Genomic DNA, 52395 nt, shown 5'->3' on the forward strand with positions numbered 1-52395 from the left:
TCGTCTACGAATTGCTCGGCGAAGACGCCAACGGCAAGATCATCGGGCGGCACCGCTCGACGGGCATCGGCCGTCCGAAGTTCTGGGAACGCGCGCGATATTACAACGAAGAGAAGCGGCTTGCGGCGGCACTCGATGCCGCCGAAGTCGTCGACAAGACGTGAAGAGGCGATGACCATGCAAGCGCTCGCACTGGCGTTTCTCGCCGCCACCGCCATCGGCGGCCTGGCATGGGTATTCATCTATCCGACGCTGTCGGGCGAGAAGAAGGCCGAATCCCGCCGCGCCTCGATCGCCCGCTCCGATGCGCCGGCGCGGCAGGCCGAGAAAAGCCAGCGCTCGCGTCGCGAGCAGGTCGAGGGATCGCTCAAGGAACTCGACGCCCGCCGCAAGAAGGACAAGTCCGTTCCGCTCTCGACCCGCCTCGCCCAAGCCGGCCTTGGATCCTGGACGCCTCAGAAATTCTGGATCGTTTCCGGCATCCTCGCGGCGGTTGGCTTCGTGCTCGCATTCATCGTCGGCGGCTCGCTGTTGGGCGCAGCCGTGATGGCATTCGGCACCGGCCTCGGCCTGCCGCGCTGGCTCTTGAGCTACCTCAAGAAGCGCCGCGAGAAGGCGTTTCTGAAAGCGCTTCCCGACGCCGTCGACGTCATCGTACGCGGCATCAAGGCCGGTCTGCCGTTGTTCGAATCGATCAAGGTGGTCGCAGCCGACTCGCCGGAGCCGCTCAGGAGCGAGTTCAACGCCATCATCGAAACCCAGACCATCGGCATGCCGCTCGGCGACGCCTGCGCGCGGCTGTATGAGCGGATGCCGTTACCGGAGGCGAACTTCTTCGGCATCGTGGTCGCGATCCAGCAGAAGTCCGGCGGTAACCTGTCGGAAGCACTCGGCAACCTCTCCAAGGTTCTGCGCGATCGCAAGAAGATGGCGGAGAAGATTCAGGCGATGTCGATGGAAGCCAAGGCCTCCGCCGGCATCATCGGCTCGTTGCCGCCGGCCGTGATGCTCCTGGTGTGGATCACGACCCCCGACTACGTCTCGCTGCTTTGGACCACCCACCTCGGCCAGTTCATGCTGCTATGCTGCGTGAGCTGGATGGGGATGGGCGTCCTGGTGATGAAGAAAATGATCAACTTCGACTTCTGACGGTGCGCCTATGATTGAGTTTCTGATCGGCAAGATGCACGACGCGCGGTTCATGACCATGCTGCTTGCCGCCATCGCGGCGAGTGCGACCGCCTATACGTTGATCATGCCGCTGTTCGCCGGCGAAGGCCTTGCCAAACGCATGAAGGCGGTGGCCAGCGAGCGCGAACGGCTCCGCCAGCGCGAGCGCGAGCGCCTCAACAAATCGGAAAAGGTATCGCTGCGCCAGACTCCGAAGCAAATCGTTTCCAAGGTTGTGGAAGACCTGAACCTGACCAAATGGCTGGCGCAGGAAGCCGCGCGTGACAAGCTGGTCATGGCTGGCTACCGCGGCCACGCGCCCTACATCACCTTCCTGTTTGCCCGCGCGGTGACGCCGGTCGCGCTGTTTCTCGGCGCGGCCCTCTATGTGTTCGTGATCACCAACTTGGACAAGTCGTTGACGGTCAAGCTCGGCATCTGCATCGGCGCCGCCTATCTCGGGCTGCAGGCGCCGATGCTGTTCCTGAAAAACGCCATCAGCAAGCGACAGCTCTCCATCAAGCGCGCCTTTCCCGACGCGCTTGACCTCCTGCTGATCTGCATCGAGTCCGGCATGTCGGTCGAAGTCGCCTTCCGCAAGGTTTCCACCGAGATCACGTCGCAATCGATCGCGCTGTCGGAGGAGTTCGCGCTGACCACGGCGGAATTGTCCTACCTGCAGGACCGCAAGGTGGCCTACGAGAATCTCGCCAAGCGCACCGGCCTGGAGGGCGTGAAATCGGTCTGTCTCGCGCTGATGCAGTCGGAACGCTACGGCACCCCGCTCGGCCAGAGCCTGCGCGTGATGGCGCAGGAAAACCGCGACATGCGCATGACCGAGGCCGAGAAGAAGGCGGCGGCCCTGCCGCCGAAACTGACCGTGCCGATGATCCTGTTCTTCCTGCCATGCCTGTTCATCGTCATTCTCGGACCGACCTACATCAAGCTTCAGGCGATGCCGTGAGGCGAGCGGCACGGCGGGCCGGCGCTTCCCGGGCACATGTCCGCTGGTCGTAGGTTCCGGCTCTGCGTCGCGTCACTGCGTGCCGCGCCGCCTCCGGGACATCAGAGCTTTTGAGACCTGGAAGCAGTCTCCGTTCCCCGGATGCTGCAGGGCCGGAGCCTATGGCGATCAAAGGCTGCGGCGGGTGACCGCTGTGATGCTCAGTCCGGCCGGTTGAGGGCGGCGACCGGGACGGTCGCCCTGTTGCCGGGGGGACGCGAATGGTCCTTGTCCTTGCGGCTTAGCATTTCCCGCAGGTAAGCCACGTTGGCGGCGGCCTCGTCGGCGGGCAGATCGCCCTTGGCGATGGTCTCGGCTTCGACGAAACGGCCCTGCAAGCCGACGACGAGCGCGAGGTTCTGCCGCACCCTGGCGTCGGCGCGCGGATTGGAATAGGCGCGCCGCAGCGTTTCCTCGGCTTGCGGCAGCTCCCGCGTCAGCATGTAGGAGAGGCCGAGATTGGACAGCACCGAGGGCTCTTCCGGCGTGATCTTCAGCGCGCTCGCGTAGTAGCGGCGGGCCTCTTCGTGCTTGCCCATCTTGTCGAGCGTGGTCCCCTGCACCGAAAGAATGCGCCAGTCGGGATTGGCCGGTGTATGGGCGCGGCTGAGCACCTCGAAGGCAGCCTGCGAATTGCCGTTATCGGCGAGTGCGCGGCCGTAAGCAGCGAGCAGCGTCTTGTTGCCAGGATGGGCGATAGTGGCTTGTTCGAGCACGGCGGCGGCCTGCGCCCGCTGGCCCGTAGCGCGGAGCGCCTGACCATAGCCCAGCGCCGCCTCGGCATCCTTGGGATTGGCGCGATAGCGCTCGCCATATATCTCGGCCGCGCGGCGCGGATCATCGGGGGCAGCTTGGGCCTTGGGTGACGATGAGTTCAGCGATCCCGTGATGTCGGACATGGTCTGGCAGCCGCCAAGGCCCGCGGCCAAAACCGCGGTTACCGCGGCTGAGGTCAGGAACCGGGCAAAAGACCCGGCGTGGCTGGACGATCGACGCATGGCACTTCAACTCACGGGAATGGCGGAACAAATGTAGCGTGCTAGTCAGCAATAGACTGTTAACCCTAACGGCCGGTTAATCGGCTGTGCTATGCCAGCCGGACACGCCCATTCCCCGCGAGACATGCATGCAATCGCCGTTCGAGACCGCGCCTATCGCCCCCGCCATTCCGATTACCTTCGCCACCAAAGCCACCTGGAGCGCGATCGCCAAAGAACTTCCCGAATCGGCCCGTCAGTTTGCGCTCGCCAATGATTTTATCGCCAAGCCAGGCAAGTGCCTGACGCTGCCGGCGCCCGACGGAAAGATTGCGCAGGTCGTGTTCGGGCTTGATGAAGAAACCGCGAAGTCGCGCGACCTGTTCCGGCCCGGCGCGCTGCCCGGCCTGCTGCCGCCGGGCGTCTATCGCTTCGCCAACGCGCCGCACGACCCGCGCCTGGCGACGCTCGCCTTTGCGCTCGGGAGCTACCGCTTCGGCCGCTACCGCAAAGCCGAAAAGCCCGAGGTCCGGCTGGTGCCGCCCGACGACGTCGATATCACCGACATCGCGCGGATGGCGGAAGCGGCGGCGCTGGCGCGCGACCTGATCAATACGCCGTCGAACGACATGGGGCCGGAGCAACTGGCGGAAGCCGCGAAGGCATTGGCGGCGCATTTCGGCGCCAGCTTCGACTGCATCGTCGGCGACGACCTCGTGAAGCAGAACTTTCCGCTGATCCACGCGGTCGGCATGGCCTCGGCGCGTGCCCCGCGCCTGATCGACCTGAGCTGGGGCGATGCCGCCCACCCCAAAGTGACGCTGGTCGGCAAGGGTGTCTGCTTCGATACCGGCGGGCTCGACCTAAAGCCGTCCAGCGGCATGCTGATCATGAAAAAGGACATGGGCGGCGCCGCCAACGTGCTGGCGCTGGCGCAGATGGTGATGGACGCGAAGCTGAAGGTCCGCCTGCGCGTACTGATCCCCGCGGTCGAGAACGCGGTCGCCGGCAACGCCTTCCGTCCGCTCGACATCTTCAAGTCGCGCAAGGGACTTAACGTGGAGATCGGCAATACCGATGCCGAGGGTCGGTTGGTGTTGGCGGATGCGCTGGCCTTGGCGGACGAAGACAAACCGGATCTGTTGATTGATTTGGGCACACTGACTGGCGCGGCGCGGGTGGCGCTGGGACCGGATTTACCGCCCTTTTACACCCATGATGAGACGCTGGCCGAAAGCGTCGCAGCGCATGCGAAAAGGGAGAACGATCCGTTGTGGCGAATGCCGCTGTGGCCACCCTATGATTCGTGGCTCGATTCGAAGGTCGCCGACATCAACAACGCGCCGTCGGGCCCCTTCGCCGGCTCGATCACCTGCGCGCTGTTCCTGCAGCGCTTCGTCACCGATGCCAAAAGCTGGCTGCATGTCGATATCTACGGCTGGACGCCTTCCGCAAAACCCGCGCGTCCCGAAGGCGGCGAATGCCAGGCCGCACGCGCGATCTACAAACTGTTGAGCGAACGCTATGCATGATCCGCGCCTGACGCCAGCACGGCCCGAAATCGCCGCGAAATATCTCGAAGGCAAGGTGAGGGCCGCGCGCTACGTGTCCGGCGAGGAATTTTGCGTATGTGAGGCCATCGCGCCGCTGTGGGAGCGACCTGCTGCGGGCGCCATGATGCTGACGCAGGCGCTGAAGGGCGAACGCGTCACGATCTACGACCGCAATGGCGAAGGGTTTGCGTGGGGTCAGCTCGCGAGCGACGGCTATGTCGGCTGGATTCCGGATGCCGCGCTGGCAAAGCCTGCGGCCGCACCGACGCACAAGGTCACGGTGCTGCGGACGTTCGCGTTTCCGGGCCCCTCGATCAAGCTGCCGCCGGTCGAGACGCTGGCAACGGAAGCAAGGGTGACGGTCATACGCGAAGACGGCGCGTTCGCCATTACAAGCGACGGCTGGTATCTGCCGCGCCACCATGTCGGCAGCCTCGACGCGGTGGAAAAGGATTTCGTGGCGGTCGCCGAACGCTTCATCGGCACGCCCTATCTCTGGGGCGGCAAGAGCTCGCTCGGCATCGATTGCTCCGGCCTCGTCCAAGTGTCGCTGAACGCCGCCGGCACCGGCTGCCCGCGCGATAGCGACATGCAAGAGGCGGGTCTTGGCCGGGCATTGGATAAGAACGAGATGACGAAGCTGCAGCGCGGCGATCTGATCTTCTGGAAGGGTCACGTCGCGATCGTTCGCGACGCCGACAGCATCGTGCACGCCAATGCGCACCACATGGCGACGGTGGTGGAAAATACGCAGGAGGCTATTGCGCGGATCAAGGCCCTCGGCAGCGAGGTCACGGCGGTCAAGCGGCTATAGCCGCAAGCCCCGCTGTCATCACCGCGAAAGCGGGTGATCCAGTATTCCGAGACAGTTGTGAGTGAATGAGAGGCCGCGTCGTACTGGATGCCCCGCCTTCGCGGGGCATGACGACCGTTATCCTTGAAGGCCGCTACTGCGGCTCCGGCACCGCCTCGATCCTGAACGCGGCAGCGAACAGGGCGCGGGTGTAGTCGCTCTTCGGATTCTTGAACAGCCCCGCGGCGGGCCCCTCCTCAACCACCTTGCCGTGACGCATCACGATCAGATGGCTGGCCAGCGAGGCCACGACGCGCAAATCGTGCGAGATGAACATGTAGGTCAGATCGCGCTTGCGCTGCAGCTCGCGCAGCAGGTCGACCATCTGCGCCTGGAACAGCATGTCGAGCGCGCTGGTCGGCTCGTCCAGCACGACAAAATTCGGCTCCAGCACCACCGCGCGCGCGATCGAGATACGCTGGCGCTGGCCGCCGGAAAATTCATGCGGATAGCGGAATCGCGTCGCCGGGTCGAGGCCGACGTCTGTGAGCGCCTTGACGACGCGTGCTTCACGCTCCTCACGCGACAGCGACTTCTGATGCACGCTCAGGCCCTCGGCGACGATATCGCCGACCGACATGCGCGGGCTGAGCGCGCCGAACGGATCCTGAAACACGATCTGCATGTCGCGACGGTGCGGCAGCATGGCCTTGAAGCGCAGGCCTTGGATGTTGTTGCCGAGGAACACGATCGGGCCGTCGGAGGAAATCAGCCGGAGCAGCGCGAGACCCAGCGTGGTCTTGCCCGAGCCGGATTCGCCGACGACGCCGAGCGTCTCGCCCTTGCGCACCGCGACGCTGACGCCATCCACCGCCTTGATGTGGCCGACGGTCGAGCGCAACAGCCCGCGCTTGATCGGAAACCAGACCTTGAGATTGTCGGCCGACATCACCACCGGCTCGTTGGGCCGCGGCGGCGCCGGATCGGGCTTGGGCTCGGCCGCGAGCAGCGCGCGGGTATAGGCGTGTTTCGGCGCGGTGAAGACCTGTTCGACCGGGCCCTGCTCGACGATCTTGCCCGAGTTCATCACGCAGACCACGTCGGCAATGCGGCGGACGATGCCGAGGTCATGGGTGATGAACAGCATGCTCATGCCGAGCCGGGACCTGATCTCCGCGAGCAGCGCCAGGATCTGGGCCTGCACAGTGACGTCGAGCGCGGTGGTCGGCTCGTCCGCGATCAGAAGATCCGGTTCGTTGGCGAGCGCCATCGCGATCATGACACGCTGACGCTGGCCGCCGGATAGTTGGTGCGGATAGCTTTGTAGCCTCGTTTCCGGATCGGGAATGCCGACCTGCGTCAAGAGTTCGAGCGTCCGCGCCCGCGCCATCGATCCGCTGATGCCTCTATGCAGCGAGAGGATTTCGCCGATCTGCGCCTCGATGGTGTGGAGCGGATTGAGCGAGGTCATCGGCTCCTGAAAAATGATCGAGATGTCGTTGCCGCGGATCTCGCGCATCTCGCGTTCCGAGGCATTGAGCAGCTCTCGGCCCTTGAAATGGATGGTGCCGGAGGGATGCGACGCGGTCGGATAGGGCAGCAGTCTTAGCACCGACTGCGCGCTGACCGATTTGCCGGAACCGGACTCGCCGACCAGGGCCACGCACTCGCCGCGCTTGATGGAAAACGAGACACGGTCGACCGCAATCGTGGCGCCGCTCGGCTGGTGAAACGCCACCGAGAGATCGCGCACATCGAGCAAGGGCTGGTTGACGGCGTCCATCATGCTCTACCGGAACGTCTTGCGCGGATCGAAGGCGTCGCGCACGCCCTCGCCGATGAAGATCAAAAGCGACAGCATAATCGCAACCGAGAAGAAGCCGGTGAAGCCGAGCCAGGGCGCCTGCACGTTGGACTTGCCCTGCGACAGCAGTTCGCCAAGTGATGGCGAACCCGGTGGCAGGCCAAAGCCGAGGAAGTCGAGCGCGGTCAGCGTCATCACCGAGGACGACACGATGAACGGCAGAAAGGTCATGGTCGCCACCATCGCGTTCGGCAGCAGATGCCGGAACATGATCACGCCGTTGGAGACGCCGAGCGCGCGCGCCGCCTGAATGTATTCGAAATTGCGCCCGCGTAAGAACTCCGCGCGAACTAGGCCAACCAGCGAGGTCCAGGAGAACAGCAGGAGAATGCCGAGCAGCACGAAGAAGCCGGGCACCAGCACCGATGACAGGATCAGCAGCAGATAGAGCGAGGGAATCGCGCTCCAGATTTCGATGATGCGCTGGAAGATCAGATCGGTCCAGCCGCCGAAATAGCCTTGCACGCCGCCGGCGATGACGCCGATGATCGAGGACAGGATGGTCAGCGTCAGGCCGAACAGCACCGAGATGCGAAAACCGTAGATCAGTCGCGCCGCCACGTCGCGGCCCTGGTCGTCGGTACCGAGCCAGTTGTATTCGAGGTCGCTACAGCTCTTCAGGCCCTTCTTTTCCACCACGGGCTTGCACTGCTCTTCCGTCAGCATCCATGTCGGCTTCGACGGCGCCGGCGTCGGTAAATCGAGATTGTGGGTAGAGTAGGAATAGCGGATCAAGGGCCAGATGATGGTGCCGCCCTTTTCGGCGATCAGCTTTTGCAAATAGGGATCGCGGTAGTCGGCCGCGGTTTCGAAATCGCCGCCGAAAGTGGTCTCGGAATAGCTGACGAAAGCCGGCCAGTACAGCTTTCCGTCATATTTGATAAGGAACGGCCGATCGTTGGCGATCAGTTCGGCAAACAGCGAGATCACAAACAGCGCAAGGAATATCCAGAGCGACCAGTAGCCGCGGCGGTTCGCCTTGAAGTTCTGCCAGCGCCGGCGGTTCAGCGGCGATGGCGCGAACACGTGCTGCGTGGCCGGGACGACCTCGCCAAGCGGCGACCGCGCGGTGGTTTCGACCGGTTGTGGAGCGAGCAGCGCCATCAGACTTCCCTCGCCTCAAAATCGATCCGGGGATCGATCCACATGTAGGCGAGGTCGGAGATCAGACCCACCACAAGGCCCACGAGGGAGAAGATGAACAGCGTGCCGAACACGACCGGATAGTCGCGGTTGAGCACGCTTTCGAAGCCGAGCAGCCCGAGGCCGTCGAGCGAGAAGATGGTCTCAATCAGCAGCGAGCCGGAGAAGAATGCACCAATGAACGCACCGGGAAAGCCTGCGATTACGATCAGCATGGCGTTGCGGAAGATATGGCCGTAGAGCACCTGCCCCTCGCTGCAACCCTTTGCACGCGCGGTCATGACGTACTGCTTCCTGATCTCATCGAGAAACGAGTTCTTGGTCAGCAGCGTCATGGTGGCGAAGGCGCCGAGACCCATCGCGATCAAAGGCAGGGTGAGGTGCCAGAAGTAGTCGATGATCTTCCAGTACCAGGGGAATTGCGACCAGCCGTCCGAGGTCAATCCGCGCAGCGGAAACCAGTTGAAGAACGAGCCGCCGGCAAACAGGATGATCAGCAGGATCGCGAACAGGAAACCGGGGATCGCAAAGCCGACGATGATAGCGGCGGAAGTCCAGGTATCAAATCGCGTTCCGTCCGCCACCGCCTTGCGGATGCCTAGCGGGATCGAGATCAAATAGGTCAGCAGCGTCAACCAGAGGCCGAGCGATATCGAGACCGGCAGCTTCTCCTTGATCAGCTGCAACACGGTGGTGTCGCGAAAGTAGCTCTTGCCGAAATCGAAGCGGGCGAAATTCCATACCATCAGCGCAAAGCGCTCATGCGCCGGCTTGTCGAAGCCGAACTGCTTTTCCAGGTTCTTGATGAAATCCGGATCGAGCCCCTGCGCGCCGCGGTATTTCGAATTGACAGCATCGGCGGAGGCGCCCGCCTGGGGCGTACGGCCGGCAAAGTCACCGGCGGAAGAGCCAGAGATGCGCGAGGAGCCGCCGGTATCGGCGCCCGAAAGCTGTGCGATCACACGTTCGACAGGGCCGCCCGGCGCGAACTGCACGACCACGAAGGAAATGAAGAGGATGCCGAGCAAGGTCGGAAACATCAAAAGGATGCGGCGGGCGATATAGGCGGTCATTATGGCTTCGCCTGCTCAAGTTTGCCGGCCTTAGCAGCGTCATACCACCAGATAACTCGCTCGCCGGAGCCCGATGCATCGATCTGATAACGCGGCAGGTTCTTCGGGCGATCGAAGATGTCCCAATAAGCCAGCCGATGCGTCTTGTTGTACCACTGCGGCACCCAGTAGCGGCCGGCGCGGAAAACGCGGTCGAAGGCATGGCAGGCAACCGTTAGCTCGGCGCGGGTATCCGCCGCAATGATCTTTTCGATCAGCGCATCGATGGCGGGGTTCTCTATACCGGCCAGGTTGTAGGAGCCCTTGGTCTTGGCAGCGTGCGAGGAGAAGAAGGCACGCATTGCGTCGCCCGGGGTCGTCGACATCGAGAAGCGCGTGATAGTCATGTCGAAATCGAAATCTTCCACCCTCGCGCGGTACTGCACTGCATCGACCAGGCGCGGGCTCGCCTCGATGCCGAGCGTTCCCAGATTCTTGATATAGGGCGCGTGATGCGGATTCAGCGAAGGCTCATCGTACAGGAATTCGATGCGAAACACTTCGCCGCTCGGCGTCATCCGCTTGCCGTCCTTGATGACGAAGCCGGCTTCGTTGAGCAATTGCTGCGCCTTGCGCAGCATGGTGCGATCCTGCCCCGAGCCATCGGAAACCGGAGGCACGTAGGGCTGGGCGAACACTTCGTCGGGCACTTGGCCGCGGAATGGCTCGAGCAGCTTCAGCTCCTCCGGTGAGGGCGGCCCCTTCGCCATCATGTCTGAATTCTGGAATGGCGAATGCGTACGCGCATAGGCGTCGTACATAATGGTCTTGTTGGTCCACTCGAAGTCGAAGGCATTGATCAGCGCCTCGCGCACGCGGGGGTCCTTGAACTTGTCGCGGCGGGTATTGATGAACCAGCCCTGCGCGCCGGACGGCCTTTCGTCCGGTACCTGCTCGCGCTTGACGCGGCCGTCCTTGATGGCGGGGAAGTCGTAGCGCGTCGCCCAGATGCGCGCGGTGAACTCTTCGCGGAACAGATAGTTCTTGCCGGTAAAGCCTTCGAAGGCGACGTCGCGGTCGCGATAGAACTCGTAGCGGACCACATCGTAATTGTAATAACCGCGGCAGACTGGGAGGTTCGCCCCCCACCAGTCCTTGACGCGTTCGTACTCGATGAAACGGTTGACCTCGAACTTGCCGACCTTATAGGGCCCCGAGCCCAGCGGCGTGTCCAGCGTCGATTCATCGAAGGGCCGCATCTCATAATATTTCTTCGAGAAGATCGGCAGGCCCGCGACGAAGAGTGGCACGTCGCGCGCGCGCTTCTCGGCGAAGGTGACGATCACGGTCGCATCGTCGAGCGCCTCGGCCCCCTTGACGTCACGCATCTGCACCTGGATCAGCGGATGGCCCTTGGCCTTGAGCGTGTTGATGGACCAGGCGACGTCATGCGCCGTGATCCTCGAGCCGTCGTGAAACTTGGCCTCGGGGCGCAGCGTAAAGCGGTAGGTCAGCTTGTCCGGCGAAATTCGCACCGACTTTGCGACGAGCCCGTACATCGCATCCGGCTCGTCGCCGGCCCGCACCATCAGCGCTGAGAAGGTCAGGTCCATGCCCTGCGCGCCCTCGCCCTTGAGGATGTAGGCGTTGAGCGAATTGAAGGTGTGGTAGGACTGATTGTAGGAGCGCGTCGAGGGAATGGTCGAAAATACACCACCCTTAGGCGCTGCGACATTCACGTAGTCGAAATTCTTGAAGTCGGCGGGATATTTGAGATCACCAAACGCCGAGATACCGTGCACCTCGGCGCCATTCTCTTCGGCCGCACGCGCCGGCCTGAGCGTCAGAACGCCCAGTGCGCCGACACCCAGACCGAGCACATGCCGGCGAGAGAATTGCGCCATGCGCAGGATATCCTTCAAGACCGTCTTCCGATCTTTGCCGCCTTGTCGGCATCATACCACCAGATCGCGGGGAAGCCGGACAGACCGTATTTGGGCAGTTCGGTCGGACGGCCGAAACGGTCCCAACGCGCCGTACGGACCTTGGGATAATTCCACTGTGGCACGACATAGTGGTTCCACAACAGCACGCGGTCCAGCGCCTTGGTCGCTGCAACAAGGTCTTCCCGGCCCTTCGCATAGATCAGCCGCTCGATCAATTTGTCGACCGCGGGATTCTTGATGCCGATGATATTGCGCGAACCCGCCATGTCCGCCGCCTGCGAGCCCCAATACTCGCGCTGTTCATTTCCGGGCGACAACGATTCCGCCCACGACGAGACGACGACATCGAAATCCCAGCTACGAAGCCGGTTTTCATACTGTGTCGGATCGATCGTGCGCACGCTGACGGCGATACCTAGCCGCTCCAGAGACGGTTTGAAAAACAGCATGACCCGTTCGAAGGTCGGGTCTGCACCAAGCAATTCGAGCGTAAATGGCGCTCCCGTCTTGCTATCGACCAGCTTGCGCTCGCGCACCTCATAGCCGGCTTCCTTCAGCAGGCGCAGCCCCTCACGAAGATTTTCGCGAACGGCTTCGGGACTGCCGCCGACCGGATTGGTATAGGGCTTGGTGAATACCTCGGGCGGCACTTCCGCGCGGACGGCTTCGAGTATTTCCAGCTCTCTGCCTTGCGGCAGGCCGCTTGAAGCCAGTTCTGTGCCGTCGAAATAGCTGCTGATGCGCTTGTACTGACCGAAGAATATCTGCTTGTTCATTTCCTCGAAGTCGAACGCATAGTTCAGCGCGCGACGCACCCGCGGATCCTTGAACTGATCACGCCGGATATTCAGCGCGAACGCCTGCATGATTCCGGAACTGCGGTTCGGAAACTCCTCGAGCAGCACGCGCTTGTCATTGACGGCCGGAAAGTCGTAGGCCGTTGCCCAGTTCTTGGCGCTGTTTTCGGTACGCCAATCAACCTGGTCGCCCTTGAACGCCTCGAGCGCGACCGTCGAGTCCCGGAAATATTCCAGGCGCAGCTCGTCGAAATTGTTGCGGCCGACATACGTGCTGTGATCGCGCCCCCAATGGTCCTTCACCCGCTCCAGCGTCAGCGTCCTTCCCGGGACAAACTCCTTGATGCGGTAGGGGCCCGAGCCCAGCGGCTTCTCCAGCGTTGTCGCGGAGACGTCGCGCTTGCGGCCTTCGCTGTCGGTGCCCTCCCACCAATGCTTCGGCAAGATCGTGAGTTGTCCGACGATCAGCGGGAGTTCGCGATTGCCGGGCGCGTCGAAGCTGAATTTTATGTCGCTATCACCGACCCTTTCAGCTTTCACCACATGGCGATAGTAGGCCGAGTACTGCGGATGATGTTGCTTGAACGCATTGAGGGAGAAGATCACGTCGTCAGGCGTGACGGGCTTGCCGTCATGCCATTTCGCCTCGCTTCTGAGACGATAGATGACCCAAGAGAAATCCTCGGGGTGACTGACGGCTTCGGCTAGCTCGCCGTACTCGGTCGAAACCTCATCCAACGACTGCGTCATGAGCGATTCGTAAATCAACTGAACGCCGCCTGCGAGCGCCCCTTTGACGCCGGCAACTACAAGATTGAAATTATCGAACGTCCCGACCTGGATCTGACGTACGGTGCCGCCCTTCGGGGCCTCTGGATTAACGTAGTCGAAGTGCTTGAAGCCGGCTGGGTATTTGATTTCGCCGAACAGCGACAGGGCATGCCGGAAGACCGGCTCGCTCGCACTCGATTGTGCCTGGGCCGGCGAAATTGCCGGGATGCCTGGGGCCAGCCCCAGCGCCGGGGCCATTGCGGCTGCGGCGCTGCCTTGAAGAAGGTGTCGTCTGGTAATTGCCAAATGCAGAATCCCTGTTGCTGACGCGAGTGTCCGTGTCTTCCAAGTCGGTGATCTGCCCGCGGTCCCCGATCCGACTAAGCAAACAACGAGGCGGAGCTAGTGAGGACCTAATATAAGGCAAGGGTTCGACAAATTACGTTGCTTTTTCCTCATGATAACAACACCGGAGCAATTACGCTGCGGCGAAACGTCCCGATAACAACACCGCGATCCCGATATGCAAACGGCCAGGCAATGCCTGGCCGCGTAAGCTGCAAGTCCATGAGGGAACTGACGAAATATTACTTCGCCGCCGTCGGGAGCGGAGCCGGGCTGTCCGAGAGGCTGCGCAGATAGGCGATCACGTCGGCGCGCTCGCTGTCCTTCGGGATACCGGCAAAGCCCATCGCCGTGCCTGGAACGAAGGCTTTGGGATTGGCGAGGAACTTGTTGAGGTCCTCATAGGTCCAGGTGCCGCCCTTGGCCTTCAAGGCGGCCGAGAAGTTGAACCCGCCGCGCCCCTGGCCCTTCGGCTCGTTCAAGACGCCGTACAAATTAGGCCCGACGCGGTTGGGGCCGCCCTTTTCGAAGGTGTGGCAGGCGGCGCACTTCTTGGCGGCGGCAGTGCCCTTCTCGACGGAGGCGGTCTGCAAGAGCTTCTCGATCGGCTCGGACGGCGCGGCGGCTTCCTTGGCTGCGTCTTTAGAGGTGTCTTCCTTCACGGCGATCTCGAAGCCCGGCTTTTCCGGCTTCACGGGCGCAAAGATCGCCTCGGCAGCAAAGTTCGTCACCAGAAGAAGAATGCAGGTGCCAAGGATAGCACCAAGAATCTTGTTGAGTTCGAAGGAGTCCATAACGGGATCAGGCTCCAGGCCGGAAAGGTCGACTGAAGGCCGGCAAAACGGCCGCGGGTGGGCGTGAGGAATCAGCCTTTCGCGCCGCACCCTCAGCAGGGGTTGAGATATCGGTTTGCCCGGGCTCTGGCAACCCGTATAAACGCGCCGAATTTCGTCTCATCCCCATCAAAACCAGCTATCCCGCCGGGCCTTCAGACGATGACCGATTCCCGTATTTTGGTGCTGATTCCCGCCCGGATGGCGGCGACCCGGCTACCGGGCAAGCCGCTGCTGGATATCGCCGGCCTACCGATGATCGTGCATGTGCTGCGGCGGGCGCAAGAAGCCAAGATCGGCCGGGTTGCGGTTGCGACCGACACGCCGGAGATCGCCGACGCGGTGCGGGCTGCCGGCGGCGAGGCGGTGATGACCCGTGCCTCCCACGCTTCCGGCTCCGACCGCATCCACGAGGCCATGCTGGCGCTCGATCCGTCCGGCCGGGCCGAGATCGTGGTCAATTTGCAGGGCGATTTCCCCACGATCATGCCGGACACCATCCGCGCCGCGCTGCCGCCGCTCGACGACCCCGCGGTCGACATCGCGACGCTGGCCTCGCAGATCCACACCGAGGAAGAAGACCGGGCGCCGAGCGTGGTGAAGGCGGTCGGCTCGCCGATCGGTCCAAACCGCCTGCGGGCACTGTATTTCACCCGCGCCACCGCGCCTCACGGTGACGGACCGCGCTACCACCATATCGGCCTCTATGCTTACCGCCGCGCCGCGCTGGAGCGGTTCGTGACTTTGCCTCCCTCCCCGCTGGAGCAGCAGGAAAAGCTCGAACAGCTCCGCGCGCTGGAAGCCGGGATGCGGATCGACATCACCATCGTCGATAGCGTGCCGCGCGGCGTCGATACCCCGGCCGACCTCGAAACCGCCCGCCGCATACTGGCAAATAGCTGAGCGGCTGCTAAAAGGCCCGCCAGAGAAACGAGACATGACCAAAAAGCTCAAAATCGCGTTCCAGGGCGAGCCTGGCGCCAATTCCCATATCGCCATCGTCGAGGCCTATCCGGACGCCGAGCCGATGCCGTGTGCGACCTTCGAGGACGCGCTGTCGGCGATCGCTTCGGGCGAGGCCGATCTCGGCATGATCCCGATCGAGAATTCGGTGGCGGGGCGCGTCGCCGACATCCATCATTTGCTGCCGGCGTCCGGCCTGTTCATCGTCGGCGAATGGTTCTTGCCGATCCGCCATCAATTGATGGCGCCGAAGGGGACAAAGCTCACCGACATCAAGACGGTGGAGAGCCACGTCCATGCGCTCGGCCAGTGCCGGCGCATCATCCGCAAGCTCGGCATCAAGCCGATCGTCGCCGCCGACACCGCCGGCAGCGCGCGCGACGTTTCCGAACGCAAGGACAAAAGCGTGGCCGCGATCGCCTCCCGGCTGGCGGCGCAAATCTACGGCCTCGATATTCTTGCCGAGGACGTCGAGGACGAGGCGCACAACACCACACGCTTTGTGGTGCTGGCGCGCGAGGCCGACTGGGCGAAACAAGGCTCGGGCCCGCTGGTCACCACTTTTGTTTTCCGGGTACGCAATTTGCCCGCCGCGCTCTACAAGGCACTCGGCGGCTTTGCCACCAATGGCGTCAACATGACCAAGCTGGAAAGCTACATGATCGACGGCAATTTCTTTGCGACGCAATTTTATGCCGACGTCGACGGCCATCCCGACGACAAGGGCCTCGCCTTTGCGCTGGAGGAATTGAAGTTCTTCTCGCGCGAATTCCGCATCGTCGGCGTCTATCCGGCACATCCGTTCCGCGCGACCTTCAGCGAGAAGCTGGATTGAGGGACGCGCGCGTCTGCTCGCATCTCCCGGCGCACGATTGCTGACGTGGGCGCGGAGAGCGCAGATTCATGACGTGCAGCAGCCGGATGCTTACCAGCGAGCTGCGAGTTGCGCGGCATTAACGGTGCAGCGGATACGGATATTGAAAGCGGTGCTCGCCCGGCATGATCAGCCGGCGTACGGCCACTCTCCGATCACCACCGGCCGTTCCAGCCCCATCCTGGACGCGGGCCCCATCCTGGACGCGGGCCCCATCCTGGGCGCGGCCCCCATACCGGGCGCGGACGCCAAACGGGCGGGCCACCCCAAGCATAGGCGCCGCGCCATCCCGGACCCCAGCCGCCATAGACACCCCATCTTGGGCCCGGACGCCACCAGCAGCGCCCCCAGGCGTTGCAGACCCAGCGGACCTGCTCGACATCAGTGGCTTGGCGTGAAATCTGGTCGGCCTGCGGAATGCCGTTCGGCATCGCGGCGGAAGCCGATCCGGCGGCGAGCACAACGCTGCCGAGGGCGGCCAACCCAACAATAGCAGATTTCAGTTCCATGGTTTGTCTCCGTGGTTGGAGACTTCAATAACCTCCTTGACAACGCCTGGTTGCTTCTGAGGCCCGAACAAACGCAGGCATGCAGATCAGGAATGCTGAAAAGGCAGGAATGCTCAAAGAATGAGATGGTTCGTTTCTCCGTGTCCCGGACGCGGTGCAGCGCTTCGCGCTGCTCCGCTGAGCCGGGACCCATCTCACCGCACACACTGGGCCCCGGATCAGCAGCGCACCACGCCGCCAAGATGCGGCGCGCTGCGCAGCATCCGGGGAACGGAGAGCAGTTACGCCGCTTCCTTCTTCCCTAGCCCGAACGCCTCGGCCAGCAGGCTATACGACTTCTTCCGCGCGTCGTGATCGTAGACCGCCGTGATGATCATGAGTTCATCCGGCTGGCTGGCCGCGATCATCGGCTGCAGCTTTGTCAGGATGGTCGCCGGGCTGCCGACGAACAGCCGCGAGCGGTTGCGCGCGATCGAGGCGCGCTCGGCGTCCGAATATGGATAGGCCAGCGCTTCCTCCACGCTCGGCAGCGGCAGATATTGTCCGCGGTCGCGCCGCAGGCGATTGAGGTCCATCGAGGTCGCGAGTTGTTCGGCTTCCGCATCGCTTTCGGCGGCGATTGCGGCAACCGCCAGAATGCCGTGCGGGCCCTCCCGCCAGCCGGACGGCTTGAACTGGCTGCGGTAGTTCGTCATCGCCGCGATCGCGTCATAGGACGCGAAATGATGCGCGAACGCGAAGCCCATGCCGACTTGCGCCGCCAATTCCGAACTGTAGTCGGAGGAACCGAGCAGCCAGATCGGCGGCAGCGGCGTATCGTCCGGCATCGCCACCACATTGTTGTAGGGATGGCCGGCTGGAAAGCCGCGGGTCTCCCACAACACCAGTTCGCTCAGCCGTTCGAGAAAGTCGTCTCCCTCGCGGCGGTCGAGCCGGCTGCGCAGCGCATGCGCGGTCGCCCCATCGGTGCCGGGCGCCCGGCCGAGACCGAGATCGATGCGGCCGGGAAACAGCGCCTCCAGCATCTTGAAGCGCTCGGCCACCACCAGCGGCGCATGGTTGGGCAGCATCACGCCGCCGGAGCCGACGCGGATGTTTTTGGTCACCGCGGCGATCTGCCCGATCATCAAATCAGGCGCGGGGCTCGCCACCGACGCCAGATTGTGGTGCTCGGCGAGCCAGTAACGGACATAGCCGAGCCCATCGACATGACGCGCGAGATCAATGCTGTTCTGCAACGCGGCGGCGGGTCTTGTGCCTGTGGTGACGACGGAGAGGTCGAGGACGGAAAGCGGGATCATGGCGCTAAACTAGTGCGGCAACGGGAGGCGACAAAGACCTGGTCGGCGCAGAGCAGGCCCGCGCTTGTGGGGAAAGGAGCGCCACATTGCAGCACTATAGTGGGACGAACTGTGACAAATTCGATAATTTTTGCTGTTGCCCACTACCGATCTTGCGCTCAACAGAACAATCTTATTATTATCTCATTGTAATTGCAGTATAATTCACTATCAGATAAAGCCCACTCACACCTTCTACCAAGACCAAAACTTCGTATATTTTGCGCATATTGGGCTACTTCCCATCTCCAATGGGCTGTTTGGCCCGCCCTGTTTCGCTTACTTTAGCGCATCGTTCGCTGCGGCTGACGTTCGCCCATCGTTTCGGAGCTTTGTGAAGTGCCATGACCGAGGTTACGCCCCCCGCTTTCGACGGCCATCGCGCGCTGCATTCGCCAAAGATCTCCTTTGAGTTCTTTCCGCCCAAGACCGAAGAGATGGAGCGGAGCCTGTGGGAGACCATCAAACGGCTGGCGCCGCTTGCCCCCAATTTCGTCTCGGTGACCTATGGCGCAGGGGGATCGACCCGCGAGCGGACCCATTCGACCATTGCCCGCATCCTGAAAGAGACGCGGCTGACGCCCGCCGCGCACCTGACCTGCGTCGGCGCGCCCAAGGGCGAGATCGACGACGTGGTGGCGCGCTATCACGAAATCGGTGTCCGCCACATCGTCGCGCTGCGCGGCGATCCCACCACCGGCATCGGCACCGCCTATCGCGCGCATCCGGATGGCTATCAAAGTTCGCCCGACCTGATCGCGGGCATCAAGAAGCGCTTTCCCGATATCGAAATCTCGGTGTCCGCCTATCCGGAAAAGCATCCGGAGAGCCCGACGATCGACGCCGACATCGATACGCTCAAGGCCAAGGTCGACGCCGGCGCGGCGCGAGCCATTACGCAAGTGTTCTTCGATAACGATCTCTACTTCCGCTACCTCGACCGCGTCCGCGCCCGCGGCATCGATATTCCCATCGTTCCCGGCATCATGCCGATGCACAATTTCAAGCAGGCGCGCAGCTTCGTGACCCGCGCCGGCACCACGGTGCCAGACTGGCTCGCCGACAAGTTCGATGGCCTCGACGACGATGCGGAGACGCGCAAGCTCGTCGCCGCCACCGTCGCGGCGGGCCAGGTGCAAAAGCTCGCCAAGCACGGCGTCGACACCTTTCACTTCTACACCATGAATCGCGCGGACCTGGTGTTCGCGATCAGCCATCTGCTGGGCATCCGCCCCAATGGCGCACAGAAAGCCGCCTGATCCGATGAGTGTTTCGATTCCGAAGGTTTCGCCGAAGCGAACTGCGCTGCTCGCCGCCGCCCGCGAACGCATCCTGGTGCTCGACGGCGCCATGGGCACCATGATCCAGGGCCTGCAGTTCGACGAAACAGCGTTTCGCGGCGAGCGTTTCAAGGACTTCCATCGCGACGTCAGAGGCAACAACGACCTGTTGATTCTGACGCAGCCCAAGGCAATCGAGGACATCCACGCCGCCTACTTGCGCGCCGGCGCCGACATCGTCGCGACCAACACGTTTTCGTCCACCTCGATCGCACAGGCCGACTACGACATGTCGGACCTCGCCTATGAGCTGAACCGTGACGGCGCAAAACTAGCCCGCGCCGCCGCCGAGCGCGTCTCGGCAGAAGACGGCAAGCCGCGCTTCGTTGCCGGCGCGCTGGGCCCGACCAATCGCACCGCCTCGATCTCGCCCGACGTTTCCAACCCCGGCTATCGCGCCGTCACCTTCGACGATTTGCGCAAGGCCTATGGCGAACAGGTCAACGGCCTGCTCGACGGCGGCGCCGACCTGCTGCTGGTCGAAACCATTTTCGATACGCTGAACGCCAAGGCGGCGCTTTACGCGATTGCGGAAATCACGGAGGAACGCGGCATCGACGTGCCCGTGATGATCTCCGGCACCATCACCGACAAATCCGGCCGCCTGCTGTCAGGGCAATTGCCGGAAGCATTCTGGAATTCGATCCGCCACGCCAAGCCGATCACCGTTGGCTTCAACTGCGCGCTCGGCGCGGAAGACCTTCGCGCCCATATTGCCGATATCGGCCGCGTGGCCGACACGCTGGTCTGCGCCTATCCGAACGCCGGCCTGCCCAACGAGTTCGGCCAGTACGACGAGACACCGGAATATATGGCGCGGCTGATCGGCGAGTTTGCGGAAGCCGGCCTCGTCAACATCGTCGGCGGCTGCTGCGGCACCACACCCGACCATATCGCCGCGATTGCGGCCGCGGTCGCTCCGCACAAGCCGCGCGTCGTCCCCGTGATCGAGCCGCGGCTGCGGCTGTCGGGGCTGGAGCCGTTCGAACTGACGCCGGCGATTCCGTTCGTGAACGTCGGCGAGCGCACCAATGTCACGGGCTCGGCGAGATTCCGCAAGCTGATCACCGCGGGCGATTACACCGCGGCGCTGCAGGTGGCGCGCGACCAGGTTGAGAACGGCGCTCAGATCATCGACGTCAACATGGACGAGGGCTTGCTGGATTCGGAAGCCGCGATGGTGACGTTCCTCAACCTCGTCGCCGCCGAACCCGACATCGCACGCGTCCCTGTGATGGTCGACTCCTCGAAATTCCATGTGATCGAGGCCGGCCTGAAATGCGTTCAGGGCAAGTCGGTCGTGAACTCGATTTCGATGAAAGAAGGCGTGGACAAGTTCATCCACGAAGCCCGCATCGCGCGCCGCCATGGCGCGGCGGTGGTGGTGATGGCGTTCGACGAGATCGGTCAGGCTGACACGTTCGCGCGCAAGACCGAAATCTGCAAGCGCGCCTATGACATCCTGGTCAACGAGGTCGGCTTTGCGCCCGAGGACATCATCTTCGATCCGAATATCTTCGCGATCGCGACGGGCCTCGAAGAGCACAACAATTACGGCGTCGACTTCATCGAGGCAACGCGCTGGATCCGGACGAACCTGCCGGGAGCGCATGTCTCCGGCGGCGTCTCCAACCTGTCGTTTTCGTTCCGCGGTAACGAGCCGGTGCGCGAGGCGATGCACTCGGTATTTCTGTATCACGCCATCCACGCCGGCATGGACATGGGCATCGTCAATGCCGGGCAGATGATCGTTTATGACGACATCGATTCCGAGCTGCGCCAGGTGTGCGAGGACGTGATCCTCAACCGCGATCCCGGCGCGTCCGAGCGTCTCTTGGCGCTGGCGGAAAAGTTCCGCGGCAAGGAGAAGCAGACAAAAGAGCAGGACCTCGCCTGGCGCGAATGGCCGGTCGAAAAGCGGCTGAGCCACGCGCTGGTGCACGGCATCACCGAATTCATCGAGGAAGACACCGAGGCCGCGCGGCTCTTGGTCGAACGCCCGCTGAACGTGATCGAGGGCCCGCTGATGGCGGGCATGAACATCGTCGGCGACCTCTTCGGCGACGGCAAAATGTTCCTGCCGCAGGTGGTGAAGTCGGCGCGCGTGATGAAGCAGGCGGTCGCCTATCTGATGCCGTTCATGGAAGAGGAGAAGGCGCGCAACCTCGCCAATGGCGTGACCGGCGACGGCCGCAACGCCGCCGGCAAGATCGTGCTGGCGACCGTGAAGGGCGACGTCCACGACATCGGCAAGAACATCGTCGGCATCGTGCTGCAATGTAACAATTTCGAGGTGATCGACCTCGGCGTCATGGTGCCGGCGACCAAGATCATCGAGACGGCGAAAGCCGAAGGCGCCGACATCATCGGGCTGTCGGGCCTGATCACGCCCTCGCTCGACGAGATGAGTTTCCTGGCCGGCGAGATGGAGCGGCAGGGCATGAAGATGCCGCTGCTGATCGGCGGCGCGACGACGAGCCGCGTCCATACCGCGGTCAAGATCGACCCAAACTATCCGGGCGGACCGGTGGTGCACGTCAACGACGCCAGCCGCGCCGTCGGCGTCGCATCATCGCTGCTCTCGCCGGACAAGCGCGAGGCCTATGTCGCCGACATCCGCGCCGAATACGCCAAGATTTCCGCGGCGCATCTGCGCGCGCAGGCCGACAAGAAGCGGCTGAAGCTGGCGGACGCCCGCGCCAATGCGGTCAAGGCCGACTTTGCGAGAACGCCGCCGAAGAAGCCATCGTTCCTCGGGTTCAAGACTTTTGACGCCTATGATCTGGCCGAGCTTGCCGAATACATCGACTGGACGCCGTTCTTCCAGACCTGGGAATTGACCGGGCGTTTCCCGGCCATTCTCGACGACCCCAAGATCGGCGAGGTCGCGCGCTCGCTCTATGACGACGCACGCAAGATGCTTGAGCGGATCATCAAGGAGAAATGGTTCACGGCGCGTGCAACGATCGGCTTCTGGCCGGCCAATGCGGAAGGAGACGATATCGCGGTTTATGCCGACGACAGACGCAAGCAGAAGATCGCGACGTTCCATACGCTGCGCCAGCAGTTGGAGAAGCGCGAAGGCCGCTTCAACGCCGCATTGTCGGACTTCATCGCGCCAGCGTCATCCGGCGTATCAGATTATATCGGTGGCTTTGTCGTCACCGCGGGGATCGGCGAGGATGCAGTGGCTGACCGCTTCAAGAATGCCAATGACGACTACTCCTCGATCCTGTGCAAGGCGCTCGCCGATCGCCTCGCCGAAGCCTTCGCCGAGCGGATGCATCAGCGCGTCCGCAAGGAATTCTGGGGCTACGCGCCGGACGAGGCGCTGAGCTCCGACCAGTTGATCCTGGAGCAATATGCCGGCATTCGTCCGGCGCCTGGTTATCCCGCGCAGCCCGACCACACCGAGAAGGCGACGCTGTTCCGCCTGCTCGATGCGGAAAAGACAGCCGGCGTGAAGCTGACCGAGAGCTTTGCGATGTGGCCGGGCTCGTCGGTATCAGGCCTTTATTTCTCGCATCCCGAAAGCTTCTATTTCGGCGTCGGCAAGATCGAGCGCGACCAGGTCGAGGACTATGCCGCGCGCAAGGGCATGAGCGTCGCCGAGACCGAACGCTGGCTGGCCCCGGTGCTGAACTACATCCCTTCGCAGGAACAGCCCGCGACGAAGGCGCCAGCGGCGGAGATCGTCCCCGCCAACGACGTCACCTCGCATCCGCCCGGCTGCACCTGCGCCGTGCACCTCGCCTGGCGGAAGAAGGCCGTGGGAGCTGGATAATTCGTTTTCTTCCCTTCTCCCCTTGTGGGAGAAGGTGGCATAGGCGGCCTTTGGCCGCCGTCACTTAGAACGCCGATGCTTCGCATCGGCTACGGCGCCGGATGAGGGGTTCTATCCGCGGAGAGAACCCCTCACCCGTCTCAATCGTGCTTCGCACGATTGATCCACCCTCTCCCACAAGGGGAGAGGGGAAGAGAGACGGAGGCCCCATGAAATTCTTCTCCTTCTGGCGATCGCTGGCGAGCTTTCGCGTTCGCATCGCGCTCAATCTGAAAGATGTTCCGGTCGAAGTGATCTTCGTCGACCTCGATGCCAACGCGCATCGCGATCCCGAGTATCGGCAGATCAACCCGCAGATGGCGCTGCCGGCGCTAGTGGAAGATGACGGCACCACGCTGTTCCAGTCGCTCGCCATCCTCGAATATCTCGACGAGAAATATCCCTCCCCGCCGCTGCTGCCCTCCGACCCCGCCGGCCGCGCCCGCGTCCGCGCGCTGGCGCTGATGGTGGCGTGCGAGGGCCACCCGCTGCTGACGCCGCGGGTGCGGCGCTATCTCGACCACGAGCTGAATCTGCGCGACACGCAGCAGGCGGCGTGGCGGCGGCACTGGATCGCCGAGACGCTGGCAGCGCTGGAGGGTCACCTCGCCGATAACAAGGACACTGGAAAATTCTGCCATGGCGATGCGCCGACAATCGCCGACATCTGCATGGTCGGCCATGTCACCGCGGCGCTGAACCAGCAGGTCAATCTGGCGACCTATCCGACCGTGAAGCGCATTTTCGAGACCGCGATGGCGTTGCCGGAATTTGAAAAAGCGCATCCGCTGGCGCAGCCGGATACGCCGGAGGCGATGCGGCAGAAGTAGGGTGGGCAAAGGCGCGCTTGCGCCGTGCCCACCATTTATCGGCAGACTATCCTGGATGTGGTGGGCACGCTACGCTTACGACAGCCCCTCACCCCTTCAGCGGGGCCAGCGGCTGCTGAAAAATCGCGAAAACAACCCCATGCAAAGTAGGATTGGGCTGGCTCCGCGGCCGTGGCCGGGCGCGGCCCCGTCCAGCTCAATCGCCGCTCGGCGGTGCCAGCGGCTGCACGATTTCCTTAAACGACGGCAGCGCCTCGCAAGTGGCAGAATGCGCTTTCAGCGACCGATAGCTGGCGTCGAACAGCTCCGGATGTGCCTCGCCGACGAAGCGCAACACACAGGCAACCGCGATATCGGCGTGGCCGGCGCGCTCGCCAAACCAATATGGAGTCTTCACCGCCACACGCTCCTTCTCCAGCACCTCCAGCACGCCCGCGATCTGCGACTTGCAGCGCTCGACCCAGAGATCGAGCTGCTCCTTCCGCAGCACGCGCTCGTACAACAGGCTGACACCCTTGTCGCCAAGCCCCATCGCCAGCGCGCAAATCCGCAGATGCCGCCAGCGCGCTTCACCACTCCTGGCAATCATCGCCTTGTCGGCACCGACGCGATCGTCGAGATAATCCAGGATCATCGCGCTCTCGATCAGCGCTTCCCCACTATCCAGTACCAGCGTCGGCACCCGCCGCAGCGGATTGTGGGCCGCGATCTTGTCGGCATCGCCGAAGGTCGACCACGGCTTGTGCTCGAAATCGATACCGTAAAGCCGCATCGCGATGGCGACGCGGCGGACGAAGGGGGAGTCGAATTGGCCGATGAGGATCATGGTTGTTGTGCTCTCCGCTTGTCATGGCGGGCTTGACCCGGCCATCCATCCTTCTTCAGATGGAATCTTAGTCTGATGGATGCCCGGATCAAGTCCGAGCAGACGGGTGTGACCTGCTTCAACACGGACCGCCGTGGCTTCTCGCTGGCAAAGGCGAAGCAGGTGGTGTTTTGACGTCATAAAAACATAGGGCGCAATAACGCCCGTATGCTATTCCTCTACAAGGCAAGCCACCTGGCTCGACTGCACCAACAGAGCCGCGGCTTGCTCCATATTTGCTCTTGTTACGGATTGAACAATCAACAAATTCGGCTCAAAGAACGCGCCGTCACGCTGAAGCTCGCTTTCTATCTCCTGGCTGAGGCGCACAGGGTCGTAGAAGTTCAAGCGATACCGCTTCCCTGAAACAATGATCCGTGCCTCGGAAAACCAACCTTTCGTCTCGACTTCCCATTCGTAGTCCGCGAAGTCCGCTGGTAAATCAAACGAAAAACCCGACATAGCTCCTCCCTACTAATCAATGATCGGCACATGCCGCGCCACATCACGCGGCGCGGTGCCGTCGAGCCGCGGATCGTCGGCGATCTCGATCTGCCGCCGGAAGGCACGAAAGCCCGAGCGCTGGTAGAAGGCGAGCGCGGCGGGGTGATCGAAGGTGCAGGTGTGCAGCCAGACGCGGTTGATCGGCCGCGACCACGCGAGCTCCAGCGCGCGGTTCATCAGCCAGCGGCCGGCGCCGGTGCCGACCAGTTTTGCGGTGACCCCGAACATGGCGATCTCGCATTGGCCGGGCTCGCGAAAATCCAGCTCCAACAGGCCCTCGTCACGGCCGTCATGGACCAGCGCGTAGACTTCGAGCTGCCGAGAATGAAGCCGTGCCGCGAGCTCGGCGTCCGGCATCTGCGTTCGCGAGAACCACAGCCATTCCTCGCCGACGCGACGATAGAGATCGCGAAACCAATCGAGCGGCGGCATCTCCACCCGACGCAGTGACCAGGCTCGGGGCGGATCGGGCCGCGGCGCGGGCCGTTCAGTCATCTCCAGATGCGTGACGACGGCCGCGATCTTGCCGGCAGGGATGTCGGAGTAACCATCAGGCACGATCAACTGACGTCACTCCCCTTCATCGCTCGCCAGCACGCCCTTCACCGCCCGCGCCCAACCCGCCAGCTTCCGCTCGCGCGTAGCCTTGCTCATCGCCGGCTTGAAGCGGTGTTCGAGCCGCCAATTGTCGGCGAATTTTGCCGGCTCGGGATAGACGCCGGCGTTCAACCCGGCGAGATAGGCGGCGCCTAACGCTGTGGTCTCCTGGATCTTCGGCCGGTCGACCGGTGCATCCAGCAAGTCGGCGAGCCGCTGCATGGTCCAGTCGGAAGCGGTCATGCCGCCGTCGACCCGGAGCACGATGTTGGCGGCGGTTGCGTCCGGCCAGTCGGCACGCATCGCGGCCCAGAGGTCGAAAGTCTGGTAGCAGACGCTTTCGAGGGCGGCATGCGCGAGTTCGGCGGGGCCGGTGTTGCGGGTGAGGCCGAACAGCGCGCCACGTACGCGCGGATTCCAGTAGGGCGCGCCGAGGCCGACGAAGGCCGGGACCAGATAGACGCTTTGCATGGAATCGGATTTGTCGGCGAGCGGGCCGGTTTCGGATGCCTGCTTGATGATGCCGAGGCCGTCGCGCAGCCATTGCACCGCGCTGCCGGCGACGAAGATCGAGCCTTCGAGCGCATAGGTGCGTTTGCCGTTCAATTGATAGGCGATGGTGGTGAGCAGCTTGTTCTTCGAGGCGACCGGCGTGGTGCCGGTGTTGAGCAGCGCAAAGCAGCCGGTGCCGTAGGTCGACTTGATCATGCCGGGCGTGAAGCAGGCTTGGCCGATGGTTGCGGCCTGCTGGTCGCCGGCGATGCCGGAGATGGCGATTGAGCCGCCGAACAGGTCGGGCACGGTTTCGCCGAACTTGGCGGAGGAATCCTTGACCTCCGGCAGCATCGAGCGCGGCACGCGCAAGAGTTTCAGCAGATCGTCATCCCAGTCACCGGTGTGGATGTTGAACAGCAGCGTGCGCGAGGCGTTGGTGGCGTCGGTGACGTGCACCTTGCCGCCGGTCAGCCGCCACAGCAGATAGCAATCGACGGTGCCGAACACCAGTTCGCCGCGAACGGCGCGTTCGCGCGCGCCCGGCACGTGATCGAGGATCCATGCGACTTTTGTCCCCGAGAAATAGGGATCGATGATCAGGCCGGTCTTGGCCGAGATCGTGGGCTCGTGGCCTTCGCTTTTTAGTTTGGCGCAGATGTCAGCGGTGCGGCGGTCCTGCCAGACAATGGCGCGGTGTACCGCCTGCCCCGTCGCGCGATCCCACACCACCGTGGTCTCGCGTTGGTTGGTGATGCCGATCGCGGCGATGTCCTGCGCCTTCAGTCCGGCCTTTTCCAGCGCCTCGCGGCAGACCTGTAACGTCGAGGTCCAGATGTCCTCCGGCTCGTGCTCGACCCAACCCGACGCCGGGAAATGCTGCGGGAATTCCTGCTGCGCCGTGGCGGCGATGGAAATATCGCTGCGAAACACCATGGCGCGCGAGGACGTGGTGCCCTGATCGATGGCCAGCACAAAGGACATGACGCTGCTTCCCCGAAGGATTGTTGGTTGCGGAGAGGCAATCCGATTGGGAGGCGAAGGTCAAGTTGGGAAGCTTGCCGCGCGTTCGGTGCGCTCCCTCTCCTGCTTGCGGGGGTGCCGCGCAGATGATGGCGTCAGCGATTGGCCCGAGCGGCGTGCTCAAACTAAGAGTTGGACTCGCGGAGAGNCCCCCNCCCGCCTCGCTTCGCTCGGCACCCTCCCCCGCAAGCGGGAGAGGGATTCATCACGTCGCTGCGGTGGTCACGCCGCCGTCGACGACGATGGTCTGGCCGGTCATGAAGGTGGAGGCGTCGGAGGCGAGGTAGGCCACGGCGCCTGCGATTTCATCCGGTTCGCCGATCCGGCGCAGCGGCGTGGTGGCGGTGCGGCGTTTGAGGAGGTCGGCGTCTTCCCACAGCGCGCGGGCGAAATCGGTCTTCACGAGGCCCGGCGCGACGCAATTGACGCGGACGCCCTTTGGGCCCCATTCGCCGGCAAGGCTGCGGCAGAGCGCGAAATCCGCCGCTTTCGAAATGCCGTAGGCGCCGATCACGGTAGAGCCGCGCATGCCGCCGATGGACGAGATAATCACCACGGAGCCATTGCCGCGCTCCGCCATCTGCGGGATCGCCAGCGCGCAGAGCCAGATGTTGCTCTTGACGTTACTGCCCATGATCTTGTCGAAGGCCTCGTCCTTGATATCGAGCAGCGGGCCGTAATACGGGTTCACCGCGGCGTTGCAGACGAGGATATCGATCTTGCCGTAATGCTTTGTCGTGCCCGATATCAGCGCCTCGACCTCCTCGCGGCGCGAGATGTTGCAGGGAATGACATGGGCGTCGCCGCCGGCCTTTTTGATGCCTTCGGCCACTTCCTGGCAGGCGTCCGCCTTGCGGCTGGAGATCACGACCTTGGCCCCGAGTTTTGCCAGCAGTTCGGCGGAGGAACGGCCGATGCCGCGGCTGGACCCGGTGATGACGGCGACTTTGCCGGTAAGATCGAACGGGGTGTTTTTCATTGTTGTTTGCCTCCCTTAATCCTTCCCCCGTCATTCCGGGACACGCGCAAAAGCGCGTGGACCCGGAATCCAGAAGTTGTCGGCGCGAGATTCCGGGTTCGCGCTGACGCGCGCCCCGGAATGACGGCGGGTGTCACACCAGCCCACCTTCCGCGACACAGCGGAGGTGGTAGTCGGTATCGCCAAACGTATTCTCGATCATGGCCAGACGCTTGAAGTAGTGGCCGATCTTGGCTTCCTGGGTCATGCCGATGCCGCCGTGGAGCTGGATCGACTGCTGGCCGATGAATTTTCCAGACTTCCCAATCTGCACCTTGGCAGCGGCAACCGCGGTCGCGCGCTCCTTGGCGTCTTCGAAATCGGCCGCCATGGTCGCGAACATCGACATGCTGCGGGCCTGTTCAAGCGCGACGAACATGTCGGCGGCGCGATGCTGCAGGGTCTGGAAGCTGCCGATCGGCACGCCGAACTGTTTTCGCGTTTTGAGATACTCGACGGTCGTCTTCAGCGATTCATCCATCGCGCCGACGGCTTCCGCGCACATCGCGGTACGGGCTTCATCGACCACGCGCTCGATCAGCGGCAAGCCGTTCTCGGGATCGCCGATCGCGGCGTCGCTGCCAACCTCGACACCGGTGAAGGTGATGTCGGCGGCATGCAACCCGTCCTGGGTCGCATAGCCCTTGCGGGTGACTCCCTTGGCGTTGGCCGGCACGAGAAACACACCGATGCCCGTCTTGTCGTGCCGGCTGCCCTTGGTGCGCGCGGTCACGATCAGCGTGTCGGCATTCTCGCCGTTGAGCACGACGAATTTTTCGCCGTCGATGACCCATCCCGCGCCCTTCTTCTTGGCCGTGGTCGAGACGTCGGCGAGATCGTAGCGCGAGTTCTTCTCGAGCTGTGCGAAAGCAAAGGTCTTGCTGCCGTCGATGATGCCGGGAATGTGCGCGGCCTTCTGCTCGGCCGAGCCGCCATGGCGCAGGAAGCCGCCGCCGATCACGACAGTGGCGAGATACGGCTCCAGCACCAGCGCCTTGCCGAGCGCTTCCATCACGATCATGGTTTCGACCGCGCCCGCGCCAAAACCGCCGTCGGCTTCCGCGAACGGCAGGCCCAGCAGGCCCTGCTCGGCGAGCTTGCCCCAGACGGCCTTGCTCCAGCCGCCCTTCTCCTTCTGGTACTTCTTGCGCGCATCGAAATCGTAGGAATCGGTCAACAGACCGTCGACGCTTTCCTTGAGAAGCCGCTGCTCCTCGGACAAATCAAAATCCATCTTACCTGGTTTCCTTAACTAACAGATCGGTGCTTGAGCCGGGGTCTCTTAACCTCGCCCCGCTTGCGGGGAGAGGTCGGATCGCATCGCAAGATGCGATCCGGGTGAGGGGGTACAGGTCTCTCGACAATCTTTGCTGGGAGAGAGGCCCCTCACCCCTGCCCTCTCCCCGCAAGGGCGGGGAGAGGGAGAGGATTACAGCCCCAGCACCGCCTTGGTGATGATGTTGCGCTGGATCTCGTTGGAGCCGCCGTAGATCGAGACCTTGCGGTTGTTGAAGTAGCTCGGCGCGATCTGGGCGGTCCAATCCATGGTTTCGTTGGAGGCGTCGTCGCCGTGCTCGTCGTAAGGCGCGGCGAACGGGCCGATCACTTCCATCAGAAGTTCGGTGGTGGTCTGCTGGATTTCCGAACCCTTGATCTTCAGGACTGAAGACGCCGGGTTGGGCTTGCCCTTGCCGTGCTTGCCCTCGTCGGCGACGACGCGGAGCTGCGTCAATTCGAGCGCCTTCAGCTCGATCTCGCAGGCCGCCAGCTTCTCGCGGAAACCCTGGTCCTCGATCACGGGCTTGCCGTTCGATTCGACCTTGGAGGCGAGCTCCTTGATGCGCCGCAGCCGCTCCTTGGAGACACCGACGCGGGCAATGCCGGTGCGCTCATTGCCGAGCAGGAATTTTGCGTAATCCCAGCCCTTGTTCTCCTCGCCGATCAGATTCTCGACCGGCACCTCGACGTCGTCGAAGAACACTTCATTGACCTCATGGCCGCCGTCGATGGTCTCGATGGGACGCACGGTGACGCCCTTCGACTTCATGCTGAACACGATGAAGGAGATGCCCATCTGCTTCTTCGCTGACGTGTCGGTGCGGCACAGGCAGAAGATCATGTCGGCGTGCTGGGCCAGCGTGGTCCAGGTCTTCTGGCCGTTGATGATGTACTTGTCGCCCTTGCGCTCGGCCTTGGTCTTCAGCGAGGCGAGGTCCGATCCCGAGCCCGGCTCCGAGAAGCCCTGGCACCACCAGTCATCGACATTGGCAATGCGCGGCAGATAGTGCTGCTTCTGCTTCTCATTGCCGAAGGTGTAGATGACCGGACCGACCATGCTGACGCCGAAGGCGAGCGGCGCCGGCGCCGGATGCATCTGCAGCTCTTCGTTGAAAATATACTGCTGCACCGAGCTCCAGCCGGTGCCGCCATATTCCTTCGGCCAGTGCGAGACGCCCCAGCCCTTCTTGTTCAGGATGCGCCACCAGGCGACCATCTCGTCCTTGGAGAGGTGACGGCCCTCGACCATCTTGCGCCGCGTCTCCGGCGGCACGTTGTCCCTGAAGAAGGCTCTGACTTCTTCACGAAACGCGATTTCTTCCTTGCTGAAAGCGAGATCCATCGGATCCTCCTGTGAGCGAATGAATTACATTCCGGCTAAGCGACGTTTTTACTTTTGGCGGTTTTCGAAGTCTGTTGCTGCATACGCAGTTCGTGACGCGACAGTTTGCCAACCGGCGTGCGCGGCAGTTCATCGACGAATTCGAGCGCTGCAGGCAGTTCGTGCTTGCCGAGCTTGCCGGCGAGGAAGGAACGCAGTTCATCCAGCGTGAACGGCTTTGCGTCACCGCGCAGCTTGATGAACGCCTTTGCGGCCTCGCCGCGGTAATCATCGGGAATGCCGATCACGATCACTTCCTGCACAGCAGGGTGCGTATAGATCGCCTGCTCGATCATCTGCGGATAGACGTTGAAGCCGCCGGAGATGATCATGTCCTTCTTGCGGTCGACCAGATAGAAGTAGCCATAGGCGTCCATGTAGCCGATATCACCGGTGAGAAAACGGTCGCCGACAAAGGCTTCCGCGGTCTCCTTCGGCCGGTTCCAGTATCCCTTGGTGACGTTCGGGCCACGGATGCGGATTTCGCCGGTTTCGCCCACCGGCATCAACTTGGTCGGATCGTCCAGCGACACCACGTCCATCTCGATGCCGGGCAGCATCAGGCCGATCGAACCTGGCTTGTCAGGCCCCTCCTTCGGGTGTGCGGTGCCGGGCGAGCAAGTCTCGGTCATGCCCCAACCGCTCTTCAGCTTCATGCCGACCCTCTGCTCCAGGATCCGTGCGACCTCAACCGGCAGCGGTGCGCCGCCCGAACCAACGCTGACCAGCGAGGACAGATCGCGCTTGTCGAGGTCCGGCAGCGCTGCGATCGCGATCCACATGGTCGGCACGCCGGGGAAAAAGGTGGCGCGCTTAACCTCGATATCGCGCATCACGGCCTCGACGTCGAAACGCTGATGCAGCGAGATCAGGTTACCGCGCCGGATCGACGACAGCAGCACCACCGTCAGCGCATAGATATGGAACAGCGGAAGCACACAGATCACGCGCTCGATCGCATTGCGCTCGGCGCGCGACGGCTTGCCCCAGACGTCGTAGACCGACACCGCCGACGTCAAATTGCCGTGGCTCAGCATCGCGCCCTTCGGCAATCCGGTGGTGCCGCCGGTATATTGCAGTAGCGCGACATCATCGGCCGAGATCGCGGGCCATTGCACGGGCCTTGTCGCACCGTCGGTGAATTGCTGGTGGGTGACGATCTTCGGATCATCCGGCAGCGCCGCTTGCTGTGTCCCGACCTTGCCCCAATGATCGTCCTCGCAAACGATCAGGCGATCGAGCAGTCCCTTGTCGAGAAATTTCAGTGCAGTCGGCAACAGCGCCGACAGATTGCTGGTAACCAGGACGCGGGCGCCCGAATCCGTGAGCTTGTGCGACAGCGCGATCTCGCCGTCGAGCGGCGACAGATGCACGACGCGGGCACCGGCCTTCAGCGCACCGAAGAAATTGATCGGGTGATCGGGCGAATTGCCGAGGAACAGCGCGACCGAACTGTTCTTGCCGTAGCCCGCGCGGAGGAAGGCGCTGGCGGCGGCCTCCACCAACGCTTCGAGTTCGCCGTAGCTGATCGGCCGGTCGCGGAATTCGATGGCCGGCCGCGAGGCGAACTCGGCGGCGGCTGCCGACAATAGATCCGGCAGCGTGCCGCGCGCGATCTGATCGTCCCAGCGGACGCCTTCCGGATAGAACTGCTCTCCGGGATGCCCCATCAAGCCGCCTTCGACTGCGCGGCCAGCGACGCAAACGTCTTGCCTTCTGCGGCGAGGCGCTTGAGCAGCGGGGCCGGCTCGAGCGACGGATCGTTGGTCTCCTTCGCATAGTACGACAGCCGGTCGGCAATATGCTTCAGCCCGACCTGATCAGCATAGAACATCGGACCGCCGCGATAGATCGGCCAGCCATAGCCATAAAGCCAGATCACATCGATGTCGCTCGGCCGCGCGGCGATGCCTTCCTCCAGGATGCGCGCACCCTCGTTGATCATCGGGTACATCATGCGCTCGAGGATCTCGTCGTCGCTGACGACGCGCTTCTTGAGGCCGAGACGCTGCAGCGTCTCGTCGATCAGCTTCTCGACCTCCGGATCGGGCAGCGGCGCACGCGAGCCGCCTTCATACTTGTAATAGCCCTTGCCGGTCTTCTGGCCGAAGCGGCCCGCTTCGCACAGCGCGTCGGCGATTTCCGACTTGATGCCGCGATCCTTTCGCGAACGCCAGCCGATATCGAGGCCGGCGAGATCGCTCATCGCGAACGGGCCCATCGGCATGCCGAACTTCGTCACCACGGCGTCGACCTGCTGCGGCAACGCGCCTTCGAACAAGAGCTTCTCCGACTGCTTGCCGCGCTGGGCCAGCATGCGGTTGCCGACAAAGCCGTCGCAGACGCCGACCACCGCCGGCACTTTTGCGATCTTGCGCGCGATCGACACCGCGGTGGTCAAGGCATCCGGCGCGGTCTTGTCGGCCCGGACGATCTCGCACAGCTTCATCACGTTGGCGGGCGAGAAGAAATGCATGCCGAGAATATCCTGCGGACGCTTCGTCACCTTCGCGATCTCGTCGATGTTGAGATAGGAGGTGTTGGAAGCGAGCACCGCGCCGGGCTTGGCGTATTTATCGAGCGCCTCGAATACCTCCTTCTTGACCGCCATGGTCTCGAACACCGCTTCGATCACAAGGTCAGCATCCTTGACGTGCTCGAGACCGACCTTGCCGTCGATCAAGCCCATGCGCTTGGCCGGCGCATCCGCTGGGATACCACCGCGCGCCGCGGTCGCCTCGTAATTCTTCTGCATCACGCCCATGCCGCGCTTGAGCTGCTCTTCGCCGGTCTCGATCAGCGTCACCGGGATACCGGCATTGGCGAAGGACATCGCGATGCCGCCGCCCATGGTGCCGGCGCCGATAATGGCGACGCGTTCGACCGGACGCGGCTTGGTGCCATCAGGCACACCGGCGACTTTTGCGGCTTCGCGCTCGGCGAAGAAGGCGTAGCGCTGCGCCTTGGACTGGTCGCTGGAAACCAGCTTGAGGAAACCTTCACGCTCCTTCTTCAAGCCTTCGTCGAACGGCAGCTCGATCGCGGCGCGCACGGCATCGGCTGCGGCGAACGGCGCCTCCAGCCCGCGCGCCTTCTTGGTCAATGCGGCGACTGCGTTGGTAAAGATCGAGATGTCGGCCTTGGCGGCAGCGAGCTTTGAGTCATCGTCGCGCAGCTTGCGCAGCGGGCGCTTCTCCGCCAGCACCTTCAGCGCAAAAGATTCGCCACCCGACGCCGGCCCCTCGACGATCTCCTCGATCAGGCCGTTCTTGAGCGCCTCCGCCGCGCTGATCGGATCGCCGCTAACGATCATCTTGACCGCCAACTCGGGCCCGACCGCGCGCGGCAGGCGCTGGGTGCCGCCGGCGCCCGGCAGCAGGCCGAGCTTCACCTCGGGCAGGCCGAGGCGAGCGTCCTTGGTGGCGACGCGATAGTGGCATGCCAGCGCGACTTCGAGACCGCCGCCCAGCGCCGTGCCGTGAATGGCAGCAATGATCGGCTTCGGCGACTTCTCCATGAGATCAAGCACCTCGGCCAGGCCCGGCGGCTTCGGCGGCTTGCCAAACTCGGTGATGTCGGCGCCAGCGATGAAGGTGCGGCCGGCGCAGGTCAGCACGATCGCCTTCACTTCCGAATCCGCGATCGCGCTCTTCATGCATTCGAAGATGCCGCCGCGCACCGCGGCACTCAGCGCGTTGACGGGAGGACTGTTGACCGTGACGATGGCGATGACGTCATGACGCTCGAGTTTTACCACTTCGCTCACGGGACTCTCCCTGGATCGTTGTTCTTGGATGCCGCCCAACTTGCGTTGAGTGGCTACGGCCATTTCATCAATTTCGCACTGCGAAATTTAATTCCACACCTTGACAGGGAGGGTTATTTTGAAGCACGTCCCTTGTCAACGAGCTCATCAGCAGCAGTAGCGGGGAAATGAAGCGACCAGGGAAGAAATTGGCGACTGATCGCAGCTTCGTCGTAGCGCTCTCCCGCGGACTCGATGTGTTGCGCGCATTCCAACCCAATGACGGGCTGCTCGGCAATCAAGAACTCGCCGCCCGCACCAAACTGCCGAAGCCAACCATTTCCCGGCTGACCTACACTCTGACCAAGCTTGGTTATCTTACACCCGTTCCGCGCTTCGAGAAGTATCAACTCGCACCATCAGCCATGGCGCTGGGGTATGCCGCCCTTGCCAATCTCGGCGTTCGGCATTTGTCCGAGCCTTATCGCGAAGCGCTGATGCGCGAGACCGGCGGCGCCGTCGCGGTCGGCGGGCGCGACCGTCACAGCATGATCTATTTCGGCCAGAGCCGCACCGGGCTGCTCGGTGTGCAGCTTGACGTCGGCTCACGCGTTCCAATCGCAACCACCGCGATGGGACGGGCCTATCTCTGGGCACTGCCCGACGACGAACGTGCGTCCTTGTTGCGCGAGCTGCGCGACCATTACGGCAATCGCTGGCCCAAAATGCGTGACGGCATCGAACGCGCGGGCGAAATGCTTGCGCGTCACGGATTCACTATCTCTGCCGGCGAATGGCAGGACGATGTGCACGCCGTAGGTGTGCCGCTGAAGCTCAGCGACGGAACCGGACCGTATGCCTTCAATTGCGGCGCGCCCGCTTTCCGTTTCACGGAAGATCGTTTGATCAACGACATTGGACCTCGCCTTGTCACGATGGTAAGGAACATCGAAGCAGCGCTGGGCGGCGCAGCACCACAATCAAAAAAATCAGAGAACAAGAAGTTGAAAGCAGGAGGAAGAGTTGCACGTTTGGCCGAGGGGATCAGATAGCCTTCACCATGACCGGCAAAAACATTTGCGCGGTCATTCCCGCTCCGTGATCAGGGCGGGCGGGACGCGATGACGCAGGCACAGCTCGCGCAGGGCAATGCTCCCCTGCTCGCGGTCCGCGACGTCAGCGTCGTGTTCGGCGGCATCATCGCGCTCAACGGTGTGTCCTTTGACATGCACAAGGGAAACATCCTCGGGCTGATCGGACCGAACGGTGCCGGCAAGACGACGCTGTTCAATTGCCTCTCCAGACTCTATCAGCCGTCTTCCGGCGACATCCTGATGGAAGGCGTGAGCATCCTGACGCGCCCGCCGCACCGGATCGCCGAGATCGGCATCGGCCGCACCTTCCAAAACGTCGCGCTGTTTCCCAATCTCTCGGTGCTCGACAACGTTCGCGTCGGCACCCATTCCCGTTCCAATAGCGACATCATCAGCGACTCCTTGCGACTGGGCTGGGTGCGCCGTGGCGAGGCCGAACTCAACAAGCACGTCCACGAGATCGTTACCTATCTCGGCCTTGATGACGTCGCCCACACCATCGTGTCAGGCCTGCCGTTCGGCACCCAAAAACGGGTCGAACTGGCTCGCGCACTGGCCGCGGATCCCAAGATTCTGCTGCTCGACGAACCCGCCGGCGGTCTCAATCACGAAGAAGTCCACGTGCTTGGCGACCTGATCAAGCGCATCCGCGACGAGCGCCACATGACCATACTGCTGGTCGAACACCACATGGGTCTGGTGATGTCGATCGCCGACCACGTCGTCGCACTCAACTTCGGCCGCAAGCTCGCCGAGGGAACGCCGGCCCAGGTCCAGGCCGACCCGGATGTAATCAAAGCCTATCTGGGGAGCAAGGACCAATGACCTCGATGCTCAACGTCAAGGACCTCCGCGCCTATTACGGCCAGGTCCAGGCACTTCACGGCCTCTCCTTCGCCCTCAACGAGGGCTCGCTGACCACCCTGTTAGGGGCCAACGGTGCCGGCAAGACCACCACCTTGCGCGCGATCTGCAACATGGTGCGCTCGACCGGAGCGATCGAGTTCGAGGGCAAGCCGCTCTCCGGCCAATCGACCGAAAACGTCGTTCGCCTCGGCATCGCCCATGTACCACAGGGCCGCGGCACCTTCACCACCTTGACGGTGGAGGAAAACCTGCAGCTTGGGGCCATCACCCGCAACGACAGGAAGAACATCGTCTCCGACATCGAGCGCATGTACGACCACTTCCCGGTGCTGAAGGAACGGCATACCCAGCAGGCCGGAACGCTATCCGGCGGGGAGCAGCAGATGCTCGCGGTCGCGCGCGCGCTGATGCTGCGTCCGCGGCTGATGCTGTTGGACGAGCCGTCGTTCGGTCTCGCCCCCTTGATCGTGCGCGACCTGTTCAAGATTCTGGGCAAGATCAACCGCGAGGACAAGGTCACCATTCTGGTGGTGGAGCAGAACGCACAATTGGCGCTGGAGCTCGCCGACCAGGCGTACGTGATCGAAACCGGACGGATCGTGATGTCGGGCAACGCCAAGGACATCGCGACCAACGAAGACGTCCGTAAATCCTATCTCGGCTACTGAGGAGCGCGGCCATGGAGCTATTTACCAACCAAGTCCTGGCCGGCATCGCCACGGGCGCGATCTATGCCTGTATGGCGCTCGCGGTCGTCATGATCTACCAGGCGATCGACCATCTCAATTTCGCTCAGGGCGAAATGGCGATGTTCTCGACCTTCATTTCCTGGCAATTGATGCAGTGGGGCATCGCCTACTGGTGGGCGTTCCTGCTCACGCTGGTGATCTCGTTCGTCGGCGGCATCGTCATCGAGCGGTTGCTGTTCAAGCCGCTCGCCAAGGCGCCGGTCCTCACCAACGTCGCCGGTTTCATCGCGTTGTTTGCGGTCGTCAACTCGGTAGCCGGGCTGATCTGGGACTTCACCATCAAGCAATATCCGACGCCGTTCGGATCATCGCCTTTCCTCGGCAGCCAGCTCATCTCGACCCATCAGGCCGGCATGATCGGCGTCACCTTGCTGCTGCTGGTCGCGCTTTACGTCTTCTTTCAGTTCACGCGGATCGGCCTTGCGATGCGCGCGGCCGCCTCGCTGCCTGAATCGGCACGCCTGGTCGGCATCAACACCTCCTGGATGATCGCGCTCGGATGGGGCATGGCGTCGGCGATCGGCGCCATCGCGGGCATCCTGATTGCACCGGTCGTGTTCCTGGAGCCGAACATGATGGGCGGCGTGCTGATCTACGGATTTGCTGCGGCCGTGCTCGGCGGCCTGACCTCGCCGCTCGGCGCCGTGCTCGGCGGCTTCCTGGTCGGCATCTTTGAAAATCTCGCCGGGACCTACATTCCCGGCGTCGGTAACGAGTTGAAACTGCCGATCGCGCTAGCGCTGATCATCACCGTATTGGTCGTCAAACCGGCTGGGCTGTTGGGCCGGCCCATCGTGAAGCGAGTTTGATCATGAGCGCTGTTGAGGAAGTCGTCACAGAAGCCCCGGCCGTCGAGGCCGTTCCGAAGCGAGCCATGACGCTCGGGCTGGGCACCTCGCTGGTGGTGCTGGGTGCGCTGGTGCTCGCGCCGCTGTTCGTCAAGAACTTCATCATCTTCCAGATGACGATGCTCCTGATCTACGGGCTTGCGGTTCTGGCGTTGAACATCTTGACCGGTGGAAGCGGCCAGTTCTCGCTCGGCCAGAGCGCGTTCTACGCGGTCGGCGCCTATACGTCGGCGATCCTGATGGAACACGCCGGCATGAACTACGCGCTAACCCTGCCGATCGCGGGCCTCATATGCTTCGCCTTCGGGTTCGCGTTCGGTCAGCCTGCGCTGCGGCTGAGCGGCATTTACCTCGCGCTGGCCACCTTCGCACTGGCGGTCGCCATGCCGCAACTCTTGAAGCTGCACTTTGTCGAGCACTGGACCGGCGGCGTTCAGGGCCTGGTCGTGACCAAGCCCGATGCGCCGTTCGGCCTGCCGATGGGCCAAGACATGTGGCTCTACTACTTCACGCTCGTGATTACGATCGGCATCTACATCGCTTCCGTCAACCTGCTGCGGTCGCGATCGGGCCGCGCCTTCATGGCGATCCGCGACAACGAGATCGCGGCCTCCGCGATGGGCGTCGATGTCGCCCTCTACAAGACGCTGGCGTTCGGCGTCTCGGCCGGCATCACCGGCGTTGCCGGCGGGCTCGGCGCCATCGCGGTGCAGTTCGTGGCGCCCGACAGCTACACCATCACCCTAGCGATCTCGCTGTTCCTCGGCATGGTCGTCGGTGGCGTCGGCTGGCTGCCGGGATCGATCGTGGGCGCCGCCTTCATCATCTTCGTGCCGAATATCGCGGAGAGCATCTCCAAGGGCCTTTCCGGCGCGGTGTTCGGCGTGCTCTTGTTTATTGTCATCTTCCTCGTGCCGCACGGCGCAAGGCAGATCGCAATTGTTGCGCAGCAGGTGCTCAGTAAATTTAAGAAGTAGCTGCACGCTGCGGGCTCTGTTCGGCGATATCATCAGCGGCGAACCTGGCCGTTAACCAATATTCCGCCGGACGGTAGTTTCCCGGATCATCCGACTAAATACCGCCCTCCGCGACGCCGTCGCGGCGGGCTTTTTGTTGCTGAGTGCAGCCGAAAGGTATTCAATAAAGCCCAAGAGCCGCCAAGCGCTCCAATCAAAAACAATGACACAGTCACCGATCCTAGGGAGATCAAAAAATGTCCGCCATCAACTTGCGTTTGGGAGCCTTTGCGGCTGCCCTCGCATTGCTTGCCGCGACCAGCAGCGGCGCACTCGCGCAGAAGAAATACGACACCGGCGCCAGCGACACCGAAATCAAGATCGGCAACATCATGCCTTACAGCGGACCGGCTTCCGCGTACGGCGTGATCGGCAAAACCGAAGAGGCCTATTTCAGGAAGATCAACGCCGAGGGCGGCATCAACGGCCGCAAGATCAACTTCGTCAGCTATGATGACGCCTACAGCCCGCCGAAGACCGTGGAGCAGGCGCGCAAGCTGGTCGAGAGCGACGAAGTGCTGCTCGTGTTCAATTCACTGGGCACACCGCCAAATACGGCGATCCAGAAATACCTGAACAGCAAGAAGGTGCCGCAACTGTTCGTCGCCACCGGCGCCACCAAGTGGAACGATCCGAAGGACTTCCCCTGGACCATGGGCTGGCAGCCCAACTACCAGAGCGAGTCGCAGATCTACGCCAAGTACATCCTGAAGAACTACCCGAACGCCAAGATCGGAATTCTTTATCAGAACGACGACTACGGCAAGGACTACCTGAAGGGCTTCAAGGACGGGCTCGGCGCCAAGGCCGCATCAATGATCGTCCTTGAGGAGAGCTACGAAGTCTCTCAACCGACGATCGACTCCCACATCGTCAAGCTGAAGTCGAGCGGCGCCGACGTCTTCTTCAACATCACCACCCCGAAGTTCGCGGCTCAGGCGATCAAGAAGAACATGGAGATCGGCTGGAAGCCGCTGCACTTCCTCAATAACGTCTCGGCCTCGATCGGCAGCGTGATGAAGCCGGCCGGGTTCGAGAACGCGCAGGACATCATCTCGTCGCAATACTTCAAGGATCCAACCGACGCTCAATGGAAGAACGATGCCGCGATGAAGGCATGGAACGAGTTCCTGGATAAGTATTATCCGGAAGCCAACCGGGCCGATGCATCGGTGATGTACGCCTATATCGTCTCCCAAGGCTTGGTGCACGTGCTAAAGGCCTGCGGCGACGACCTGACCCGCGCAAACGTCATGAAGCAGGCGGCCAGCATCAAGGACCTCGAACTCAACGGCCTGCTCCCTGGAGTCAAGGTCAACACGTCGGCAACCGATTTTGCTCCGCTCTCGCAATTGCAACTGATAAGATTCAAGGGCGAGAACTGGGAACGCTTCGGCGAAATCCTATCCGGTGACGTCGGCGGCTAACCCGCTTTCGCGAGCTCTGCTTAAGATGCAGCCCCTGCGGCTTTTGCCGCAGGGGCCTTTTTATTGTGACGCCTTTGGCAAGATGCTAATCACGACGCTGTCAAAAGAGCCTCGTCAAGAGGCCCGACAGTTACATTAAGAAATGAAAAGGGAGAGACAGAAGTGTCCACAATCAAAAAACTTGCGGTGGTTTCGGCCGCGTTTGGATTGCTCGCGGCGAGTTCGAGCGGCGTTCTCGCACAGAAGAAATACGATTCCGGTGCGAGCGACTCCGAAATCAAGATCGGCAATATCATGCCCTACAGCGGACCGGCTTCGGCCTATGGTGTGATCGCCAAGACCGAAGAGGCCTATTTCAGGAAGGTCAACGCCGAGGGCGGCATCAACGGCCGCAAGATCAACTTCATCAGCTATGACGACGCATACAGCCCGCCGAAGACGGTGGAGCAGGCACGCAAGCTAGTGGAGAGCGATGAAGCGCTGATCGTATTCAATCCGCTGGGCACCCCGCCGAACACGGCTATTCAGAAATATTTGAACAGCAAGAAGGTGCCGCAACTGTTCGTCGCAACTGGCGCCACCAAGTGGAACGACTCAAAGAGCTTCCCGTGGACGATGGGCTGGCAACCCAACTACCAGAGCGAAACGCAAATCTATGCCAAGTACATTCTGAAGGAGAAGCCGAACGCGAAGATCGGGATTCTCTATCAAAACGACGATTACGGTAAGGACTACCTGAAGGGCTTCAAGGACGGTCTCGGCGCCAAGGCCGCATCGATGATCGTGCTCGAGGAAAGCTACGAAGTCTCCGAACCGACGATCGATTCACACATCGTCAAGCTGAAGGCAACAGGTGCCGACGTGTTCGTCAACATCACGACGCCGAAGTTTGCGGCGCAGGCGATCAAGAAGAACGCCGAACTCGGCTGGAAGCCCCTGCACTTCCTCAACAGCGTCTCGGCCTCGATCGGCAGCGTCATAAAGCCCGCCGGGTTTGAGAATGCGCAAGACATTATCTCTTCGCAGTACCTCAAGGATCCCGCCGATGCTGAATTCAAGAATGATGCTGGCATGAAGGCCTGGAACGAATTCCTGGACAAGTACTATCCGGAAGCCAACCGCGCCGATGCATTCGTAGTATATGGTTACACGGTGGCACAAACGCTGGAGCATGTATTGAAGTCTTGCGGCGATAACCTGACCCGGGAAAACGTCATGAAGCAGGCCGCGTCCATCAAGGACCTCGAACTCGGGGGACTGTTACCGGGCATCAAGATCAATACGTCAGCAACCGACTTTGCGCCAATTTCTCAGCTACAACTGGTGAAGTTCAAAGGCGACACCTGGGAACGCTTCGGCGAGATCCTCTCCAGCGATGCCGGCGGCTAGGCATTTCGAATCCTGATCGGCCCATTTTGCGGGCCTAACGCACCCCCCGCGGACCTTCCGCGGGGGTTTTCTTTTGCAACGATTGGATGGATAACCAGACCTCCCGTCCCGTTAGCAGCCAACGTTTGCAGATCATGACCGACCGACGTTCCCTCTTGCGTGCGATCTTTGATGCGGCCGTTGCGGCCGCGCATCCCGACGTCGTGCTCTCCGCGCATCTGCGTCCCGCGCCCAAGGGCAAGGTGATCTGCCTCGCCGCAGGCAAGGGCGCGGCAGCGATGGCGGCCGCGGCCGAACGGCACTACCTCGATACGCTCGGCCTCGATCCGTCGCGGCTGACCGGCCTTGCCACCACGCGCCACGGCCACGGCGTGCCGACGCGGCGCATCAGGGTTGTCGAAGCCGGCCATCCGGTGCCCGATGAAGCCGGGCTGAAAGCCGCCGACGAGACGCTGCGTCTGGCCGCAGAGGCGACTCCGGACGATCTTTTGCTGGTGCTGTTGTCCGGCGGCGGCTCGGCAAACTGGATTGCACCCGCAGATGGCGTTTCGTTCGTGCAGAAGCAGCAGGTCAACCGCGCGCTATTGCGTTCGGGCGCGCCGATCGGCGAGATGAACGTTGTGCGCAAGCATCTGTCGCGGATCAAGGGCGGCCGGCTGGCGCGCGCCGGGCAGCGCGCCGCCGAGATCGTAACGCTTGCGATCTCCGACGTACCGCACGACGATCCGTCCGCGATTGCATCGGGACCGACGGTACCGGACGCCTCCACGCTGGCGGACGCCCGCGCCCTGGTTGCGAAGTATAATCTCACAGTCGACGATGCCGTCAGGCGGGCGCTCGACGATCCCAGGAACGAGAGCTGCAAGCCCGGCGATCCCGCCTTTGCCCGCGCGCAATTCGAGATGATCGCAAAACCGAAGGCTTCTCTCGACGCGGCGATCAAGGTCGCGAAGGACGCAGGGTATGAGGTTGTTGGCCTCGGCGCGGATCTCGAAGGCGAAGCGCGCGAGGTGGCGGCCGATCATGCGCGACTGGCGCTGAAAGCACAAAGCGAGGGCAAACGCATCGCGATCCTGTCGGGCGGCGAACTCACGGTGACCGTGCGTGGCAATGGCCGCGGCGGTCCCAACCAGGAATATGCGCTGGCGCTGGCCGATCTTCTGAAGGATACGTCCGGCATTGTGGCGCTGGCCGCAGACACCGACGGCGCCGACGGCGGCGCCGGCAGTGCGAACGACCCGGCCGGCGCTTTGATCGATCAGGCGACGTTCGCGAAGATGAAGTCGCTCGGCCTCGATCCTGCAGCCTATCTCGCCAACAACGATGCGACCGCGTTCTTTGCGGCCACCGGCGATCTCCTGCTGATCGGCCCGACCCTCACCAACGTCAATGACGTCAGGGTGATCTTGGTGGAGCCGGCGTAGATCGCCGGGGCAGTTGCCGGAGCCTCGCATGCGCCGTAACGGCATTAACGCTTTGTTGAGCAGTTTGCGAGGAACCCGCGCGCGGTTTGCCTAACTCGAAGGCGCGATTCACCAGCCTGGCATCTAATGGCCGTTCTCCTGGAGGAGGAGAGCCGCCAGTGGCGGCTGGGGAACGCTCTATGACGGATCACATCCCGACAACCGCGCCGCGGTCAGCGCATTTGAGTGCTCGGCTGGAGGACGCGATCAACCATATGTCGCTTGGAATCGTCGTATTTGACGAGAAGCGCGAGGTCGTTTTCTGCAACCGCCGCTACAGGGAAATGTACGGGCTCTCGCCTGAACAGGTGAAACCGGGAACACCGACACGAGAACTGATCCGGCACCGGCTGAAACTCGGACTGAAGGTGCAGGTCGCGGTCGATGATTATATCCGTGAGCGCGTCGGTCGCGACATCGCACTTGACACCACGGTGCAGGAGTTCACCGACGGCAGGATCGTCGCCTACACCGTCTATCCGATGCCGGACGGCGGCGGGATGGCGACCCACGAGGACATCACCGAGCGCGAAGCGCTCAATGCCCGGCTGAAGAAACAATACGAGCTCGGCAAGGAGCAGGAAGAGGCCCTGCGCGTCAGGAACTTCCAGTTCGACACCGCGATCAACAACATGTCGCAGGGGCTTTGCTTCTTCGATTCCGACCACCGCCTGATCGTCTGCAACGATCGCTTCGTGGAGATGTATGATATTGCGCCCGAGCGCGTCAGCCCCGGCATGTCGCTGGTCGAGATCGTCGACCTGCGCTTCGAAGCCGGCAGCTTCCCCGCCATGACGCGCGACGAATATCTGCAATGGCGCACCAACGTGGCGGTTTCCAATGAGGCGAAAGACAGCATCGTCGAGTTGAAGAACGGGCGTACCTTCAAGATCCGCCACCGCCCGATGCCCGGCGGCGGCTGGGTCGCGACGCATGAGGACATCACCGAGCAGCGCCAGTCCGAGGTCAAGATCGAATACATGGCGCATCACGATGCGCTGACGGATCTTGCCAATCGGGTGTTGTTGAACGAGCGGCTCGAATATGCGCTGGGCAGCGTTTCGGACGGGGAAATGGTGGCTGTTCATCACCTCGATCTCGATCAGTTCAAGGCCGTGAACGATACGTTCGGCCACCCCTGCGGCGACAAGTTGCTCAGGAGCGTCGCCGAACGGTTGCGCCGGCTCGTCGGCGAATCCGACACGATCGCACGGATGGGCGGCGATGAATTCGTCATCGTGCAGGCCACGATCTCGGACCCTGCCGATGCCACTTCGCTGGCGCAGGGCGTCATCGATGTGTTGAGCGAGCCCTATGAAATCGACGGCCAGCAGGCCGTGATCGGCGTCAGCATCGGCATTTCGGTCGGTCCCGGCGACGGATCGAACCCCGACAAATTGCTGCGCAATGCCGACCTCGCACTCTACCGCGCCAAGAGCGACGGCCGCAGCACGTTCCGCTTCTTCGAGCCTGCGATGGACCTGCAGATGCAAACCCGCCGCATCATGGAGCAGGATCTGCGCAAGGCGCTGCCGGCGGGCGAGTTCGAGCTGCATTACCAGCCGGTCGTCAACTTGGCGAGCAAGGAGATCAGCGGCTTCGAGGCGCTGATACGCTGGAATCATCCAATCAAGGGAATGATCTCGCCGGCCGCCTTCATCCCGCTGGCCGAGGAGATCGGCTTCATCGTGCCGATGGGCGAGTGGGTCATCAGGCAGGCTTGTGCCACCGCCGCGCAATGGCCCGACAACCTTCACGTCGCCGTCAACATTTCAGCGATCCAGTTTCGCAGTCCCGGCCTGATGCAGGTGATCGTCGGCGCGCTCGCCGCCTCCGGTCTCGCGCCGACGCGGCTGGAGATCGAAATCACCGAGAGCGTGTTGCTCCACAACAAGGAAGCGACGCTCGCGCTGCTGCATCAGTTGCGAGCGCTCGGAATCCGGATCGCCATGGACGATTTCGGCACCGGATATTCGTCGCTGACCTACCTACAGAGCTTTCCGTTCGACAAGATCAAGATCGACCGCTCGTTCGTCAAGAACATCACCGAGAATTCGAGCTCGCTCAACATCGTGCGCGCGGTTGCCGCGCTCGCCAATGGCATGGGCATGACGGCGACCGCCGAGGGCGTCGAAACCGCGGAGCAACTCCACAGCATCGCATCCGAGGGATGCACGGAAATGCAGGGCTTCCTGTTCAGCAAGCCGCTTCCCGCCGCCGAGATCGAGCGGCAGTTCCTGTCGGGGCGCGGGCCGCGAGAGGCTCAAGGCCGCATCGTCGCGGCGTGATTGTACGGCTCGTCATTCCGGAGCGCGCGAAGCGCGAATCCGGAATGACGGTGTTAGTCCTCAAAACTCCGCCGTGATCTTCGACAGCATTTCGAGCAGCGCTACGCGGTTGGCGGGACCCAGCAACTCGTTGAGACGCGCCTCGTGCTTGCTGGCAACGAGCTTCTTGGCGCGTGCCAGCACCGCCCTTCCCTTTTCCGTCAGGACCAGGATGTGGGAGCGACGGTCGTTGGTCGAGCGCATGCGGGCGCATAGGCCGCGGCTCTCCAGCGCATCCAGCATCGAGACGAAATTCGGCCTGAGGATGCCGAGCGTGTTGGCGATTTCGGTCTGGTTGCGCCCGGGATTGCGGTCGAGCAACAATAGCACCGAGAATTGCGCCGGCGTCAGTTGCAGCGGCGCGACACAGCGCAGGAAATCCTCGAATACCTTGAGCTGCGCGCGCTTGAGCGAATAGCCGAGCAGGTCGGCCAGTTCGCCCAACTGCAGCCCGGCATTCTCCGCGGCGCCATCGGCGATTTCCTTGCCGTTGCCGCGCGACGACTTGACGACATCGGTCGCTGCCTTGGAAACTGTCATGGCGTGAGGCTCGCCCCGAAAAAGGCTCGGCCGGTGACCGGGCCTTGATGTTATATTTGATAATTGTTATTGGATATATCAAATATCGGCGCCTTTCAACTGCCGAGATATGGGACGGCCGGCGGACCGTGCGAGGTCAGGACCGGCGACGCTTTTAGGGGGAGCGCCAGTCTTGAATACGACGATCATGCTGTTCCTGCTGCAGGACGGCATCACCAATGGCGCGATCTATGCGCTGCTCGGGCTCGCGCTGGTGCTGGTGTTTGCCGTCACCCGCGTCATCCTGATCCCGCAGGGCGAGTTCGTGACCTTCGGCGCGCTGAGCTACGCCATGCTCGCAACCGGTCAGGTGCCGGGCACTGCAAAGCTGGCGATGGCCATGGGCGTGGTCGCGTTCGGCCTCGACCTGTTTGAGGCGCGGCGCTCGCTACGGCCCAGGCGGGTCGCGCGCGCCTTTGCCCTCAACATCGCTCTCCCCGCCGCGATCCTGGCCCTGACCTACGGCCTTGCCGGTCCCAAGACCCCGATTGCAGTCAATATCGCGCTGTCGCTTTTGATCGTCGCGGCGATCGGGCTATTTCTCTACCGCATCGCGTTCCAACCGATCGCTCATACCTCGGTGCTGGTGCTGCTGATCGCCTCCGTCGGCAGCCATCTCGCGCTTCAGGGCCTGGGCCTCGTATTCTTCGGTGCCGAGGGCCTGCGCGGGCCGGCGCTGTCGAATGCCGCACTGACGATCGGCCCGCTGCGCTTCACCGGCCAGAGCCTTGCGGTGTATGGGCTGACGGTCGCCTTCATCGTCGCGCTGTGGCTGTTCTTCGGCTTCACGCTGATGGGCAAGGCGTTGCGCGCTACCGCCGTCAACCGCCTCGGCGCCCGCCTCGTCGGCATCCGCACCACGCTTTCGGGGCAGATCGCCTTCCTCCTGGCGTCCCTGATCGGCGCGATTTCCGGGATCCTGATCGTGCCGATCACCACGCTCTATTACGACACCGGCTTCCTGATCGGCCTGAAAGGTTTTATTGCCGCGATCATCGGTGGACTCGTCAGCTACCCGCTGACCGCCGTCGCAGCCTTGTTGGTCGGCAGCGTCGAGGCGTTCTCATCGTTCTACGCGAGCAATTTCAAGGAGGTCATCGTCTTTACACTGATCCTTCCCGTGCTGGTGTTGCGTTCGCTCGCAGCGCCCGCGGTCGAGGAAGAGAAGGATTGACGGCGATGAACCAGCGCACCCCCCTCATCATCTTCGCGCTCGTCATGGCAGCGATTCCGTTCATTCCGGGCGTCCCGCCATTCTGGATCGTTCTGCTCAACAATATCGGCCTCGCCGCGCTGGTGGCGATGGGCCTCGTGCTCCTGACCGGCGTCGGCGGCCTCACCTCGTTCGGCCAAGCCGCCTTCTGCGGGTTCGGCGCCTACACCACGGCGGTATTGACCACGGCCTACGGTGTCTCGCCATGGCTCACGCTGCCGCTCTCGCTCGTGGTCAGCGGCATCGCCGCGGTCCTGCTCGGCATCGTCACAGTGCGGCTGTCAGGCCATTATCTTCCGCTCGGCACCATCGCCTGGGGCATCGCCCTGTTTTACCTGTTCAGCAAGCTGGAATTCCTCGGCCGCAACGACGGCATCTCGGGCATTCCGCCGCTCTCGATCGGCAACTTCCGGATGCTCGAGCCCGACACGATCTATTTCGTGATCTGGATTGCGGTGCTGGTCTCGGCGCTCCTGACCATGAACCTCCTGGATTCCCGCACCGGCCGCGCGATCCGCGCGCTGCGGCGCGGGCATATCGCCGGCGAAGCGTTCGGCGTGCAGACGCCGCGCGCCAAGCTTCTGGTATTCATCTATGCGGCTGTGCTCGCCGGCTTGTCCGGCTGGCTCTATGCGCATTTCCAGCGCGCCGCCAATCCGACCCCGTTCGGCGCGCAGGCCGGCATCGAATACCTGTTCATCGCCGTGGTCGGCGGCGCCGGCTATGTCTGGGGCGCGGTGCTCGGCGCCGGCATCGTCGTGATCCTCAAGGAGATCCTGCAGAGCTATCTGCCCTATATCTTCGGCGGCCAGAGCCAGCTCGAGACCATCGTGTTCGGCATTATGCTGGTCGTTCTGCTGCAACTGGCGCCGACCGGCGTCTGGCCCTGGCTGATGGCGCGACTGCCGATCCAGCCGGGCCGCAGGATGCCCGATGCGTTGCTTCCGCTTGCCACGCCCGTGCGCGCACAGGCTTCGTCCGCCGTGCTGCTGCAAATCGAGAAGGCGCGCAAGCAGTTCGGCGGCGTGATTGCCGTCAACGATGTTTCTTTCGAAGTCCAGGCCCGTGAGATCGTCGCCCTGATCGGTCCCAACGGCGCCGGCAAGAGCACGACCTTCAACTTGATCACGGGCGTGCTGACGACAACCGGCGGCACTATCTCGGTGCTCGGCAACAAGGTCGACAACGCTCCGCCGCAGGAGGTTGTCAAACTCGGCGTCGCGCGCACCTTCCAGCATGTCAAGCTGGTCCCCGACATGACCGTGCTGGAGAACGTCGCGATCGGTGCGCATCTGCGCGGGTCTGCCGGCGCGATCTCCAGCATGCTACGGCTCGACCGGGCCGATGAGGCGAAATTGCTGACGGAAGCCGCCCGCCAGATCGAGCGCGTCGGCCTCGGCGACCAGATCGACCAGTTGGCGGGAAGCCTGTCGCTCGGCCAGCAGCGCATTGTCGAGATTGCACGCGCGCTGTGCGTCGATCCATTGCTGCTGCTGCTCGACGAGCCGGCCGCGGGGCTGCGCCACATGGAAAAGCAGCGGCTCGCTGCCCTGCTCCGTCAATTGCGGGACGGCGGCATGTCGGTGCTGCTGGTCGAGCACGACATGGGTTTTGTGATGGATCTCGCCGACCGCGTCGTGGTGCTGGATTTCGGCACCAAGATCGCCGAGGGCACGCCGGATGCGATCAAGACCAATCCCGATGTGATCAAGGCCTATCTCGGAGCTACCGCATGAGTGCGCTGTTGTCGGTCTCCGACGCCCACGTTTCCTACGGCAAGGTCGAAGCCGTGCGCTCGGTTTCGCTCGAGGTCGCCGACGATGAGATCGTCACCATCATCGGCGCCAACGGCGCCGGCAAGACCACGCTGCTGAATGCCATCATGGGCGTGCTGCCGCTCAAGGGCGCCACCGCCTTCGCCGGCACCGACATGACCCCGCTCGACATCGAGGATCGCGTCGCGGCGGGCCTCTGTCTCGTGCCGGAACACCGCGAATTGTTCGGCACGATGAACGTCGAGGACAATCTGCAGCTCGGCGCTTTCCGGATTCCGAAGGCAACCGCGGCGAGGTCGTTCGAGCGGGTCTACACGCTGTTTCCGCGGCTCAAGGAGCGGCGCAAGCAATTGGCCGGCACGCTCTCCGGCGGCGAGCAGCAGATGCTGGCGATGGGCCGCGCCCTGATGGGCGCGCCAAAACTGTTGATGCTCGACGAACCGAGCCTTGGTCTCGCGCCGATCATCGTGGCCGACATCTTCCGCACCATCGGCGAATTGCGCGCCGCCGGGGTCTCGGTGCTGCTGGTGGAACAGAATGCGCAAGCGGCGCTCAAAATCGCCGACCGCGCCTACGTCATGGAACTCGGCGAATTCATCCTGTCCGGATCGGCCAAGGATATCGCCAGCAATCAGCGCGTCGCAGCGAGCTATCTCGGCTTCCAGCACGAGGGCGCAAGCGGGATTTAGTTAGTCGGCGGTGGGCAAAGGCGCGCTCGCGCCGTGCCCACCCCTGTCAGACCTCATCCTGAGGAGCCGCGCAAGCGGCGTCTCGAAGGATGAATGGCACGAGCCGGGCCTCATGGTTCGAGACGGCGCTTTCGCGCCTCCTCACCATGAGGGTTTAACGGCTGCCTACGCTCACTTCGCCGGGACGTACTTGCCGTCCTTCACGGTCAGGATGATGCGCGAGCGGTCGTCGAGGCCGTAGCGATCCTTTTCGGTGAAGTTGTAGACACCCTGGCTTGCCGCGATTTCCTTCTCCGAGATCAGCGCCAGACGGATCGCCTCGCGGAATTCCGGCGTGCCCGGCTTGGCCTTCTTCAGCGCCACCGGTATCACGCGCTTGAGCACTTCAAAGGCGTCGTAGGAATGGCCGGCGAACTGGCTGCGGCTGTTGGCGCCATACTTGGCTTCGTAGGCGGTGTTGAGCGCCAGCCCCGGCTTCTTGGTCAGCGCGCTGTCGGGCTGGGACTCCGGCGACATCACCGGACCGGAAGCCATGATCACGCCTTCCGCCGCGGGACCCGCGATGCGGATGAAGTCCATGCTGGCGGCGCCGTGGGTCTGGTAGATCAGGCCCTTGTAGCCGCGCTCGCGCAGCGTGGTCTGCGGCAGCGCCGCTGCGGTGCCGGAAGCGCCGATGAGAATGGCGTCGGGATTGGCGGCGACCAGCTTCAGCACCTGGCCGGCGACCGACGTATCCGGACGGGCAAAGCGCTCCTCGGTAGCCATGGTCAGGCCCATGGGCACGGCCTGGGTCTTGAAGTCGTTGACCCAGAGATCACCGTAGGAATCGGAGTAGCCGATGTAGCCGACGGTCTTGATGCCGTGCGCCTTCATGTGCTCGTAGAGCACCTTGCCCATGATCGGGATCGGCTGCGGCATCGCGACCGACCACTTCATGCGGGCCTCGTTGATCGGCAGCGGCGCCAAGCCGAAATGCGGAATCCCCGCCTCGTTCGCAACCGTGGAGACCGCAACCGTCGGAGGCGTTGTCGAGGAGCCCATGATGATGTCGGCCTTCGACTCGGTGACGAAGCGCCGTGCATTGGTGGTGGCCGCGGTCGGATCGCCGCCGTCATCGAGCACGATAATCTTGATCGGCACGCCGCCGATTTCCTTCGGCACGAAATCGAGCGAGTTGCGTTCGGGAATACCGAGAGCGGCTGCGGGACCGGTCGTGGTGACGGTGATGCCGATCGTGATTTCATTGGTCTGTGCAATGGCCGGAGCCCCGGGCAGCGCAAGGGCTGCGATGACAGCCGCGGCGGACAGAAAAGCCTTCTTCATTCATTCCTCCCTTGGATTATTATCTGCAGTCTTAAGCAAAACCGGGCCCTTAATTCAGCCCCTTCTTTAGGTCATGCCGGATAGTAAGTCAGCCCCGCATGAAACGCTCGACGATCTCCGGCGGCATCGGCGCCGATTTCAGCTTCGCGGGATCGTCCGGGTGTTTGCCGACCAGCACGCGGGTTTCGAATGCCTCGATCGCCAATGCCTCGCCCTTGAACACGTTGTGGACCACCTCGAAGCTGGAGCGCTTGAAGCTCTCGATCCGGCTTTCGATTCTGATCCAGTCGCCATGGGTGGACGGGATATGAAATTTGGCCCTTGTGTCGACCATGGGAATGCCGACGAGGCCATATTTGTGGATGAGGTCCTGTTTCGAAAAGCCGGCGGCTTCGAACATGATCGAGGTGGAATCGTCGAACATCGCGAAATACCGCGGGTAGTAAACGATGTTGGCGGGGTCGCAATCGCCCCACTGGATCTGCACATCGCGCCGGTTGACGAACATGGGATGAAGTGTCCTAGAGCATGATGATTTTGGTCAGATGAGTTTAGCTGGTGGGGGCTCGCTCCACACGGAGAGTGTCGCCCGCGGAGACACCCCCTCCCCAACCCTCCCCCGCAAGCGCAGGGCTGTCCGGGGAAGATCAGCCATAGCAGAACTCCATCTGGTTTGGGGAGGTTGGAGGTTTGCGAATGCTGGGATTGATGGGTGGGGGCTTGTCGATGGTGGCGATGGATCGACGGGTGAACAGGAACTGGCTGACGAGTTCGGCCAGCCTGAGCGGCAGCATGGTGATGCAGTTG

Annotated in this window: 43 protein-coding genes (1 of these 43 running past the window's edge); 22 read left to right on the plus strand and 21 right to left on the minus strand. The window is 62.7% G+C overall.

All coding sequences use genetic code 11. From position 1 onward, the window contains the following. The 3 genes in view from YUO_RS0122715 to YUO_RS0122725 are tightly spaced (at most 10 nt apart) and all read left to right on the plus strand, a layout consistent with a single transcriptional unit that may run on beyond the window. Positions 1–164: the end of a TadA family conjugal transfer-associated ATPase gene (locus YUO_RS0122715; protein WP_083754674.1), read on the plus strand. It extends 1303 nt beyond the left edge of the window; 164 of the gene's 1467 nt are visible here — the last part of the coding sequence; its start codon lies off the left edge, out of view; it ends in the stop codon at positions 162–164. A gap of 7 nt (positions 165–171) precedes the next feature. Next, positions 172–1149 carry a type II secretion system F family protein gene (locus YUO_RS0122720; RefSeq protein ID WP_028349342.1) on the plus strand — a complete coding sequence of 326 codons (978 nt, stop codon included), beginning with the start codon at positions 172–174 and terminating at the stop codon, positions 1147–1149. 10 nt (positions 1150–1159) lie between these two features. Next, positions 1160–2134, plus strand: a complete 975-nt coding sequence (locus YUO_RS0122725; RefSeq protein ID WP_028349343.1) for a type II secretion system F family protein — start codon at positions 1160–1162, stop codon at positions 2132–2134. Positions 2135–2334: 200 nt separating this feature from the next. On the opposite strand, the gene YUO_RS0122730 is transcribed toward YUO_RS0122725, so the two are convergent. Continuing rightward, positions 2335–3171, minus strand: a complete 837-nt coding sequence (locus YUO_RS0122730) for a tetratricopeptide repeat protein (RefSeq protein ID WP_028349344.1) — start codon at positions 3169–3171, stop codon at positions 2335–2337. 128 nt (positions 3172–3299) lie between these two features. On the opposite strand from YUO_RS0122730, the gene YUO_RS0122735 reads away from it, so the two are divergent. Both YUO_RS0122735 and YUO_RS0122740 read left to right on the plus strand, forming a co-directional pair. Beyond that, positions 3300–4682 (plus strand): leucyl aminopeptidase family protein, encoded by a 1383-nt coding sequence (locus YUO_RS0122735; RefSeq protein WP_028349345.1) that lies wholly within the window; start codon positions 3300–3302, stop codon positions 4680–4682. Further along, the gene (locus tag YUO_RS0122740; protein ID WP_028349346.1) at positions 4675–5517 is read left to right on the plus strand and encodes a C40 family peptidase; all 843 of its coding nucleotides are present in this window, start codon (positions 4675–4677) and stop codon (positions 5515–5517) included. Before YUO_RS0122735 ends, YUO_RS0122740 begins: the two co-directional genes overlap by 8 nt. 133 nt (positions 5518–5650) lie before the next feature. Here YUO_RS0122740 and YUO_RS0122745 read toward each other — a convergent pair whose 3' ends face one another. The 6 genes from YUO_RS0122745 to YUO_RS0122770 form a co-directional block, all read right to left on the minus strand. Then, positions 5651–7279, minus strand: a complete 1629-nt coding sequence (locus YUO_RS0122745) for an ABC transporter ATP-binding protein (protein ID WP_028349347.1) — start codon at positions 7277–7279, stop codon at positions 5651–5653. 6 nt (positions 7280–7285) lie between these two features. Then, the gene (locus tag YUO_RS0122750) at positions 7286–8464 is read right to left on the minus strand and encodes an ABC transporter permease (RefSeq protein WP_028349348.1); all 1179 of its coding nucleotides are present in this window, start codon (positions 8462–8464) and stop codon (positions 7286–7288) included. Next, complete coding sequence (locus tag YUO_RS0122755) at positions 8464–9576, minus strand: microcin C ABC transporter permease YejB (protein ID WP_028349349.1); 1113 nt, start codon at positions 9574–9576, stop codon at positions 8464–8466. The genes YUO_RS0122750 and YUO_RS0122755 overlap by 1 nt, the downstream gene beginning before the upstream one ends. Next, positions 9576–11459, minus strand: coding sequence for an extracellular solute-binding protein (locus tag YUO_RS0122760; RefSeq protein WP_028349350.1), 1884 nt, complete (start codon positions 11457–11459; stop codon positions 9576–9578). The genes YUO_RS0122755 and YUO_RS0122760 overlap by 1 nt, the downstream gene beginning before the upstream one ends. Before the next feature lie 14 nt (positions 11460–11473). Then, on the minus strand, positions 11474–13375 hold the full coding sequence (locus YUO_RS0122765) for an extracellular solute-binding protein (RefSeq protein WP_028349351.1): 1902 nt from the start codon (positions 13373–13375) through the stop codon (positions 11474–11476). A 281-nt stretch (positions 13376–13656) separates the two neighbouring features. Then, complete coding sequence (locus YUO_RS0122770; RefSeq protein WP_028349352.1) at positions 13657–14208, minus strand: c-type cytochrome; 552 nt, start codon at positions 14206–14208, stop codon at positions 13657–13659. Positions 14209–14409: 201 nt separating this feature from the next. Between YUO_RS0122770 and YUO_RS0122775 the strand changes: the two genes are divergently transcribed. Together YUO_RS0122775 and YUO_RS0122780 are read left to right on the plus strand one after the other, a co-directional pair. Then, the gene (locus tag YUO_RS0122775; RefSeq protein ID WP_028349353.1) at positions 14410–15150 is read left to right on the plus strand and encodes a 3-deoxy-manno-octulosonate cytidylyltransferase; all 741 of its coding nucleotides are present in this window, start codon (positions 14410–14412) and stop codon (positions 15148–15150) included. Positions 15151–15184: 34 nt separating this feature from the next. Further along, positions 15185–16045 (plus strand): prephenate dehydratase, encoded by an 861-nt coding sequence (locus tag YUO_RS0122780; protein WP_028349354.1) that lies wholly within the window; start codon positions 15185–15187, stop codon positions 16043–16045. Between the two features lie 194 nt (positions 16046–16239). On the opposite strand, the gene YUO_RS44910 is transcribed toward YUO_RS0122780, so the two are convergent. Both YUO_RS44910 and YUO_RS0122790 read right to left on the minus strand, forming a co-directional pair. Then, positions 16240–16593: a hypothetical protein gene (locus YUO_RS44910; protein WP_083754675.1), complete on the minus strand. Its 354-nt coding sequence runs from the start codon at positions 16591–16593 to the stop codon at positions 16240–16242. A 281-nt stretch (positions 16594–16874) separates the two neighbouring features. Then, the gene (locus YUO_RS0122790) at positions 16875–17894 is read right to left on the minus strand and encodes an LLM class flavin-dependent oxidoreductase (RefSeq protein WP_028349356.1); all 1020 of its coding nucleotides are present in this window, start codon (positions 17892–17894) and stop codon (positions 16875–16877) included. 383 nt (positions 17895–18277) lie between these two features. On the opposite strand from YUO_RS0122790, the gene metF reads away from it, so the two are divergent. From metF to maiA, 3 genes are all read left to right on the plus strand, one after another. After that, on the plus strand, positions 18278–19192 hold the full coding sequence (gene metF, locus YUO_RS0122795) for a methylenetetrahydrofolate reductase [NAD(P)H] (RefSeq protein ID WP_028349357.1): 915 nt from the start codon (positions 18278–18280) through the stop codon (positions 19190–19192). 4 nt (positions 19193–19196) lie between these two features. Continuing rightward, positions 19197–23057 (plus strand): methionine synthase, encoded by a 3861-nt coding sequence (metH, locus tag YUO_RS0122800; protein WP_028349358.1) that lies wholly within the window; start codon positions 19197–19199, stop codon positions 23055–23057. 209 nt (positions 23058–23266) lie between these two features. Beyond that, complete coding sequence (gene maiA, locus YUO_RS0122805; RefSeq protein WP_028349359.1) at positions 23267–23926, plus strand: maleylacetoacetate isomerase; 660 nt, start codon at positions 23267–23269, stop codon at positions 23924–23926. 196 nt (positions 23927–24122) lie between these two features. On the opposite strand, the gene YUO_RS0122810 is transcribed toward maiA, so the two are convergent. From YUO_RS0122810 to YUO_RS0122855, 9 genes are all read right to left on the minus strand, one after another. Then, a complete protein-coding gene (locus tag YUO_RS0122810) occupies positions 24123–24752 on the minus strand; it encodes a glutathione S-transferase family protein (RefSeq protein WP_028349360.1) in 630 nt (209 codons plus the stop codon). Positions 24753–24962: 210 nt separating this feature from the next. Further along, entirely contained in the window at positions 24963–25253 is a 291-nt protein-coding gene (locus tag YUO_RS41415; RefSeq protein WP_051379589.1) for a hypothetical protein, read from the minus strand. Positions 25254–25265: 12 nt separating this feature from the next. Continuing rightward, a complete protein-coding gene (locus YUO_RS0122825) occupies positions 25266–25859 on the minus strand; it encodes a GNAT family N-acetyltransferase (RefSeq protein ID WP_028349361.1) in 594 nt (197 codons plus the stop codon). Positions 25860–25865: 6 nt separating this feature from the next. Next, on the minus strand, positions 25866–27368 hold the full coding sequence (gene glpK / locus YUO_RS0122830; RefSeq protein ID WP_028349362.1) for a glycerol kinase GlpK: 1503 nt from the start codon (positions 27366–27368) through the stop codon (positions 25866–25868). 244 nt (positions 27369–27612) lie between these two features. After that, a complete protein-coding gene (locus YUO_RS0122835) occupies positions 27613–28386 on the minus strand; it encodes an SDR family NAD(P)-dependent oxidoreductase (protein ID WP_028349363.1) in 774 nt (257 codons plus the stop codon). Between the two features lie 133 nt (positions 28387–28519). Then, on the minus strand, positions 28520–29659 hold the full coding sequence (pimD, locus tag YUO_RS0122840) for a pimeloyl-CoA dehydrogenase small subunit (RefSeq protein ID WP_028349364.1): 1140 nt from the start codon (positions 29657–29659) through the stop codon (positions 28520–28522). Between the two features lie 195 nt (positions 29660–29854). Continuing rightward, entirely contained in the window at positions 29855–31045 is a 1191-nt protein-coding gene (gene pimC, locus YUO_RS0122845) for a pimeloyl-CoA dehydrogenase large subunit (RefSeq protein ID WP_028349365.1), read from the minus strand. A 35-nt stretch (positions 31046–31080) separates the two neighbouring features. Beyond that, positions 31081–32754: a dicarboxylate--CoA ligase PimA gene (gene pimA, locus YUO_RS0122850; RefSeq protein WP_028349366.1), complete on the minus strand. Its 1674-nt coding sequence runs from the start codon at positions 32752–32754 to the stop codon at positions 31081–31083. Beyond that, positions 32754–34850: a 3-hydroxyacyl-CoA dehydrogenase NAD-binding domain-containing protein gene (locus tag YUO_RS0122855; protein ID WP_028349367.1), complete on the minus strand. Its 2097-nt coding sequence runs from the start codon at positions 34848–34850 to the stop codon at positions 32754–32756. The genes pimA and YUO_RS0122855 overlap by 1 nt, the downstream gene beginning before the upstream one ends. 167 nt (positions 34851–35017) lie before the next feature. On the opposite strand from YUO_RS0122855, the gene YUO_RS0122860 reads away from it, so the two are divergent. From YUO_RS0122860 to YUO_RS41420, 9 genes are all read left to right on the plus strand, one after another. Then, positions 35018–35881 (plus strand): IclR family transcriptional regulator, encoded by an 864-nt coding sequence (locus tag YUO_RS0122860; protein ID WP_028349368.1) that lies wholly within the window; start codon positions 35018–35020, stop codon positions 35879–35881. 69 nt (positions 35882–35950) lie between these two features. Then, positions 35951–36748, plus strand: a complete 798-nt coding sequence (locus YUO_RS0122865; protein WP_028349369.1) for an ABC transporter ATP-binding protein — start codon at positions 35951–35953, stop codon at positions 36746–36748. Next, positions 36745–37458, plus strand: coding sequence for an ABC transporter ATP-binding protein (locus tag YUO_RS0122870; protein ID WP_028349370.1), 714 nt, complete (start codon positions 36745–36747; stop codon positions 37456–37458). The genes YUO_RS0122865 and YUO_RS0122870 overlap by 4 nt, the downstream gene beginning before the upstream one ends. A gap of 11 nt (positions 37459–37469) precedes the next feature. Then, positions 37470–38348, plus strand: a complete 879-nt coding sequence (locus YUO_RS0122875) for a branched-chain amino acid ABC transporter permease (protein ID WP_028349371.1) — start codon at positions 37470–37472, stop codon at positions 38346–38348. A gap of 2 nt (positions 38349–38350) precedes the next feature. Beyond that, positions 38351–39364 carry a branched-chain amino acid ABC transporter permease gene (locus YUO_RS0122880; RefSeq protein ID WP_028349372.1) on the plus strand — a complete coding sequence of 338 codons (1014 nt, stop codon included), beginning with the start codon at positions 38351–38353 and terminating at the stop codon, positions 39362–39364. A 236-nt stretch (positions 39365–39600) separates the two neighbouring features. Continuing rightward, the gene (locus YUO_RS0122885) at positions 39601–40830 is read left to right on the plus strand and encodes an ABC transporter substrate-binding protein (RefSeq protein ID WP_028349373.1); all 1230 of its coding nucleotides are present in this window, start codon (positions 39601–39603) and stop codon (positions 40828–40830) included. A gap of 162 nt (positions 40831–40992) precedes the next feature. After that, complete coding sequence (locus YUO_RS0122890; RefSeq protein WP_028349374.1) at positions 40993–42219, plus strand: ABC transporter substrate-binding protein; 1227 nt, start codon at positions 40993–40995, stop codon at positions 42217–42219. A 134-nt stretch (positions 42220–42353) separates the two neighbouring features. Beyond that, the gene (locus YUO_RS0122895; RefSeq protein ID WP_028349375.1) at positions 42354–43643 is read left to right on the plus strand and encodes a glycerate kinase type-2 family protein; all 1290 of its coding nucleotides are present in this window, start codon (positions 42354–42356) and stop codon (positions 43641–43643) included. Positions 43644–43822: 179 nt separating this feature from the next. Beyond that, positions 43823–45970: an EAL domain-containing protein gene (locus tag YUO_RS41420; protein WP_051379590.1), complete on the plus strand. Its 2148-nt coding sequence runs from the start codon at positions 43823–43825 to the stop codon at positions 45968–45970. A gap of 60 nt (positions 45971–46030) precedes the next feature. Here the strand turns inward: YUO_RS41420 and YUO_RS0122905 are convergent, their stop codons facing one another. Further along, positions 46031–46549 carry a MarR family winged helix-turn-helix transcriptional regulator gene (locus tag YUO_RS0122905; RefSeq protein WP_028349376.1) on the minus strand — a complete coding sequence of 173 codons (519 nt, stop codon included), beginning with the start codon at positions 46547–46549 and terminating at the stop codon, positions 46031–46033. Between the two features lie 172 nt (positions 46550–46721). Here YUO_RS0122905 and YUO_RS0122910 point away from each other — a divergent pair, with 172 nt between their 5' ends. From YUO_RS0122910 to YUO_RS0122920, 3 genes are read left to right on the plus strand one after another with little or no spacing between them, the layout of a single operon-like run. Then, positions 46722–47762 (plus strand): branched-chain amino acid ABC transporter permease, encoded by a 1041-nt coding sequence (locus YUO_RS0122910; protein ID WP_028349377.1) that lies wholly within the window; start codon positions 46722–46724, stop codon positions 47760–47762. A gap of 5 nt (positions 47763–47767) precedes the next feature. Next, positions 47768–49537, plus strand: a complete 1770-nt coding sequence (locus YUO_RS0122915) for a branched-chain amino acid ABC transporter ATP-binding protein/permease (RefSeq protein WP_051379591.1) — start codon at positions 47768–47770, stop codon at positions 49535–49537. Further along, positions 49534–50265 carry an ABC transporter ATP-binding protein gene (locus tag YUO_RS0122920; RefSeq protein ID WP_028349379.1) on the plus strand — a complete coding sequence of 244 codons (732 nt, stop codon included), beginning with the start codon at positions 49534–49536 and terminating at the stop codon, positions 50263–50265. Before YUO_RS0122915 ends, YUO_RS0122920 begins: the two co-directional genes overlap by 4 nt. 171 nt (positions 50266–50436) lie before the next feature. Here the strand turns inward: YUO_RS0122920 and YUO_RS0122925 are convergent, their stop codons facing one another. Continuing rightward, on the minus strand, positions 50437–51588 hold the full coding sequence (locus YUO_RS0122925; RefSeq protein WP_028349380.1) for an ABC transporter substrate-binding protein: 1152 nt from the start codon (positions 51586–51588) through the stop codon (positions 50437–50439). Between the two features lie 88 nt (positions 51589–51676). Further along, the gene (locus YUO_RS0122930) at positions 51677–52096 is read right to left on the minus strand and encodes an acyl-CoA thioesterase (protein WP_028349381.1); all 420 of its coding nucleotides are present in this window, start codon (positions 52094–52096) and stop codon (positions 51677–51679) included. Between the last annotated feature and the right edge of the window lie 299 nt (positions 52097–52395).

The organism is Bradyrhizobium murdochi (genome assembly GCF_000472965.1).
Lineage (GTDB): Bacteria > Pseudomonadota > Alphaproteobacteria > Rhizobiales > Xanthobacteraceae > Bradyrhizobium > Bradyrhizobium murdochi.

Excerpts from the sequence above, each read along its gene's own strand:
- YUO_RS0122720 (WP_028349342.1), top strand. The coding sequence starts at position 172 with ATGACCATGCAAGCGCTCGCACTGGCGTTTCTCGCCGCCACCGCCATC.
- YUO_RS0122725 (WP_028349343.1), top strand. The coding sequence starts at position 1,160 with ATGATTGAGTTTCTGATCGGCAAGATGCACGACGCGCGGTTCATGACC.
- YUO_RS0122730 (WP_028349344.1), bottom strand. The coding sequence starts at position 3,171 with ATGCGTCGATCGTCCAGCCACGCCGGGTCTTTTGCCCGGTTCCTGACC.
- YUO_RS0122735 (WP_028349345.1), top strand. The coding sequence starts at position 3,300 with ATGCAATCGCCGTTCGAGACCGCGCCTATCGCCCCCGCCATTCCGATT.
- YUO_RS0122740 (WP_028349346.1), top strand. The coding sequence starts at position 4,675 with ATGCATGATCCGCGCCTGACGCCAGCACGGCCCGAAATCGCCGCGAAA.
- YUO_RS0122745 (WP_028349347.1), bottom strand. The coding sequence starts at position 7,279 with ATGGACGCCGTCAACCAGCCCTTGCTCGATGTGCGCGATCTCTCGGTG.
- YUO_RS0122750 (WP_028349348.1), bottom strand. The coding sequence starts at position 8,464 with ATGGCGCTGCTCGCTCCACAACCGGTCGAAACCACCGCGCGGTCGCCG.
- YUO_RS0122755 (WP_028349349.1), bottom strand. The coding sequence starts at position 9,576 with ATGACCGCCTATATCGCCCGCCGCATCCTTTTGATGTTTCCGACCTTG.
- YUO_RS0122760 (WP_028349350.1), bottom strand. The coding sequence starts at position 11,459 with ATGGCGCAATTCTCTCGCCGGCATGTGCTCGGTCTGGGTGTCGGCGCA.
- YUO_RS0122770 (WP_028349352.1), bottom strand. The coding sequence starts at position 14,208 with ATGGACTCCTTCGAACTCAACAAGATTCTTGGTGCTATCCTTGGCACC.
- YUO_RS0122775 (WP_028349353.1), top strand. The coding sequence starts at position 14,410 with ATGACCGATTCCCGTATTTTGGTGCTGATTCCCGCCCGGATGGCGGCG.
- YUO_RS0122780 (WP_028349354.1), top strand. The coding sequence starts at position 15,185 with ATGACCAAAAAGCTCAAAATCGCGTTCCAGGGCGAGCCTGGCGCCAAT.
- YUO_RS44910 (WP_083754675.1), bottom strand. The coding sequence starts at position 16,593 with ATGGAACTGAAATCTGCTATTGTTGGGTTGGCCGCCCTCGGCAGCGTT.
- YUO_RS0122790 (WP_028349356.1), bottom strand. The coding sequence starts at position 17,894 with ATGATCCCGCTTTCCGTCCTCGACCTCTCCGTCGTCACCACAGGCACA.
- metF (WP_028349357.1), top strand. The coding sequence starts at position 18,278 with ATGACCGAGGTTACGCCCCCCGCTTTCGACGGCCATCGCGCGCTGCAT.
- metH (WP_028349358.1), top strand. The coding sequence starts at position 19,197 with ATGAGTGTTTCGATTCCGAAGGTTTCGCCGAAGCGAACTGCGCTGCTC.
- maiA (WP_028349359.1), top strand. The coding sequence starts at position 23,267 with ATGAAATTCTTCTCCTTCTGGCGATCGCTGGCGAGCTTTCGCGTTCGC.
- YUO_RS0122810 (WP_028349360.1), bottom strand. The coding sequence starts at position 24,752 with ATGATCCTCATCGGCCAATTCGACTCCCCCTTCGTCCGCCGCGTCGCC.
- YUO_RS41415 (WP_051379589.1), bottom strand. The coding sequence starts at position 25,253 with ATGTCGGGTTTTTCGTTTGATTTACCAGCGGACTTCGCGGACTACGAA.
- glpK (WP_028349362.1), bottom strand. The coding sequence starts at position 27,368 with ATGTCCTTTGTGCTGGCCATCGATCAGGGCACCACGTCCTCGCGCGCC.
- YUO_RS0122835 (WP_028349363.1), bottom strand. The coding sequence starts at position 28,386 with ATGAAAAACACCCCGTTCGATCTTACCGGCAAAGTCGCCGTCATCACC.
- pimD (WP_028349364.1), bottom strand. The coding sequence starts at position 29,659 with ATGGATTTTGATTTGTCCGAGGAGCAGCGGCTTCTCAAGGAAAGCGTC.
- pimC (WP_028349365.1), bottom strand. The coding sequence starts at position 31,045 with ATGGATCTCGCTTTCAGCAAGGAAGAAATCGCGTTTCGTGAAGAAGTC.
- pimA (WP_028349366.1), bottom strand. The coding sequence starts at position 32,754 with ATGGGGCATCCCGGAGAGCAGTTCTATCCGGAAGGCGTCCGCTGGGAC.
- YUO_RS0122860 (WP_028349368.1), top strand. The coding sequence starts at position 35,018 with ATGAAGCGACCAGGGAAGAAATTGGCGACTGATCGCAGCTTCGTCGTA.
- YUO_RS0122865 (WP_028349369.1), top strand. The coding sequence starts at position 35,951 with ATGACGCAGGCACAGCTCGCGCAGGGCAATGCTCCCCTGCTCGCGGTC.
- YUO_RS0122870 (WP_028349370.1), top strand. The coding sequence starts at position 36,745 with ATGACCTCGATGCTCAACGTCAAGGACCTCCGCGCCTATTACGGCCAG.
- YUO_RS0122875 (WP_028349371.1), top strand. The coding sequence starts at position 37,470 with ATGGAGCTATTTACCAACCAAGTCCTGGCCGGCATCGCCACGGGCGCG.
- YUO_RS0122880 (WP_028349372.1), top strand. The coding sequence starts at position 38,351 with ATGAGCGCTGTTGAGGAAGTCGTCACAGAAGCCCCGGCCGTCGAGGCC.
- YUO_RS0122885 (WP_028349373.1), top strand. The coding sequence starts at position 39,601 with ATGTCCGCCATCAACTTGCGTTTGGGAGCCTTTGCGGCTGCCCTCGCA.
- YUO_RS0122895 (WP_028349375.1), top strand. The coding sequence starts at position 42,354 with ATGACCGACCGACGTTCCCTCTTGCGTGCGATCTTTGATGCGGCCGTT.
- YUO_RS41420 (WP_051379590.1), top strand. The coding sequence starts at position 43,823 with ATGACGGATCACATCCCGACAACCGCGCCGCGGTCAGCGCATTTGAGT.
- YUO_RS0122905 (WP_028349376.1), bottom strand. The coding sequence starts at position 46,549 with ATGACAGTTTCCAAGGCAGCGACCGATGTCGTCAAGTCGTCGCGCGGC.
- YUO_RS0122915 (WP_051379591.1), top strand. The coding sequence starts at position 47,768 with ATGAACCAGCGCACCCCCCTCATCATCTTCGCGCTCGTCATGGCAGCG.
- YUO_RS0122920 (WP_028349379.1), top strand. The coding sequence starts at position 49,534 with ATGAGTGCGCTGTTGTCGGTCTCCGACGCCCACGTTTCCTACGGCAAG.
- YUO_RS0122925 (WP_028349380.1), bottom strand. The coding sequence starts at position 51,588 with ATGAAGAAGGCTTTTCTGTCCGCCGCGGCTGTCATCGCAGCCCTTGCG.
- YUO_RS0122930 (WP_028349381.1), bottom strand. The coding sequence starts at position 52,096 with ATGTTCGTCAACCGGCGCGATGTGCAGATCCAGTGGGGCGATTGCGAC.